This window comes from Crocosphaera sp. UHCC 0190 (genome assembly GCF_034932065.1).
Lineage (GTDB): Bacteria > Cyanobacteriota > Cyanobacteriia > Cyanobacteriales > Microcystaceae > UHCC-0190.
On sequence record NZ_JAYGHP010000004.1, the window covers coordinates 173,015 to 230,685 of the forward strand.

The following is a 57,671-nucleotide window of genomic DNA, read 5'->3' on the forward strand; positions in this document are numbered from 1 at the left end:
TAAACAATTTAATGACTTACTACAAACAAGATTAGAAGAATCAGGTATTTCTGAAAATAAAGCTAAAATTATTGTTGAAAGGATTTCTCGAAAAACCCATCGTTACCTTAAACCAAACTTTGCTAAGATCAAAGATAAAATACACAAATTATCTCCTATTTATGGCAAAAATTGGCAACAAGAACTAACTTTTAATTATGGCATAGAAAAATATCTTAAAGAGAAAATTGACCAAGAGCCTTTAGGGACAATTTTTGCTGAATCCTTTAGTTTTCATGATCTTTATGTAACCTTAAAAGTTCAAGGTGTAACTAAGGGAATCATTGATGACAATGCCCCCTATGAAAATATCGAAACTTGGGCAATTAATCATTTATTGAATCCTCATCAAGTGGGCAAAGTTTTGTTTATTCAGGGGCAGTCAGGAGGAGGAAAGAGCGTCTTTTGTCGAATATTTGCGGGAAGAATCAGACAATATTTACATCCCATTTATACCCCGATTTTAATTCGATTACGAGATATTAAAACTATTGAGAATAACTTTGAAAAAACCTTGGCATCTGCTATTGGTTGGGAATTTGCTACAGGTGATCACAATTGGTTAACTGATAAAAATACTCGCTTTCTTTTTATTTTAGATGGTCTTGACGAACTAATTTTAGAATCAGGTAAAAAAGATAGTTTACAAGTTTTTTTAGATCAGGTTGCCCATTTCCAACAACAATGTCAAGAAAATCCCGAACAAGGTCATCGTATTATTATAACAGGAAGACCTTTATCCCTTTACGGAATTGACGGGTTAATGCCCAATAATTTAGAATGGGTTAATTTAGCATTAATGGATGATGAAACCCAAAGCAAATGGTTAGAAAAATGGGAGCAAATAGTTGGTCTAGAAGAAGCACAAGAATTTCGTCAATTTTTATTTAATCAGCGTTGTCCTCAAACTATTAAAAAATTATCAAGAGAACCCTTGTTGTTGTATTTATTAGGAGCAATGCACCGAGATAAACAGGTGAATTTAGACAATTTTATTAGAGGAGAAGAAGAACAAGTCAAGGTCAATATTTATCAAAAAGCCATTGCTTGGATATTAACAAAACAACGGAACAAAAATCTTAACGAACAACTTTCTTCCTTAGAAATTGAAGATTTACATAGTGTTTTAGCGGAAGCAGGATTTTGTGTTTTACAATCAGGAAAAGAAAATGCTTTAATCCGAACAATTGAAGATCGCTTATTAGAAAAAGGTGATGAAAGTGCCAAAGAATTAATTGAAAAAGCGAGACAAAGTAAAGAAAAAAATTCCCTTAAAAATGCTTTAGCTGTTTTTCATTTTAAAAAATCAACCGATGTTAATAATCCTATAGAATTCTTTCATAAGAGTTTTGGAGAATTTTTGGCATCAGAATGTTTAGTAGAAAGTATGGAAGAATGGACACAAAAAGGAGGTAGTAGTAAAAAGACTTATTTTGTTAAAGATAGAGAATTTAGATGGCAAGTTTATGACTTATTTGGAGGAGGATATTTAAACCCTGAAGTGATGAGTTATTTGATGCCATTATTAAGACAAAGAAACATCAATTGGGTGACATTGTATGAAAGATTATATGAGTTTTATTTAAGTTGGAGTGACGGAGAATTTATCGAAGCACTGGATAGTTCGGATGATATGTTACCCTTGAAAAAAGCCAGGCAATTACAGAAATATGATTTAAAAAGAGGCCAGAGACAGGTGGATATTTGTACGGGATTAAATGTTTTAATTTTACTCTTAGAAATTAATCGCTATGCACAAAGTAATGAAATATTAAAAGATAAGATTAGTTTTTATCCCTGGGGAAATCCAGATATTAAAACGGAATTTGATGGTGATCGCTTACCAAGAATTATGGGTTATAGTGAGTGTTTAGGTAAGGATAAATTTAGGATTATTCTGGGCAAGTTTTTAGAAAATGTAAACTTCCAAGAGATTAATATAATGAATTAGAAAAGGATTAATTCTCAGAATAATTAATCTAAAATCAGTGAAAGATTAAGGGTAAGATAAGACCTATAATAATAATGATTGAACCCGTCACTAAAGAACCAAATCGAGGATAGCTGTTGACAGTTTTTTTGCCAGTTGATAACTCAATTAAATCTAGCCAAGGAGAAACACCCCTGCGAAACCATCCCACCGAACCGACAGAATTATCAATTAAATTTTTAACTTGAGTTGTACCAAACAAGAAATTACCAATGGCACCAAAACGAGAAGCATAACGGATAAAAATCATTCCCGTTCTATCTTGTAATTTCAAGTCAGAACCAAAGGCATAACCTGCATCACCGCGACCAATTAATTTACCTTTGAGTCGGACAGGTTTACCCCTGACAGGACTACTGTAGGGATCACACATTAAAGTAAACATATCTGAGTCAGGAGACTTTTGAAAATCAGGATAGATAAAGATAGTTTTTAGGATTAATCCTGAGCCAAAACCAAAGGTCAGAAAACTGAATAAAAGGACTGTGTTTTTGGTATTATTTATCATAATCATGCCAATAATAAATCCTAATAATCCCCCAATAATATGACTATTTCCTATAATTAATTCCAAGAAAAAAGTCTTTAAAAGTTTATTTTTATTGAGTTTATTTCCTTCTTTAATAATGCTGGCTATATTAAACTGAGAATCAATGCCCATTTGCTCAGCATAAGTACATAATGCTTGAATTCTTTTTCCCGTTAAGGGGTGAGTAGAATTTAACTCAGTTAATTTAGCCCAAGGATTAAATAAATCCCAAATAAATACTTTTCCTAACCGTTGAGAATCCGAAGTAATTCGATAAACTGTTCCCGCAGATGCTGCTGCTTTTGCATCACAAATTCCTAAAGCGCGGGTTCCTTGCATTAATTGACTGGGTTCTGGATTTTTGCTGTATTCTTCTGTAATACCATAAGCAATTTTAATCAATGCCCGTGACAGTCCATTAGGGTTTCCAGTCATTTCTGCGGCAAAATGATCTGCATAATATTCCCTGGTTCTCGACAAATAAAGCATTAAATAAGTGCCAATCACATAGAAAATATAAGCAGCAACTGAGGCTAATTTAACAGCATACTCTAACTTATTATCACCATCTCCTCCATTCCCTAATTTCCTAGCAAATAAATAAATTAAATAAGTAATTTGTACTAAGGTAGCACCCAAGGTCATAATAGCAAAATCCCAATGAACAATATGCCCTAATTCATGAGCATAAACTGCGGCAATTTCATCATCATCGAGATAAGTAAATAATCCTTGACTCACAACTACACGGGCATTACTAGGAAAGGAACCATAGGTGAATGCAGTGGGGTTTTGATCGTCAATAATTCCTAAACGGGGATGAGATAATTGTCTCTCTCGACAGATACGCAAAATCACTTCTGCTGCTTCGGGACTTTGACGTTTAATTTCTGCTAAATTGACCCAACGGGTTTTGTAAAGCCATTGTTGGGTAAAATCCATGATCAAGGGAGAAAGGAAAAATGTGACCCCATTAAACACTAAAGTAACAGCAATCGAGATTATTAATCCCAGACCAGGGTTTTTGTTATCGACAATAAAAAATAGACCAAGACACAATGATAAAACCATCCCCAACAGTAGAATAATGGTAAAACCAGAGGCGAATTTCAGACTATCAGCGATTTTAGGCATCATTAACCTAATTCCTGTCTGATTACCTCTTCCTGCTATCTGATAAAATTGGGGAGAATTGTCCTCTTGACGATTAGTAATAGTATCCTTACTAACCATACACAGAAAACTTTGGGCCCAATCTCGAATTTCTGTATTAGAATGTTTAACCAAAGTTTGGGTTAAGGCGATCGCTTTCTCTTGTTGACCATTTCCTCGATAGGCCCTGGCTAAAGCGATTAACCCTTGGATATAAAAGGGTGATTGCCGATCTTCATAATTCTGGCAAAAATTAGCGAGTAGGGCAACTGCTTCGGAATATTGTTGTTTTTGCAGGGCCTGCTGTCCGTCATTCAGTAAATTTAGTGACATAGGTTGTCTCTGGGATTGAAAAGAGAGGCATCTATCCTTAGAAGTACCCAATGTTTCCAGAAAAATTAACACCCTTAACAAAACAACAAGAAATCAATGCTGACATCTTATTGAAGTAGAGCAATTTTTATCCATTTGAGTTCTTTTTCACCTAAAGGCAATTTTAAGCAGAGGCTTGATATAATTGTCTTTTGTAAATAGACCATCAAAATTGATAAACTAGCAACTACCCAGAATTCGGGTATAACTTGAGGATTAATGGCAAATATTCTTACCAGAGGCTTCCAATAATATAAAAAGAAAATATGCCAGAGATAAATCCATAAAGATGAACTACCTAGATAAATAAACCATTGTTCTAGATGGGTTGTTTTGAGAAATTTAGAATGATTTTTACTGACATAAGTGGCCATTACATAAAAAATAATTGTCATCAAAATACTGTAAGAAATATAATAAAGTGTCGGGGGATATTTGTATTTTTGAGTTAAGACAAAAGAGCCAGTATCTTGACTATAATTTATCGCTAGAGTCACAAAGATTACAGCAAATCCTAACGCTATTGTTAAGAGTTTCTTCTGAGTAATTTGAGTGATGACAATTCCTAAAGCGAATAAAAGACTATAGGGAATAAGTAACATAATTATTTGAGACATCAACAAACTTACAAAAATTCTTTGATACAAAAAATCGCTAAAACTTGATATTTGAGTGAAAGACAAACTATTAAACCAATAGACGAAGTCATCCAGAATAAAGCACCAGAAACTATCACCATTAAAGGAACATCAAAGTTTCTCAGTTGATAAATAAAAACCTCAGTTTTTGGCAAAGTATGAGCGAGTATAATACAAAATATGCCAAGGGTTTTTAGAATATCGAACTCTAAGGAACGAGTCCGAATAACCCTTGGGTTCAACTCATTAAAATGAGCATTAGAATTAGGTAAGGTCATATTTTTGTAAAGTTTATGGAAACAGGTATTATCAACCTTATCAGAAAATCGTATAATAGGAACAATACCGTCAAGATTTTAATCTATGACCGAAACCCTAGCGATTACTACATCTAACCTCACCAAGCAATTTGACCGTCAAGTTGCCATTAATAAGGTAGAATTACAAGTCGAAAGCGGCGAAGTTTATGGGTTAATTGGTCCCAATGGTGCGGGTAAAACGACCTTAATCCGAATGTTAGCCGCAGCAGAAGAACCCACCACAGGAGAAATTTATATCTATGGCGATCGCTTATTACGAGATAATAGTCATCCCCGTCTCAAACAAAAATTAGGCTATCTTCCTGATGATTTTCCCTTATATGAGGATCTCAATGTTTGGGACTATTTAGATTATTTTGCTCGACTATATCATCTCAAATCCTTGAATCGTCGTCGTCGGGTTCAAGAAGTCTTAGAATTAGTCCAATTAACGAGTAAACGAGACAGTCGCATTAATACCTTATCACGGGGAATGAAACAGAGGTTAAGTTTAGCTCGTACTATTTTACATGATCCGCTTTTGTTATTATTAGATGAACCTGTTTCTGGTTTAGATCCCATTGCGAGAATGCAGTTTAGAGAGATTATTCGGGTACTGCAAACCATTGGTATGACAATTTTAATTTCGTCCCATGTCCTCAGTGATTTAGCTGAATTATGTACATCAGTTGGTATCATGGAACTAGGCTTTTTAGTAGAAAGTACCTCTCTTAAAGAACTGTATCAACGGTTATCCCATCAACAAATTATTATTAAAACTTTAGGAGATTTAGAGGCATTAAAACGAGAAATAAAGCCATTTGCTCAAGTAGAAGAATGGGAAATCATGCCCCATCAAAATAGTTTACGGGTGAATTTTTCGGGAGGTGATGAAGACAGTGCAGAATTATTGCGATCGCTGATTAATGCGGGAATTCCTATCTGTGAATTTCATTGTACTCAAGAAGATTTAGAGTCTATTTTCTTGAAATTAGGACATAAACAGGTTTCTTAAATAATAAGCAATACTCACACAACATTCTAAGAGGAATTATCAATGTTTATCAGTTATTTAGATCGATTAGGAGATTGGAACCCTCAATTATTTCGGGAAGTCAAAGGCAGGTTAAACTTCCGAAATTTAGGGATTGCAGGAGCAATTGCTATACTCGGTCAAATCCTACTTTTATTAACCTTTAGTGGACAACTTCCCACAGATCTTGATGCTTTGAATGATCCTCCATTTCAATATAGTCGTTATTGTACAGCAACCGCACCACCAGGGTCTTATGCACCTTATAAACAATTATATTGTATTCAGGATTTATTTGGTAATTGGGTGATTAATTGGCAACTTTGGTGGTTAGATATTTTTAACACCTTAAGCGTAGTTGGTTTAGTTATCCTGTTGACTACTGGTATATTTTTACTGATTGCAGATTTATCACGAGAAGAAAATCGAGGGACTTTTAATTTTATTCGTTTAAGTCCCCGTTCTGCTAATAATATTTTGTTAGGTAAAATTTTAGGGGTTCCCTGTGTTATTTATTTTCTCTGTTTACTCTTATTTCCCTTGCATTTAATTGCCGGATTTCAAGCTCATATTTCTCCTAGCTTGCTATTAGCTTATTATGGAGTAATTATCGCTAGTTGTGGCTTCTTTTATAGTCTAGCTTTACTATTTGGATCAGTCAGTTCAGGGTTAGGAGGATTTCAGTCTTTTCTGGGTAGTGGGGTGATTTTATTCTTCCTATTTATAATGACAAGTATCACCTTTTCTTCTAGTGAATTAGTTTCTCATACTCCCTTAGATTGGATAATCTTGTTTTATCCAGGCAATCTATTATCCTACTTAGTTGAGTCTACCTATCTTCCTCCTGATACAGCAAATTTGCAATACGAAAGTTTTTATAATCTAGCTTGGTATGGACAACAATTGTGGGAAAATCCTATCCTGGGAATTGGCTTCATTTTGGGCAATTATAGTTTATGGACTTATTGGATCAATCAATCCTTAGATCGACGTTTTCGTAATCCTAATGCCACTTGGTTTAGTAAATTAAATAGTTACTATTTGTCAGCAAGTTTCATCATTATTGTGACAGGTTTTGTATTTCAATCGGGACGTAATGGCAATTTTGAACGTCATATTTTTGAGAACTTTGCTGTCTTACAAATATTCATTGTTTTCTTTGCTTGTTTCTTAATGGTTGCCCTAAGTCCGAACCGTCAAACTTTGCATGATTGGGCCAGATATCGCCATCAAAATCAACCTAACCGCCGTTCTCTTTTACAAGAGTTAATCTTAGGAGAAAAAAGCCCCTCAACCCTTGCGATCGCCTTTAATCTAGGGATTATGTTTCTCTATTTAATTCCTGGAATTATTATGGCTCCGATCAACAATTCTTTGGGGGTTTTCGTCGGTTTATTCTTGAGCATGAATGTGATCTTAATTTACGCGGTAATTGGTCAAAGAATTCTGTTACTGAAAATCCCTAAACAAACTTTAGTCGCTGGTGCAGTGGTAGGAATTTTAATGTTTTTCCCGCCCATTTGTTTTAGCATATTAGGGGGACTACCGCATCAATCTTTTACCCCTTGGTTATTTACTTTTTTTAGCATAGCGTTTCTCAATAATCACCTAAAATCTTTACAAATTATGTCAGTTTTGTTCTCCTTATTAAGTCAATGGGGAATCATCGCTTTAGCAGGATTTGAGATGAGTAAACGATTTAAAAAAGTAGGGGAATCTGAAACAAAAGCATTACTGAAATGATGTAAAGTTGTACGGTGGTAAGCTAAAACGCATTTAAAATGCGTTTTAGCAAGGAAAAATGCGAGAGAAATGAAAATTAAAGTTGAAAGAAAAGCAAAAGCTGAAGTTTATGACAAATCAATTATAAAGGTAGATATTGAACTCTGTTAGCTAAATCTTCTGCTTCACTAGCTTTAGCAATAATTTCTAAGTCGCGGATACAATCACCAATAGAAACCCGTGTTTGACGGGCATATATAACTCCTGTAAAATTTCTACCTTCAGTTTGACAAAGATTTGCCTCCACTAAAAAATCTTGATCCTGTGAAAAGATAACACGCTTAATTTCTATGGCACGGTTAAGCACTTCTACATCAGAAATCCCCTTACGATTATCTTCTTGAACTGTTAAGACATCTACACCCCGCCGACGTAACTCTTCTGTAATAGGTTTAGGGATATGCTCATCCATATATAAAGCTATTGTCACTTAAATTAATCCTTGGGCGCGAAGTTTTTTAGACAAAGGAGATTCACCTGCTTCATTTTGTAAGCGTTCCGAATATTGTTCTCGTCGTTCCATATCGGCATCAATTTCTTCTTGATGATCCCAATAATAAGCTAACGCAGAATGAATTTGACTCAAGCTGAGATGAGGATAATTTTCGTGTAATTCTTGAGGAGTCCAATGATAAGCTTTAACTGAGGTAATCAGTTCAACGACTTTCATGGTGGTTCGGGCAATGATGGGAACGTTGCGCTCATCAAGTTGGATATGTTTGTATTCTGTAGTTGTAAGATTCATAGTTTTATCTGATTATTTATTGTTTAAATTAACTTGATTTTAAACCAATTTTTGTCTATTTTTCAAGATTGTTCTTGACTCACTCATTATCTTCTCCAATCTAACATAATCGGGATTATGTCATGATAAATCATGCCACGCTTGATAAAATTCAGGATAGGTTAATGTTTGGGCGCATTTCCAGATAATTTTATAGCAATACTTGAATCTATCTAATTCATTATTAGCCGCAAAATTATGAGGTATAATATTTGAAGGAACATTAGCATTTACGCTAAAAAATTCATCTAGTCTAGACGATATTAGGTTCTTAAGTTCACTGTTTATGAAAGTTATCATTTCTTCATGTGATAGTCCCTTTGATTCGGTTTTCACTCTTGTATCTCCATTATCATTACCATCATTATTTTTATCATCCACTAATAGACATTCTTCAATAAAAGGTAGAATATTCTTGTACAGTTGCTCATCTCTATTTTCAAGTTGACAAATACTAATGTGATCTTTGTCCAAAGACACAATATTAACCCTTGATAACTTTGGATCTGCGCTGTTACAATCAACAACAACTTCGCTAATACGCTTTCCTAACCAATTTGTTTTATTAAGGGGTGTTGCTTGCTGTTCACAAAAAGCTTGTACTTGAATATTTAGGTCATCAAAATTGTTGCGAAACCAGGTATTCAAAGTAAGTAAATTAGGTTGATCTTTTTTCAGAGTCTTGACAAGCTCTGTTGTCTGTAAAATAGAATAGTCTACCAAATTGTAGACCAAAATTTTCTCTTAAGCAATACTTCCCCGTTTCCTTGCTTCCTTATAAGAAGTTCCCACATTTTGTAAACCAACCCGAATCATTTGTTGTTCTAATAATGCAAAAAACCGCACTCTATCTCCACCTCTTATAACTGCTTGGTTATGAGACTCGGCCAAAGCAACAGGATAACCATAACCTTTACTAACTTGAGCTAACATAATTCCTAATGCTTGATTCAATAATGCCTCATCTTCTACTACCCATGCAGGAAATTCCACTCGTGCAATTTCTGTCCCTACATTTACATAACAAAAATAGATACGTTGTGGTTCAGAATACAAGTCTAAAATACGGGCCGAACTTTGCCATAATGGCCCCCTTTCTCCAGGTTCAAGATTTTGTCCCCAAAGGTTAGTATCTCGCAAGGGTTCAATAATTTGACAAGGGGCCTTTTTTTCTCCCAAGTTCATACAGTTAACTACACAATTTGGGGTGTCAAAAGTACAACTATGTAAGCGTAAAAAGTTAACCCCTTCCACACTACGAGACGCGCTGAGATAACCCATCAAAGGAATACGAGCAGCCCGTAATTGTTCCCAAGCTTCTTGAATAGGAGGTAAAATAAGATCACGGGCATCATGGGCTAACCCGTCCAAAAACCAGTACACTAAAGAACCATCTACCATCGCTAAATTGGGTTGATAATGGGCCCCTGGAGGCTTTACCCAACCGCAGGCCATTTCTGATAATAATTGCGCTTCTAACACTGTACGACGATAGCCTAACCATTCTTCTGTACGAATACCCCATTGTTTGGAAACATAAAGATCTTCGGGACGATAATAAACTTCTGGCAAACTATCAAGAAGTGGGTGTAAATTTTGTCCATAATGGAGCATAACGCGCCCCACATTAATTAAATAACAATAGGCGATTTCATGGTGAGACGGGGCAATTTGTGAGCCATCTGTTGCAAAGACACTATGACTATTGGGAGGCGCAGGAATGCTTAAACGAGTGTCTAAAGGTTCGATGGGAATGGCAGCAGAAAAAATCAGGCGATCGCGCCAAGTTTTGTATTGTTCAATTAATTCTTCTTGTCTTTTTTGAGTTTCTTGTAAAATGATTTGGGCCTGTTCTAACCGTTGATAACTGGCGGTCATTTCTTGTTTAAAATGTTGACTAATTCCTGGGATTTTTCCGGCAAGTTTAGCAATATCAAGCATGATTTTTTACTACCTATTTATTCTCTAAATTATTAACCAATCAAAAATATTTTTAACTGTTAATTGCCAATTATCTAAAATATTTAAAACAGGTAAAATCTCTAATTCCGAAAATATTTCTGGTAATTGATTCGGTTTTAAAATCATTACTGATTCGTCCTCTGGATCGATTAACCAGCCTAATTCTGTCCCTTGTTTTAAACAAAATAAAATCTTTTTAATTACCTTATTAGGTGATTGTTCAGGTGATAATATCTCAATAATCCAATCAGGATAAATTTCAAACTTATTAGCAATTTTACCTTGAGGAGTTTTCGGGATTCTTTGCCAACTAAAAACCGCTACATCTGGAACAAAAGAACGTCCCCCAAAAGTACAGCGCAACTCAGGAAAAGCATAGGCTAATTTTTGAGATTTTCCCAGTTTATTAATAGCAGAAACTAATTCCCCTTGTAAGGTACTATATTCTCCTTGTGGCATTGGTTTTTGATAGATTACTCCATTAATATATTCCCTGGCCGGTTTAGTTTCTGGAATTTCTAGAAATTCCTCAAGGGTTAAAGATTGTTTGATATTTTTAGCAATAACCATTGATTTTACTCCTTGATTTGTTTTCTAAAGTTTGGTGTAGGGGTAATTCATGAATTACCCCTACGGTATCAATTATTAAATAACAAATAAATACAATAATACCAGATAATAAAACAAAATCCCCCGTCTTGTCAGCGAGGGATAATTATTCAGTCAGGATTTTGAGTTATTTTTAATTTTCAGGTTTAACTTGATTGGAAGTACCAGAAAGTTGTTCTTCTAGTCGTTGCCGTTGTATTTCTTTAAAAGATTTAGCGGCTTCATTGAGTCCATTTATGGTATCTTCAGCAAATTCGCCCCCACCACGACTCCTTTCTAAATTAGCACGGTGCATTAATCCCAAAGGATTCATAAAATTGCCCATTTCCCCATTAGGTTTAGCTTCATTGCTTTGATAGGGATCTTGATTTGTATTACCGAAATTCACAGATTGCGCTACCATCATGGGTGCGAGTCCTGTGAGACTACCAACTAGGGTAAAAACGAAAGCGAGTTTTTGAGTAGATTTATTCAGCATGATGGAAGTTCACTCCTATACACAACCAAAAAGCGTTACCTTAAGCAAAACGGCGACGGAGTAACGGTTGAATTACTAACAATATTAACGCATCAAAGCCCAGTAATAACAAGAGAACTCCGGCGAAATTAACCTCTGTCCAAGGGGTCTGCAATACCACACTATTGAAAGCCCATTCCCCATTAAGATAAATATAACGGATGGGTTCAATGGCATAGGTTAAGGGGTTTAAACTAGCCACCACCTGTAACCATTGGGCCATGAAGGATAAGGGGGCCAAGGCGGTACTGGCAAAAAGTAGGGGTAAATTGGTGACAAAAATTACGGCAATTAATTCAATATGGCCCGGTAAAGCAAAAGCTAAACCTAAACTTAATCCTGTGACTCCAAAGACGATGAGAAAAACAATTAACGCGATCGCTCCTAATCCGGCTAAATTGGGTAAACCCGCCCCTAATATGGCACTGGCCCCGACAATAACCGCCGTTTGAATGAAGCTGAGAACCATAATATAGAGGGTAGAAGCAGCCACAATGGAGTAACGGGAGGCTAAAGGAGCGACTAATAAGCGGTTGAGAAAGCCAAATTCTCGATCAAACATGACGGGAAGTCCCGCATTTAAGGCCCCAGAAAAGGCGGTAAAAACGATAATGCCAGGGGAGAGAAATTTAGCATAGTTGAGATCTTGCCCAAATAATCCTTGAGGGGCATTATAAAACAAGGCCCCAAATAGAATTAACCACATAAACGGTTGGATAATTCCTGCGATTAAGGTTGAGGGACGACGCTGTAATTGAATAAAGAGACGTTTAGTCATGGCCAAGGTTTCTTGGACAAAATCTGCCAAAAAGTTTTCCCGCTCATCCACAGAGGGGACAATATTGGGGGATAAACTGGCTGGAAATTTGGAAGGGGTAATGGTTTGACTCATAAGTCTTATTTCAGTAAAGTTACTTCATCTGTTGTTTTTTCTCAGCTTTGAGATCTCGACTTCCTGCGGCAGCTAATTCAGCGTCCATCAGGGTTTGTCCTGTGGCGGCCAGGTAAACATCATCCAGACTAGGCCGAGATTGGGCTAAGCTGAAAATGGGTAAGTTAACGGTTTCTAAGGTTTGTTCAATTTTGCTTAAGGGGTTACTCCCTGGGGTTACTATCAAGTTTAAAGAATTTCCTTGGGCCGTATTGATGATAATTTCTTCGACAAAGGGGAGTCCTTGCAGCATCGTTTGGGCCTGTTGTGCTTCTGGAAAGGGCGAAAATTCCCGAATGCGGAGGGTGACGCGATCGCCTCCTAAGCGGTTTTTTAACTCTGTGGAGGTTCCTTCGGCGATCACTTTTCCTTGATCAATAATCACTAAGCGATCGGCTAATGCGTCAATTTCTTCGAGATAATGACTGGTGATCAAAACCGTTGTCCCTGCGGCTTTTAGTTGTCTGAGGAAGTCCCAAACAATAACACGGCTTTCGATATCTAAGCCTACGGTGGGTTCATCTAAGACTAACACAGTGGGCTGATGAAGTAATCCTGCCGCTAAGTCAAGACGTTTACGAATACCCCCTGAATAGGTTCCGGTTTTGCGATCGCTATATTCCTGGAGATCTAATAAGGTCAATAATTGCTCAATGCGTTCTTTCCCTTGAGGTTTGGGGAGATGATACAGGGCTGCTTGTAATTCTAACAATTCTCGCCCCGTTAGCATCTTATCTAAGGCGACTTCTTGAGCGACATAACCCAAACGACGACGGGCAGCTTTGGGCGCGTCTAAGACGGAAATTCCCCCAACTTCTAGGCGGCCACTGTCAGGTTTGGCTAAGGTACATAAACAGCGAATGGTGGTGGTTTTTCCGGCCCCGTTGGGCCCCAGTAAGCCAAAAATCTCCCCTGGTTGAACGGTAAAGGAGATGTCTTTGACAGCTTCTACTGCACCATAACTTTTTTTTAGGGACTCGATTACAATCGCAGGAGTCATAATGGGTCTATCTTGGCCAATCAGGATACAAATCTTAAAGCAATTTTCTCTGTCTCTATTGTAAACAATTGACTTCTATCTTATGGTCTGACAGAGTTAAAAGATGGTAAGGTGCTAATTAATTTGGTTTTTTTTAAGAAATTGTCATAAAATTTTGCCTAGAATTCTTAAAATTGTCTAAAACTAATCTTCGTTTCCCGAAAACGGATGTTACTATCAGATGCAATAATTTAGGGAAAATTGATAATAAACTTTATGAAAAATATAGCATCTCAGGAATACCAAAAAGAGTCAACTCTTTTGATTGAGTACCAAAGACAACTGACTCTATCGTTATCAGAGATTAAGACAGTTATTAACCTTTTAGATCAACCCATAGCTACCCCTAATGAGGAGCAGAAATTATGGGAAAAAGTTGCCTTAGCTAACCGTTTAGTTACTCAGGTCACACAAAGACTGGAATATCTTGAACAACAACGCCAATTATTGCAAGATGAACCCCGTTTTGCTGAGATCGAAAATCACGAAGCAATTCGGGATTTAATGGCTCATAAGTTAGAAGAGATTAGACAAAAAACTGAACAGTGGAAATATATTGCCTAAGAAAATTAAGCATCGGGGACTGACCTGATGCTTAATTTTTATGACTGTGTTAGAATCGACTAAGAAAACTGAAAACTGTTGTTGTTCCCTATTCCTTATTTCATCCTTAACTTGTTAGAGCTTGTACATTATTATTTTTCGTTTTAAAAAGTATAAAATTGGAAGGAATTTAGGAGGTAAAGATTTTTCAATCCTCCTAAATACCAACAAACCTAAACCTTTCTAACTCTTTCTCCCTTACTCGCTAAACAAGCTAACCCGATACAAAGTAAGGCATTTACCCCTAAGAATGCCCTCGAAATATCCACAGAAGGCATTCCCCAAACCCCAGGGGCGATCGCAGCATGAACCGTTAAACAGGAAGCAACCCCCAAAGCAGTCCCCACCGCAAACCATTTCCAGCTACGATGGCCGAGTAGAATGGCAATTAAGCCAAAAGGTAGTAAAACACTCCCTAAGAAGGGGTTAAGTAAGGCAGTCCCTTGGATAGAATTAGCTAATTCGGGTAAAGAACTCCCCATGACACGAAACGGCCATTGAGGTAAGTCAAAGATATAAATTCCTTGTAGGAAGAATAAACCAGAACTTCCTAACACTAAACCCCAGTTAAACGGGGTTCCCCAAGCAAAAGGAAAATAATTGCGTAACAAGAAAGCCAAAAGATAGGAACCCAAAACCATCAACAGTTTAGGTAACAGGGCCACAACCCCACCATCTATCCAAAAACGGGGGTTTAAATAACCACTATCCCGTAACCACCGGAAGAAGTCACGGAAGGTAATTTTGCCTTTGATGGCTAATTTAACTGCTTCTCCGGCATCTAATTGACCTGCGCCATAATGGTTAAAGGGGTCTTCTTGAACTTTGCGAGAAGACTGGGTAAGAACTGCTAAAATTTCCTCTGGTTGCTTAATACCAGCAGCTTTAACTAAAGCAGCAACACCGGCCACATGAGGGGCCGCCATACTGGTTCCCTGGAAACCGGAAAATACGGCTTCTCCGGTATTGGGGTCAATGGTTTCTTGGACAATCTTACCGCTATCACTGCCACCAGGAGCAGAAATATCAACCCCTGCGCCATAATTAGAATAGGGGGCTTTCTTGCCAGCAGCATCTAAAGCAGAAACACTGATCACTTTAGGATAGCGGGCCGGATAAGAGGCAGCATTTTGATTAGAATTACCCGCCGCCGCAATAATAACCACCCCTTTTGAGTAAGCATAGTCGATCGCATCTTTCATGACCTGACTTTCGCCACCGCCCCCAAGACTCATATTAATGATATCAGCCCCATTATCTGCTGCAAAACGGATAGCGTCGGCAATATCTGAGACGGTTCCCCCTCCTTGGGCCGCAAGGACTTTTAAGGGCATAATTTTAGCTTGATAAGCAATACCAGCTACGCCATAATTGTTATTGGTAGATTGGGCGATAGTTCCCGCTACATGGGTTCCGTGACCATTATCATCAGAAGCATCATTGCGATCGTTCACAAAGTCGTATCCTGAGACAAATTCGGTTTGTCTTAAGTCGGGAACTCGACTAACTCCAGTGTCAATGACAGCAACAGTTATGCCTTCCCCTTTGGTTTCTTCCCAGGCCCGTTCAACATTAATATTATGCAGGTTCCATTGTTTGCTATATTCTGGATCATTGGGGGTTTCTAAGGCTTGATAAATATAGTTAGGTTCAATATATTCAACATATTTTTTCAGGGGCGATTTTTTGAGTTGGTTGAGAGTTTTTTCATCTCCTGAGAGAGTATAAATATGTTGGTCAATGGCATAAATACTATTGAGACTGGCTGTGGTTTTGTAGTTGGTGGCGATCGCATTTATTTCTTCGCTTAAAACTGCTGTGGGCAAATTTTCACGGAAATTAACAATCACAGAATCGTATTTTCCTTGGGTGGCCAACCCTTTAAAATTGGTTAGGGCAACCCAGAGGCCCACGATAAATAGGATGAGGAATAAAAGTTTTTTCATGGCTGATGACCCTCCGTAATGTGGTCTTGTGTCTTTTAGGATAGCGCAAAATGAGAAGTTAAAAGTTAAATTACTACATCTTAAGATAAAGTACAATCAAAATGATTGGCTAACAGATAGTTAGTAATAATCAGATTCAATAATTAAGAAGGCATAGTAAAATGGTCAAAAAAATTGCTCTATTTAATCATAAAGGTGGTGTGAGCAAAACAACCACAACGTTTAATTTAGGTTGGATGCTTGCTTCTAAAGGATATAAAGTCATTTTAGTAGATACTGATCCTCAATGTAATTTAACAGGAATGGCTTTAGGAGAAGCAACTGAGGAAGATGAAGATAGAATTGAAGAAATTTATCATACAAGATCAAATATTAAGACAGGTTTAGCACCTGCTTTTGAGTCTCAACCAAGAGCAATTGAAGCAGTAGATTGTATTACCATAGGGGATAAAGAAGGATTATTTTTATTACCTGGTCATGTGGGATTTGCTGAATATGAAGTAACATTAGGTATTGCTCAAGAGTTAACGGGTTCTATTCAAGCTCTTAAAAATTTACCAGGTGCTATTACTGATTTATTAAATAAAACAGCTACTAAATTTAAGGCTGACTATATGTTAATTGATATGAGTCCCAGTCTAGGAGCGATTAATCAAAATTTATTAATGACCAGTGATTTTTTTATTGTTCCTACTACTGCTGACTTCTTTTCTTTAATGGCAATTGATTCTTTGTCTAAGGTTCTACCAAAATGGTATAACTGGGCTAAGATGGCAAGTTCATTACCAATATTAAAAGAAGCAAATTATCCATTTCCTGATGTAAGGTTAAAGTTTCTAGGTATTATTGTTCAAAATTTTCGCATTATTCGTGGTAAAGAAACAGCCGCTTTTGAAAAGTGGATAAACAAAATTCAAGAGGATGTTTCTACTAAATTAGTTCCTGTTTTGCAGCATCACAATATGATGTTTCCTTATGTAGTTTATAAAGAGCAAGGAATAAATGACAGTTATTGTCTAACAAAAATCGCAAATTTCAATAGTTTAATTGCTTTATCTCAAGAGCATCGAACTCCAATTTATGATTTAACTTCTGAACAGTTAGGACAAACGGGAGTAGTTTTGCAAAAAAGTCAAGAAAAGCAAAAAGAATTTAGACAAACTTTTTCAGATTTAGCAGATAGAATAATTAAATTAACTTCAGCTTATGCAGTCAGCAATTGATCAATTTAGAGTTAGTATAGAACGAGTTAGAGATCTCATTGCTTTGCATAATTCTGTTAAAGCTCAATCTACTGCTGCGCTGGATTTATCAGATATATTAAGAGCAGCTTTAGTGTTATCTGTTAGTGCCTTAGATTATTATATTCATGAAGTAGTAACATTAGGAATGTTAGAAATTTATCGAGGACAACGTTCTGAACCTAACCCGTCTCGTAATTCATCTAAATCAGCCTTTTCTCGGTTTAACATTTCATTAGGAGGAGCGCGTCAAGAGAGACAAATAGCCTCAGATATTTCTTCTTGGTTAGAAAATGAAATTCAAGAAAAAGAAGGATATCAATTTTTAGAGAAATCTTATTTAGTTTCTGATTTACTTCCTATTATATCTAACAGTATTTTGAACAGACTCAATAATACTGCTTGGTTAGAAGATGAAATTCGAGAAAATCTCGGATATAAAAGCTTTCAGCAACCTGATAAAATTGCTGAGGCCATTAAATTAATTTCGGATAAGAAATTATGGGAGGAAGTTGCTACTAGCATGAACAAAGATGCACAATATATTAAACAACAGCTAACTTTCATAGTTGATCGTAGGAATAAAATTGCTCATGAAGCTGATATTGATCCTACTTATAACTTAGGCAACCGTTGGCCGATTAATGAATTCTTAGTCAATGATGCTGTTAACTTTATTGAACAAATTGTTGAAAGAATTCATCAAGTTTTATAAAATTATTGAACTAGAGACGTTTAATGAAACGCCTCTACATATTAATCAAACTGCATCTTTTAATTCATCAATGCGGGCTAAAACTTCAGCACTATGAATAGCTGGCCTTACCCCTAAAAATCGTTCCCTTAAGATACCATTGGGATCAATTAAATAGGTATGACGTAAAGACATTCCAGTCAAAAAAGAGCCATAAAGTTTACTAACTTTTCCCGTTGTATCTGCTAACAAAGGAAACTTTAAACCCTCCGCATCACAAAACTCTCGATGAGAGTCAACATCATCGACACTAACCCCTAAAATTTGGGTATTTTGTGCTTGATATTTCGGTAAATCTTGTTGAAAACGACGCGCTTCTAAGGTACAACCAGGGGTAAAATCTTGGGGATAAAAATACAATACCACCCATTGACCTCGATAATCTGATAAGGAAATCTCCCCATCTCCTGTATTTGTTGGTAAGGTAAAATCAGGGACAGGTTCATTAATCGGAAGTTGTGGCCCTCCTAACGCTAAAACAGGCGAATGAACCCCAAAAATTGTCAATGCGATCGCTAAAATGACACTCAAAACAGTACGACGAGACATAATGACTAATGATGATTGAAGATCTACTTAATATAAGTTTACAGTTATTTCTCCAACCTAAACTTTCCGGGTTTTTTCCCACAGTCAGCATTAAAGAAGTCAGAAGGCAGCTTTGAGATAACTAATAGCAATAGGACTCCTTCGCAGATCTGACTCCCTAACTGGGTTCTTGTACTAAGATTTTTGATCTGACTTTGATAAATTATCGCCATTGAACTGATTAACAACAATTATCGCTTTTGGGAAAAAGTTTTCGATAATGGTCTGATAGGTTTTAGACAAATTCATTCTAATTTCTTCTATTTGTTCTAAAATATCATTTCCCCAAGCATTAAAGATTTTTTCTAGAATTTTTTTTCTTGTTTCTTGGCTTACTCCTACTAATTTGCCTGTATCTAAATCAATAAAAACAGTTTTAAATATTTCCTGCCCTTTAATTATATTAATTTCATCAATTTCTAATCTTTTCAAATTTTTTATATCAAGAAAAAATGTTTCATTAGTAATCTGAGTAACCATTGATTTTACATCATATTGAGTTAAATTGTTTCTTTTTGCCACATTTCCCAGATCATTATTAAAAAGCTGTTCTGCAATAAATCGGGCATATCTGTGAGTATATTTTTTCTTCTTTCCGACAAAGTCTAATTCTTCACTAAAGGGTTTTGCACAACAATTACACTTAAATTGTCGGCGATTAACCCGCAGTATAATTTCCTTTTCTCCCCAATTAATATCTCTCACTAAATACCAATGATTTTGATGCAGTCGATCACTAAGTTGATTACAGGTCGGACAGATAACGGTTTGACATTCTACTTCGACATCCAAAATAAAGGTGTTGTCAATGGTTTCTTTCGCCGTAACAATTACCCCTGGAAATCCCAGGATTTTAGTAAGTTCACGTTTCATTTTTCTGGATTTTTGGGGACAGTTACTAATAGTTTAGCATAAGAGTTTTAAAATGATATTTGAGGGGAGTTTTCTTTGTGTAAATTTTACGAATTTACTGCCAGTATTGAAGATTAAACACTAAAGAATAATGGGATTTGAATGAATAATTTATTTATATTAAGGGTATTTAAAAAAATAGCTTGATATATGTAAAAATATTTAGTTAGATAAAAAAGGTAACTTCAACAACTCTTTAGTTGTCTTTATCTGATCGCTTTCCAGCATAAAGAAAAAAAGTAAAAAAGTAGTTAATATTCCAAGGGTGATTACTCAAAACTTAACTCTATAAAGCTTGTGGAGAAGGTCTAGCGGGGCTTGAACCCCTGATTTTTCGGTCAATAATTCCATAACACCCTAAACTTAAGGCAACCAAGGATATTGACGAAAATTAGGGGGACGTTTCTCTAAAAACGCCTGTTTTCCCTCTGCTCCTTCTTCCGTCATATAATAAAGTAAGGTTGCATTGCCAGCTAATTCCTGTAACCCGGCCTGTCCGTCACAGTCAGCATTAAAGGCAGCTTTGAGACAACGAATCGCAATAGGACTCTTTTCTAAAATTTCACTGGCCCATTGAACCCCTTCTGCTTCCAACTGTTCAACAGGAACCACACAATTAACTAACCCCATATCTAAAGCTTGTTGCGCGTCATACTGACGACAGAGGAACCAAATTTCTCTCGCTTTTTTCTGCCCCACAATACGGGCCAAATAACTTGCCCCAAACCCCCCATCAAAACTGCCCACTTTCGGCCCTGTTTGCCCAAAAATAGCGTTATCCGCAGCGATGGTCAGATCACAGATCAAATGTAGTACATGACCTCCACCAATAGCATAACCTGCAACTAAAGCAATCACCACTTTAGGCATTGAACGAATGAGACGTTGTAAGTCAAGGACATTTAAACGGGGAACCCCTGCATCATCAATATAACCTGCCTGTCCCCTCACACTTTGATCGCCCCCGGAACAAAAGGCATATTTTCCATCGGTATGCGGGCCGGCCCCCGTTAATAAAACTACCCCAATTCTACTATCTTCACGGGCATCACAAAATGCGTCATAAAGTTCAAAGACGGTTTTGGGGCGAAAAGCATTGCGTTTGTGGGGACGGTTAATCGTGATTTTAGCTATGCCACCTAATTTATGATATAGGATATCTTCGTAGGTTTTGGCATTTTGCCAGGCAATTTCCATCAGTTAGGGCGAAATAATGTCAACTTTCTATCTTACCCTGACAGGTCGTCAGGCAAAATAAATTTTCCTTAACCCCTAAGCCCTAAACCGATAGCAGTACGCCAAGAGTTATGGTAGGGGTCAACGGCCGTTGACCCCTACATCAGAAGGTTTCAGCTTTGATGAATGTCCTAACCTTAATCCGTAGAGCTATAGTTTCGATAAGTTATCCCCTGTAACCCGACAGATTCGCCAGTCAGGTAAGACATCTGCTCCAAGGCTTTGATAAAATCGGATAGCGGGATCATTCCAATCCAAAACACTCCATTCTAGTCGCCCGGCATCTCGTTCTACTGCTAATTGTGCCACATAAGTTAAAAGGGCTTTCCCAATACCGCGACGACGATAAGGCGGTAAAACAAAAATATCTTCCAAATATAAACCAGGTTTGGTCAGAAAAGTTGAATAATTGCTGAAAAATAGGGCAAACCCCACGGTATTTCCTTCCCATTGAGCGATGATCGCCTCTGCATAAGGTTTTTCACCAAAAAGATGCTTTTCTAAGGCTTCAGGGGTTCCTGTTACCTGATGGGAGAGTTTTTCATAGTCAGCTAACGCTTGAATTAGGCTGAAAATATCGGAAACATCAGCAGGGTTTGCAGGACGAATGATGAGATTTTCCACAGTGAACAAAGATAGGATTGAGCCAAAAGACAGAAATCAAAATTGTAAACTTCTGACTTCTGACTTTCGACTTCTGACTTCAATTAAGCCATCCTTTCAGACGACGAGCAACTTGGGGACGACGTAACTTCCGCATGGCCTTACTTTGAATTTGACGAACCCGTTCCCGTGAGAGGTTGAACATTCCGCCAACTTCTTCTAAGGTGTGGGGTTGAGAGGTACATAACCCATAACGCAAAGAAATCACATCTTTTTCCCGTTCTGTGAGAACATCACTCAAGACGGCGGAAATTTCATTGCGTAACATTCCCTCATTCATGCGTTCTTCGGGGAGTTGTAACTCTTGATCTTCGAGTAAATCAACTAATTCGGTGTCCTCTCCTTTACCAACGCGATGATTTAAGGATAAAGACTGTCGCCGCAGTTGCAATAATTGACGCAGTTGGGGTGGAGTCACTTCTAATTCGTCGGCCAGTTCCTTTTCACTGGGGTTACGCTGTAATTGTTGCTTTAAAACTCGTTGCGCTTTTTTCAGTTTGTTGAGTTTTTCTACAATGTGAATGGGCAGACGAATGGTTCGCGCATCATTGGCAATGGTACGGGTGATCGCCTGACGAATCCACCAATAAGCGTAAGTGGAGAATTTATAACCTTTGTTGGGATCGAATTTTTCAGCAGCGCGGTTGAGGCCAATTGCTCCTTCTTGAATTAAATCTAAGAAAGGCACACCACGATTAAGATAACGTTTGGCAATGGAAACGACTAGGCGCAAATTCGAGCGAATCATCTTCCGTTTAGCGGTACGTCCTCGATACAGTCGATTTTCAAATTGCCGTTGGTTCTCAAAATCCATGGCCTTGGCCCATTCTGCTTTGCTGGGGGGGCGTTGTAATTCTTCCTGGAGATTTTGGCGTTTTCCCTCAGCTTCAGCTAAAAATTGGACACTATAAGCTAATTCGATCTCTTCTTCTCCGCTTAAGAGGGGATAACGAGCCATTTCTTTGAAAAACGCCCCAACGGTGTCATCAGAGACGGTTTTGCGATATCCCGCCGGATATTGATTCCCTAATTCATCCGATAAACTAGAAAATTCGACTGCTACGGCCTGAAGATCTTTTTCCGTTTGTTCGAGTTCTGCCGCTTCGATTTCCGTTGGGTTAAATTGGTCAGTTAAGGAGTCCGTTGATGTCATCTGTGTCCTGTTCATAAGCTGATAATTTTGAGGAGTAAAACGGGGCAAATTTAATTTGGGGAACAATAAGCGGGGAGACGAAGTCCAATATGTTGTGAAGTCGTTGCTTGTTTGGGTGTAAAGTTAGCTAAGATTTTAAGATTGCCTTAATAATTTGTTTAGCTTTTTTTGATGACCCATAAGCTGAAAAAGAACCAAAAGGGAGATTCAGCAAAGAACCAAACTTATTTGGGTGATCGAGTTTTGAGACTATCGCCTCCAGCCTTAACCAATCGCTAATTTAGAAGACTGATTGCTTATCAGGCTACCAGAACTATTTTGAGTTTTTGTCTATCTAATTACAAAAAGACAAATTGATAAAGAAATACGGGAATATATTGCAGCAAACTATAGAAATTCTTTAACATTTCGTTGTCTCCTCCACACTGCGGTTTGTTTCTCTTGTCTTAAATAACTTATCTGATTTGGGGGGAATTTTTCATCCTGATCGGGATAAAGTTTTATTACAAAATAATCTCAGACAAGTTAAGGGAAAATCGAAAATAAAAATAATTTTCGTATACGCTTATACTTTAACTGATTTCCTTCGGATTTGTGTAGGGAGGGGTCATAGTTCTTAACAGTTTTTTAACAGTAGTGGGGTTGTGGCAGGAAAAGTTTTGCAGAAATTGTGAGGAGTCTTCTAGGGACAGGTTTTTGACACAACTTCATGATCCCAACCCATATGTTGAATAAATTCACCCAGATCAGGAAGTAATTATAAATCACCAAAACGCGCTTGATATTCTTTTAATTTAGCTTCTAGAACCTCTGCGCGTTGGCGTTCTTGTTCTGCCCGTTCATCACCAATTAATAATAAGTTGCCTTGGTTATCCCACCAACGTAACCATAATTGATTTTGATAATTTCCTTGCCATAAGCCTAATTCTATACCTAAAATTGATAGGGAAAAATGACCTCTTTCATTGGGTTTTATGGGGTGATAAGAAAAATCTTGGAGGTGATAAACTTCTAGTTTATGAGTTTTAATTTCATAAATTCCGTAGTAAGGAATACGAATGATTCTTTCATAAACCCAAAATTTACCAGGTTTGGTAATTTCTCCGCTATTAGAGATAGATAAAGGGGTTTGATCTCGTTCTTCTTTTCCATCACCACTGGCAAATTCTAAGGCAATTAATGGGGCCATAAATTCTCGCCACAACACATAAGAACGACGAATTTGACCGTCTAAAAGTGACGGAACGTTCGGTACATAAAACCAATCTGGGGTGATCGCACCTTGTTCGGGAGGTTCTGTTTCTCGCCAATAAATCCCGCAGTCTTGTCCTATCGTATAATTACCATCAGGATGAAGTTGTTGAAGGAGGGAACCCAAAGAGTCAGTTAATAAGATGCTTTGAGGATGTTCTTGAAAGTTTTTCACAAAAGTACCATCGGACTCTGGTAATTGAGTATGATCAGGAAAGGCCGGGGGAATGTCTAAAGAAATAGGAGTTTGAGTCATGATGCAGTCAGAAATTATCGCACACTAACTATTTTATATTCTACTATTTCATTTATTGTATTTTTATAAATGACCGTGAATTTTTAACAATGATCTATTAAGATAACTAATAAGTGATTGATTGTCCTAAAAGTCGGAAAAAATATGTCTGTTACACCTAAAAGCTTCGTTGTGGCTGAACCAAGATCTTTCTATCAACTCAACACACTATCCCCCCAATGGATTGAGGTTTTAGTCGATTGTCCGGGGGTACAAGGATTATATACTTATAAAATACCCCTGAATCTTACGGTACAACCAGGAGATATTGTTAGTGTTCCTTTTGGGACACAAATTATTGGGGGTATTGCTATTAGAAAGGTTGATTTTTTACCTGATGATCTTGATTCTGGCCAAATTAAAGAAGTTGATGATGTGATTACATCAGGGTTTTTTCCTCGCACTTATTGGCAATTATTAAATCAAGTTTCTCAATATTATTGTACTGAATTAATCACGGTAATTAAAGGGGCATTACCCCCAGGATTATTAGGTAAATCTCAGCGTCGGATTAGACTAAAAATAGACAGTATTCCTCCTGGGGCTGAAAATTTTTGTAGTCCCGTTGCTGGGAGAATTTTGAGTTTATTACAGTCCCAAAAAGAGGGAGACTATAGTGTTAAATATTTACAGCGTCAAATTAGAGGTGCGAGTCGAGGAATTCGAGAACTCAGTAAGCGCGGATGGATTGAAAGTTATCTAGAAACTCCCAAAACCACTAAAATCAAACAACAAAAAGCGGTGACTTTATTGGTTGATAATTTTCCGATAGATTTAACGCCTAGACAGTTAGAAGTATTACAGGTATTGCGTCATGAAGGGGGAGAATTATGGTTAAATGATTTATTAAAATTATCTCATTCTAGTTCTTCTGTTGTGCAAGCATTGGCCGACAAAGAATATGTAATTATCGAATATAGAGAACGCTTAAGATTATTACAGCATCCTGATGAAAAACGGGATCAAGCTAAAGGTTTAACAACGGCTCAAACTCAAGCATTAAATATTATTAATACTTTAAATAATTACGCTAAAATTCTCTTACATGGGGTCACAGGTTCAGGAAAAACAGAAGTTTATTTACAAGTGATCGCTCCTTTATTAGAACAGGGAAAATCCGCTTTAGTCTTAGTTCCTGAAATTGGCTTAACTCCTCAATTAACAGATCGTTTTCGGGCAAGATTTGGGAATAAAGTTTGTGTCTATCATAGTGCTTTATCGGATGGAGAAAGATACGATACTTGGCGACAAATGTTAACAGGAGAACCTCAAGTTATTATTGGTACGAGATCAGCCGTTTTTGCCCCCTTACCCAAGTTAGGATTAATTATCTTAGATGAGGAACATGATTCTAGTTTTAAACAAACCCAAATTTCCCCGACTTATCATGCAAGAAATGTCGCTCAATGGCGCGGAGAATTAGAGAATTGTCCCGTAATTTTAGGCTCAGCAACGCCATCATTAGAAACTTGGATTTCTATTAAAAATCCTCAACCATCTTCTAAGCATAACTATCATTATTTATCCTTACCTGAAAGAATTCAATCCCGTCCTTTACCCCCTGTAGAAATTGTCGATATGAGGCAGGAATTAAAACAGGGAAACCGTTCTATTTTTAGTCGTTCTTTACAAGAAGCACTCAGCAATTTAAAACAACGAAAACAACAAGGAATCTTATTTATTAATCGTCGGGGACACAGCACTTTTGTCTCTTGTCGTAGCTGTGGTTATGTGATGGAATGTCCCCATTGTGATGTCTCTTTATCCTATCATTATACCCATGAAGGTGCGACCGAATTATTACGCTGTCATTATTGTAATCATACTCAACTTCAACCCCCAAAATGTCCTGAATGTAGTTCTCCTTATCTGAAATTTTTTGGCAGTGGAACTCAAAAAGTTACCCAAGAATTAATGAGAGAATTTCCCGATTTACGCCCCTTAAGATTTGATAGTGATACCACTAGCACTAAAGGTTCCCATCGTCGCTTATTGACCCAATTTTCGCGGGGTGAAGCGGATATTTTGATAGGGACACAAATGCTGACCAAAGGGTTAGATTTAGAACAAGTTACCTTAGTCGGAGTAGTCTCTGCTGATGGGTTATTACACTTATCTGATTATCGGGCCGCTGAGCGAGCTTTTCAAACCTTAACACAGGTTGCAGGAAGAGCGGGAAGAGGTAATGAACCAGGACAAGTTATTATTCAAACCTATACCCCCGAAAATTCAGTTATTCAAGCAGTAAAAAACCATGATTATCAACGGTTTATTGAGGAAGAATTACCAAGACGGGAGGAGTTGAATTTTCCCCCTTATGGAAGGTTGATTTTAATTAAATTAAGTGGTTTGGATAGCATAGAAGTGCAGCAAACAGCAGAAGTTTTAGGAGAGTTTTTTGTAGAAAATATTAGTCCTGGTTGTGAGATTTTGGGGCCTGCTCCTGCTACTATAATGAGAGTGGCAAGACGTTATCGGTGGCATATTTTATTAAAGTTTGAATCTGATAGTGAGGTAATTATTCCTAATATGAAACAGCTACATCAATTATGTCCCCAGTCCGTTAGTTTAAGTTTAGATATTGACCCGTTACGCATTGATTAAAGTAATACTAAATCCGGTTATCAAAATAGATCAACGTAGAGACGTTGCCTGCAACGTCTCTACTAGGTTTTGTTGGTTTTAATAACTCTACTTTTTAAAGCGGATTTGGTATAAGACGTAAACAATAATACTACAGTAACACAGTCTTCTAAACTGTTACAAGCAAGACTTGTACTGAGCTTGTAACAGTATGCTTGTGTTACATTTAAACCATCTCTCTTATTCTATCGGAAAACTTGGAATTATTGTATCGATTTCTTCCATTAATTCGATGGTATCTTTTAAAGCAACCACAATTTTTTGATAGTGAATAATTTCATCTTGGGAGAGTTTACGGTTATCTTTTTTACGGTCTTTTAACCACTTATCTAAGACTTGATATCCTCCTATTTTAAATTGCCAAACGGGCTCTTCTAGACTAGCCATGATAATTTAATAATAAAAAAGGTCATTGATAAAAGAAACATTAAAACTTAAATTGTCTCATAGTCTTTACCTAATCTTGACTAATGGGTGTTTTTTATGGTATTAAATAACTTAATTTCAATCTACAAAAATTAATTTTTAATAAAATGCCATCTAATCCTGCACTTTATTTTATCACGACCATCATTAATTTTGAAGGTTTTAAAGCAACTAACTATCATTTTATCACCGAAAATGAATTAGTCATTGAATTAGAAAATAAACAAACTTTAGCAACTTGCCCACATTGTCAAAAAACCACAAATAAAGTTCATCAATCTCATCGATATAGAGTGAGAGATATTCCTTGTAGTAGTTATGATGTTTTTCTCTTAGTTAATCGTCGTCAGTTTAGATGTAAAAGTTGTCGAAAAGTTTTTTCAGAAGAATTAAGTTTTGTTAAAAAAAGAAGAACTTATACCAAGAGATTAGCTAAAAAAGTAGTGCAGGAAGTCTTAGATACAGATGTTTTAAATACCGCAAAAAGAAATAGAATGACAGCCACAGAAATAGACACAATACTCAAAGAATTAGAGGAAGATTTATTGAAAGAAAAACCGACCGATTTTAAAAAGCTAGGAATTGATGAGATAACCCATTTAAAAGGAGGAAAAAATTATGCAGCAGTCTTGGTCGATTTAGAAAAGAGAAAACCCATCGCATTATTAGAGAAAAGAAATAAAGAAGTTATCGAAGAATACTTACTAAGTCTCGGTTCGGATATATTAAATCAAATAGAAGAAGTTAGCATAGACTTGTGGAAACCCTATAAAAGTGTGGTAGAAGAACTCATTCCAAATGCACAAGTAGTTGCCGATAGATTTCATGTAATGAAACAAATTAATGAAGAGTTAGATAGCCGAAGAAAAAAAGAGAAAAGACAAATAGAAAAAATAAAAAATCGCCAGGAAAGACAGGAGAAATTGCAGGGAATAACTCATAGTAAATACCCGTTATTAAAGAAAAAAAAAAGCTGAGTGAAGCAGAAAAAGACAAGTTAGAAGAATTGAGAAAACACACCCCAGAACTTATGAAGATGTATGCGGAAAAGGAAAAACTAAGAGATATATTTGAAAGTCAAATAACTAGGGATGAAGCTTTTGATAAAATGGTAGAATGGACAGAATCATCTTATAAGTATTTTCCGAAAAGTTGTCAAACGATCAAAAGATGGATCTCGGAAATTTTGTCTTATTTTGATCATCGAACAACTCAGGGCGTAGTAGAAGGTATCAACCAAAAAATTAAGTTAATTAAAAGGAGAGCTTATGGACTAACTAACTTTGACAACTTTAGAAGAAGAGTCTTATTAAATTGGGCTTTTGTTAGTAATTTATCATACTCAGTCTAGAAGAGCCTAAATTATTCTAGAATAGAAGATAATTACTTTTAACTTAATCACCTTACCCCTAAAAACTTGTGCATTTGTAAACTCATTCGCCAGTCAGGATGATGTAAGATATAATCAAAAATCAAAGGCTGACTTTGAGGACTATTCCACTCCGGTTGTAAATATTTAATCGCTTCAGGATGAACCTTTTTTGCCTGTTCTTCAGCCCAGTTTAAATCCTCTGGATTAGCAATAACAACCTTTAATTCATTGACATGAGAATAAACACTTTCGCAGGGAACTTTAAACGGTTTCGGTGAAAAAGTTACCCAGTCAAACTGTCCACTAAAATCATGGGCCCCAGAAGTTTCTAAATGTACCCTTAAACCCAAACTGCGTAACTTTTGAGTTAAGGGCAATAAATCGTGCATTAAGGGTTCTCCCCCTGTAATAACAACAATAGTTGGGTTGGCCCGTTTTGCCGCTTCTCCTAACACCTTAACAGACTGCTGAGGAGAAAATTTACTCGTCCATGACTCCTTTTGATCACACCAGGGACAATAAACATCACATCCGGCCAAACGAATAAAAAAGGCACTTACACCCATCCAAGTACCTTCGCCTTGAATCGAGTGAAAAGTTTCTACAATGGGGTAAGTAAGAGTGGTCGATGCGATCGCTTTCATCCCAACTAAAGGTAAACTATCCATAACCTATTATTAACGCTTATCAAAAATTTAGCTATTTGGCGGTTCTAATGCACCCATGAAATACAGTTTTTCTCAGTTTTTTCTGATCTTTCCCCTGGTAATGATTAGCTTGATCGGATGTCAACCCATTGAACCCATTCCCCTTGAGCCGATTCCCAGATCACAAACACCCCAATCTCTCCCACAATCTAGTTTAACCGATCCTAGTTTTCTAGAGGGAATGGAAGAAATTGCCTATCGAGAAATTAATCAATATCGTCTCTCGAAAGATTTACCCCCATTAAAGTTTAACCCTCAAATTGCCCAACAAGCTAGAATTCATAGTGAAAGAATGGCCGCTGGCCTAATTCCTGTCGGCCATGAGCGACTAGAAGAGAGACTAAAAATCATTAGTTTTAGTACCCCCCATCAAAAAGGTGTTGAAAATTTAGCCATTCATCAAGATAATTCTAATCCAGTGCAAGCAACGATTAAACAATGGTTAAGTAATCCTGAAAGTCGTCAAAATATTCTAGGAAAATATGATCAAACCGGGATTGGAGTCGCCCAAAATGCAGCAGGAAAATATTATTTTACTCAAATTTTTATTCAAGAAAATCCCTCCTCTATAGCAGATTCCGTCCCCTTTACTGATCCCTTAGAACCCTGGAAAAATCGAGATCTCGTCTTAGAAAAGTCCAGTCAAGATAGTCAATTTTTAATTGCTTTAGAAACAGAAATTAACCGTCGAGTCAATCAATATCGCTTGTCTAAGAATTTACCCCCCTTACAAATGAATGCAGAAATTAGTTATGTGGCCAGACAACATAGTCAAAATATGGCCAATAAAACAGCAACCTTTAGTCATGACGGATTTGATGGACGGGCAAAAACTGTGGGGAAAACCATTCCTTATCAAACCTTTGCTGAGAATTTAGCTTATATTAAAGGATATCCTGATTTAGCATCCGTCGCCGTTAAAGGTTGGATTGATAGTCCTGGCCATCGTAAAAATATGGAAGGAAACTTTAATTTAACCGGAGTTGGTATTGCTAAAAATGCCGATGGGGAATATTATTTCACCCAGTTATTTTTATTACAACGATAAACTAATGACAGAATCTAACAATTTTCAAGTCTGTAATGACGATCTTTCTGCTGAAACCTTAGCCCGTTATCTAGAAGCTGATGCCATTGCCGTTGATACAGAAACCATGGGATTAGTTCCCCAAAGAGATCGCCTCTGTTTAGTGCAGTTATGTGACCCCAATGGGTTTGTTACCGCCATTCGTATTGCACGAGGACAAACAGAAGCCCCTAACTTAAAGCAATTAATGGAAGCCAAAAATATTGTAAAGATTTTTCATTATGCCCGCTTCGATGTCGCTCAATTCAAGTATAATTTAAACATAGAAACTCAGCCAATATTTTGTACTAAGATTGCCAGTAAAATAGCGAGAACCTATACAGGATCTCATGGCTTAAAATCCTTAGTTCAGGAATTACAAGGGGTTGAATTAGACAAAAGCTCTCAAAGTTCTGATTGGGGGAATGCCAATAATTTATCCGATGCTCAATTAAGTTATGCTGCCAATGATGTGCGGTATTTAATCCAACTGCGAGAGCAATTAATTACCATGTTACAAAGAGAAGAAAGATGGGAATTAACCCAACAATGTTTTGCTTGTATTCCGGTATTTGTCGCCTTAGATTTAATGTATTATAAAGATATTTTCGAGCATTGATTCTGTGTCAGTTAATCATCAAAGGTTTGCCAGTGATAGCCATTGATGATTCCCTATCAATAATTCTGATTAGATACCATTGATTTATGATTAAAGACTAAGGGTCAGACTTCACAATCATTACACTTACAAATTGTAAACTTCAGGTTAGGATAAACATAGAGTAACTTGCATCCCTGAGCAGCAGAGGTAAATTATGACAGAAGCAATGACCTTAACTCCAGACAACGTTGAACAAGTATTAGACGAAATGCGTCCTTACTTGATGGCAGACGGTGGCAATGTCGAACTCGTCGAAATTGATGGCCCCATCGTCAAACTACGGCTTCAGGGAGCTTGTGGAACTTGTCCAAGCTCCACCATGACCCTAAAAATGGGCATTGAACGGCGTTTAAGAGAAATGATCCCTGAAATTTCAGAAGTCGAACAAGCTTTCTAAGATAGAGCAAACCCCCTCGTTGTTTCAACGGGGGATTTTCTTAAGAATTATCTTAAAAAAGAAAAGACTTTGCGATGCGGCCATTGCCCATTAAGATAGAACTCATCCCCTGATATATCAATCGTCCCTGAGTGCCAACGTGAAGCTCTTTGTCTACCATACTCCTGAACTAACGCCCCCTGATAGTTTACCTGATTGCGCTGTTGTGATTGATGTCTTGCGGGCAACAACTACCATTGCCACTGTTTTAGATGCGGGTGCTGAAGCTGTGCAAACCTTCAGTGATATCGACCAATTAATGCAGGTTAGCGAACAGTGGCTACCGCACAAACGCCTCAGAGCCGGAGAAAGAGGCGGCGCGAAGGTAGAAGGCTTTGAATTAGGGAATTCTCCCCTAGACTGTACCCCCGAACGGGTTACGGATAAGCGTCTCTTTCTGACCACTACCAACGGCACTCGCGCCCTACAACGGGTAGAACAAGCCCCAACGGTGATCACCGCAGCTATGATCAACCGACAAGCGGCGGTTCAGTATTTGCTGAAAACTCAACCCGAAACCGTCTGGTTAGTGGGATCTGGATGGGAAGGAGGCTATTCCTTAGAAGATACCGTCTGCGCGGGGGCGATCGCCTATGGATTAATTAACAATGATGCTGAAGCCATTAGCGTTGGCAATGATGAAGTGATCGCTGCCATTGCCCTTTATAGTCAATGGCATGATAATCTACTAGAGATGTTTCATCGCTGTAGTCATGGTCAGCGGTTATTACGCTTAAACTGTAACGAGGATTTAAAATACTGCGCTCAAAGGGATATTTTAACGGTATTACCTATCCAAAAATCCCCAGGGGTTCTCGTTAAACTCTCTGAATCATCCTAAAAGCTATTCACTGAGGACAGGGAAGTTATGAAAATTTTGGTATTGACTTGGGAATTTCCGCCGCGAATTGTAGGGGGAATTGCCCGTCATGTTGGCGAATTATACCCAGAATTAGTTAACTTAGGCCATGAAATTCATTTAATCACCGTTGAGTTTGGCCAAGCCCCCGCTTATGAAGTGGTGGATGGTGTTCATGTTTATCGGGTTCCCGTGGCGGGAGGAGATAATTTCTTCGCCTGGGTAGCTAATATGAACAATAGCATGGGCTATCATGGCGGTCAGTTAATCGAAGAACAAAAGAACTTTGATCTGATTCATGGCCATGACTGGTTAGTGGGAGATGCGGCGATCGCTCTCAAACATCTCTTTAAAATTCCCCTCGTTTCGACTATCCACGCCACAGAATATGGTCGTTATAATGGCATTCATACCGATACTCAACGCTACATTGCCAGCCAAGAAGGAACCTTAATTTATAATTCCTGGCGGGTCATTGTTTGTAGTGATTATATGCGTCATGAACTGCAACGGGCCTTTCATACCCCTTGGGATAAAATGGACGTGGTTTATAATGGCATCCGTCCCGAAAAAAAAGGGCATGATCCTGAGTTTGATTATCAAACCTTTCGCCGTCGTTTTGCCCACGATCATGAAAAAATTATCTATTATGTTGGTCGTATGACCCGCGAAAAAGGGGTATCTATCCTCCTGCAAGCTGGGGCCAAAGTGCTTTGGGAAATGCAGGGTAATGCTAAATTAGTGATTATTGGCGGGGGTAATACCCATCATTTACAGGTTGAAGCCTGGCATTTGGGTATCTCAAACCGCTGTTGTTTTACGGGGTTTATGTCGGACGAAGATTTAGATAAGTTTCAAACTATCGCCGATTGTGCCGTTTTTCCCAGTTTATACGAACCTTTTGGTATTGTGGCCTTAGAAAGTTTTGCCGCGCGAGTGCCTGTGGTTGTATCTAATACAGGAGGACTACCAGAAGTGGTTCATCATGGAACGACAGGTATTGTCACCTATGTTAATAACCCTGACTCTTTAGCTTGGGGAATTTTAGAGATTTTGAGAAATCCAGGTTATGGTCAATGGTTGGTAGAGAATGCCTATGAAGATTTAGGCCATCGCTTTAATTGGTTAAAACTGGCCCAACAGACGGAAATGGTTTATAAAGTTGTTGGTCAGCAGCGATCGCAAACAGTATGGCAGTAGTTTTTGATACCTTTTTCGGTAATTGTTTAAGTTTCGTATCAAAGTTTGCGAGATTTAGTTAAGGGAAATCTGAGAATTGCGTGAGGAAAAAACAAGTTTTCTATAGTTATAATAAATTTCCTGCCAAGGGGATGTCAAATCACTCTTAAATTGCTTAGTATTTTCTAGGAAAGTCTGATCAGAGATTCGTTCAGTCTCTGGAATCAACGAGAGATATTTGATGTGAGGACAACAGACGTGAATGCTGCAATAATCCGACAACTTTGGTCTATTGTCGAAGAAAGCTCCGATAAAACTGTCATGAGTTTAAATGACTCCGACTTAGTTAATCAATTACTCCATAAGCTTCAGGCGCGGCAATACCTCTCTGCTGAAGATTGGTATGTTATGAGTGCTTATCTCAGTTCTAGAACCCTTCTAATTCGGGAAATCGCCCAATCTCAATAAGGTATCGAGAATTTACTGACGGCAGAAGATTGCACCCACAAGATCGAGAAAATGTTACACAATGTAGAGAGTTGAACCCAGTTAACGAAGTCCTATGGTGCAATTTTCTTCAATCAATTCCCTGTCCCTGACGGATGAAAAAACCTGGATGTGGCGAGGGTTTCCCATTGCCTATCAAAGCTACGGCGAAACGGGGCCGGCCGTTGTTCTCGTACATGGATTTGGGGCTTCTTGGCGACATTGGCGGAAAAATATCCCCTTTTTGGGACAAAATTGCCGTTGTTATGCCCTTGATTTAATTGGGTTTGGGGGTTCAGCTAAACCCTCTCCCAAACAAGACATTGACTATACCTTTGAAACCTGGGGACAACAGGTGGCTGATTTTTGTCAAGAAGTGGCTGGAAGTCCTGCTTTTTTGGTGGGTAACTCTATCGGTGGTGTGGTGGTGATGCAAGCTGCTGTGAGTTATCCTCAATGGGTGTTAGGGGTTGCCGTACTTAATTGCTCCTTAAGATTACTCCATGAACGCAAACAGGCGACTTTATCCTGGTATCGTCGAGTAGGAGCGGCTTTTGCTCAAAGAATTTTAGCCAACCAGGGGATTGGTTCGCTCTTTTTTCAACAAATTGCCAAACCCCGAACCGTTCGCAGGATTCTCTTACAAGCTTATCATCGCTCAGAAGCTGTCACGGATGAGTTGATTGATATTTTACTCAAACCAGCCCAAGATGAGGGGGCCGTGGCGGTGTTTTTAGCCTTTATAGCCTATTCTCAAGGGCCACTACCAGAGGATTTATTACCGATTTTGCCCTGTCCTACCATTTTCTTATGGGGAACGGAAGATCCTTGGGAAAACATTGAATTAGCAAGAGAATGGGCCAATTATCCAAATGTTGAACAATTTATTCCTTTAGAGGGAGTGGGCCATTGTCCGCAAGATGAAGCCCCAGAATTAGTTAATCCGATTTTACAAGAATGGATTTTACGACATGGTTCATAATATTTATTTCGTCTTAACGTAAAGCTTTTGGCTATTTTGGTCTGGTTGGGGTACTTCACGCAGAAAGAGACTTGTGGATGGTTTCTTCATTGAGGAGATTAACCCCCTGACGAACCAGATCACAAAAATGAGCAATGGGAGGAATGGTTAAGCGATCGCTGGTGGTAACTAAGACCACTTGACGGGTTAAATTGACTGTAGGTTTTTCAGTTGAAATATCAAGAATAGGACTTAAAGAACGGACAGCCAAACTGTTATCTTGACGAGTTTCTATTAAGGCAGTTTCTGGCAATAACGCAATAATTTCCCCTTGTCTTACCACCCCACGAAAAGCATCTAAGGTATTTAATTCCATCACCGCATTAATGGTTAAATTTTGATGAGCAAACCATTCTTGTAAGAGTCTTTGCATTCCATAGCCATCTTTAAACATCACTTGAGGATATTTACTTAATTCTATGTGAGGGATAGTTTTATAGGCAGTTAAGGGATGATTTGCTGCCATTAAAACTTCGATATTTTCCTCATATAATAAACTGACGCTCATTTCGGGGCTAGTCGTCAAAAAACGATTATTCATGACAATAGCAATATCCACCAACCCATCCCGTAAAACCTTTAAAGCGCGATCGCTTCCCAAGGCAGTCACCCGCAACTGTACGTTAGGATAATTTTGGCAAAATTGTTGTAAAATTGGCGGTAAAAAGTGAGAACAGACAGAATGAATGGCAGCAACACATAAATCTGGTTGTCTTCCGGCCTGTAAATCAATAATTTCTTGCGTAACAGTAGCCCATTCTTGGCAAATCTTGCGGGCCCGTGGCAGCAATTTGTCCCCTGCGACCGTTAGTTTAGCTTGAGTTGAGCGATGAAACAATAATGTCCCTAAAGCAGCTTCTAGGGCTTGAATTTGTCGGCTGATGGTAGATTGGGTAATCCCACACTGATTCGCTGCCTGTCCAAAATTTCCCGTTTCTGCGATCGCTAAAAATGCCTGTAACTGCTCAATTCGCATTGATGGGGCTGTTTAAATCCTATATCTTCAACCATAACGGATTTGGTTGCCAACTTTGGTAGAAATTGATACAGCAAAAGAAAACCCCAACTTCTGTCTAATAAGTTGGGGTAGTTTCTCACCTAATCACGACCATTAATCGCAATCAGTAATCTTAAAATAAAGATAAATAAATTGATGTAAGTCAGATACATCGACAAAGCAGCAGAAAGATACTGATCATTACGGTAAGTACGGGGAAGAATGTAAAAATCTACCACCGCTGCGCCCGCAAACAGAAAGACACCTAACCCAGAAATGGCAATTTCTAACCAAGTGGGGGTAAAAACACCAAACATCGCCAAAATAAACTGGCCGAATACCACCACACACAGGGCAATAATACCTAATCCAATAGTTTTGGTTAGGGCCATACCATCTTCTTCAGACAAATTCGATCCCACACTGCGGGCCACAATAAAAGTGATACCACAACCCAAAGCAGCGATCGCAATCCCTTGAATACCCACATTTTGAGTACCGAGGGCTACATAAACAAGACCCGTGAGGGTATATCCCGTTAGTAGACTATAGAGCGTGAGTAGGGGTAATGCGGTGCTATTATTACCGTTTCTCGCAACATTTTGGGCTACAAAGAAGAGAACTAACTGTAAAACAATAGCTACGAAGAAACTGGGGAAAAACAAACCCGGATTGGATTGGATAATTCCTAATCCCCCATAGGTTCCTACAGCAGTTAAAACTAATCCACCCCCAACGAAGGGTAAAGCATTGGCGATGACGTTTGGGCCAACCAACTGTTGACCTTGGACTTCACGCATCGCTTGACGAAAGTTGCTGGTATTGCTCATAACCTTAATCTCTACTGATTCGATAAATCACGTGAAGGATTACTTAAGTTTTATAGCTGAAATTGAGAGCAAATAGCTAGTCAAGAATACCGAATAAGTCGGGGATAGGGAAGATAGGGGTTAAGTTTTAGGGATTAGACATGAATGCCACCCATCAACCCATAAGTTTTTTGGTTCATTTCAGATTAACCCTTGGTAAAGTACCCTTGGCCAATTTGCGTATTTACTCGGAGTTAGAAAATAGAGGTCTGAGAGATTTCCGTATAATGCCGATAGTAGGGAATTTCTCTGAGAAGGACAATAAGGAGATGTAGAGAACATTCCTTAGTGACTTGGCGATTTAATAAAACCTTATTATGGATGTAAGATCATGACGACTCAGTATAGTAAATCTTCTCAGAAAAATAACTTACATAATCTAGAGCTTCTCAGTGCTTATGCGCGTAATCCTTCTCTAGAACTGCGTAATCGTTTAGTCGAGCATAATTTAGGTTTAGTACGTCAAGTGGCCCACCGCATCAGTCGGCAGTGTTCTGAACCCTACGAAGATTTAGAGCAGATTGGCTATTTGGGACTAATTCGCGCCATTGAAAGGTTTAATCCCCAACAAGGATGTGCCTTTAGCTCCTTTGCCATTCCTTACATTCGCGGTGAAATGCTTCACTATCTGCGGGATAAAGGAAGTGTCATGAGAATTCCCAGACGTTGGCAAGAACTTTACAATCGCGCCAAGAAACTACGGAAACAATTAACCGCCAGTTTAGGTAGACCCCCGATAGATCTCGAATTAGCTGAGGCCTTAGGTGTACCCTTAGCAGAATGGAACGAATGCCAACTGGCCCTACAAAACCGTCTTTTAGTGAGTTTAGATGCTACGGTTAGCCAAAATGTGGATTGTTCCATCAGCTTTGGGGAAACCTTACCTGATCACGAATATCAAGCCAAACAAAAACTGGAAGAAGATCGCTTACAATTACAACGAGCTATGAGCCAGTTGGAAGAAAAAACCAAAGCGGCGATTGAATGTGTGTTTTTACGGGAGTTACCCCGCAAAGAAGCGGCCAAACAAATTGGGATGAGTCCCATGACAGTTACCCGTCATTTACAAAAGGGCATTCAACAGTTAAGTGCCTTATTAGAACCCCAAGTAGCTTAAGCTATCAATAAGGCAATTTTTCCGGTTGTTGAGCCTGTTTCTAAAGCTTTATGGGCATTAGTCGCTTCTTCTAAGGGAAAGGTTTGACTGAGATGAATGTTTAATTTACCCTCATCAATTAATGTGGCACATTGTTCTAGAATCCCAGTTTGATGTCTTTGGGCCTGCTCTAATCCCATCAAAGCGGGCGTTAACATCAATTCTAAGCTCAGCCGTAAATTCCGATTGCGGGCAACTTTTAAATCACCGATCGCCTGATCGGGTTGTAAAATTGTCACCAGATCACCGTAGACTTTAACGGCCCCACAAGTATCAAAAAAGGTTTGGCCGCCAATCGTGTCAAAGGCGAGATCAACCCCTTCTCCCTGAGTCCAAGTTAAAACAGCTTGTACAAAGTCGGTTTGTTTATACAAAATTGGCTCATCGGCCCCCAATTGACGCACTAATCTGGCTTTATCGGTGGTTCCGACGGTAGTAGAGACTTGGGCCCCTTTAAGCTTGGCTAATTGAATGGCTACATGACCGACACCTCCGGCCCCACCATGAATCAGAACGGTTTGCCCCTTTTCTAATCTACCGCGATCAAACAAGGCTTCCCAAACGGTAATTAAAACCAAGGGGGCCGCCGCCGCTTCCGCAAAGGAAAGGGTTGTTGGTTTTAAGGCCACTAATTTTTCTTCAACAACGGCATATTCGCCATAGTTTCCGGTTCCTGCTTTTCCCAGTCCTCCGGCACAAAAATAGACCTCATCCCCTGGTTTAAATCCCTTGACCTCTGCTCCAACCTTTTCGACAATTCCTGCCCCATCACAGCCCAAAATAGCGGGCATAGCATCAGGGTAAAATGTCCCTCGTTGTCGCAACTTGGTGTCAATGGGGTTAATTCCTGCTGCTTTGAGTTTAACGAGAATTTCGGTGGTGGTAGTGATCTGAGGGATCGGGATCTCTGTAAGGGTTAGGACATCAGGGTTTCCTGGTGTCGTCATGATTACTGCTTTCATAATTTTGTTCGATTATTTAGCAGCAACAGCAGCAGGTTGCAGTAAACTTAACAAATGTCCATCAGGAGTCCGTACCGCCGCAACTTTGCCAAAGGAGGGTTCCCTCACTCTTCCTTCTAGTTTTGCGCCCATTTCTTCTAATTTTGACAGCAGACTCATCACATCATCTACATGAAAACTGAGAATGGGTGAATATCCGGCTTCGGGATTTTCTGAGGCGGCGTGTAGGGCAATGGTTGTCCCATTGGCATCTAATTCTGCCCAACCTGGACTGGACATCTTGACTTTGAGTCCTAAGCCTTCACTATAAAATTTTACGGTGGCCGGAATGTCTTTGACCATCAACATGACGTGTCTAAATTCTGCGGACATCATTGTTTCTCCTTCGCTTGAGTCTTTACTTATCTTTACATTTTCTGATGATTTTTTTCAATAAACCCTAAAAGATATTCTATAAATGGTTTCGTTGCTCGCAGATAACAAGCGTGTCCGGCATTATTTAAAATTACTTTTTGAGCCTTGGGCATAGCCTTAACTAATTCTTCTGCTAAACTAACAGGAACGGTGCGATCATTACTGCCCCAAATGGCTAAAGTAGGTATTTCAATACCCGTTAATTTCGCTTTAAATCTCGTGATTCCAACGGGAGCAACTGCGACAAAACCTCCTAATTTTTCGGGATATTTAGTCACTAAAGGAAGGCTATAACGTCCACTCATAGAAGGAGAAACAACAATGGGATCTTTAAGGTTTAAACTATCAATTAAGCTCAAGAGAAAACTATTTTCAAAACCCGACAGACTTTGAGATTTACCATGACTCGGTAAATCAACAGCGATCGCATAATATCCCGCTTTATCTAAGGCTTCTAAGACTCCAATTTCTTGCCATGTTTCTGCCTGAAAACTCGCACCATGAAGTAATAATATCGGAAAATTCTGAGACTTTCCAACTTCTAAATAATGGATTTTGGCACCGTGAATCATAACTGTCTTGGAGAGCATAAGTCTTTTTTCCGGTGTTTTTCAGGGTCATTGTAGAGAAAATTAACTCAAAATTTACTAATATTCTCTACAATTTAATTTTAAACTTCTGCCAAATCAACCCAAATACTGCCTTCTTCTGCTTTAATTGGAAACACAGGTAAGGCTTTTTCTTGGGATATCATTCCTAGGGCTTTTCCCACTAATGGAGGCCAAGGTGTCCACTCTTTCACTGCCCCGGTTTTGAGGTCAAATGAACTACGGTGCATCGGGCAAACAATGGCACCATCATCAGTAATTTTTCCTTTTTTCATCGAAATTTTCATGTGAGGACAAGTATTACTCACTGCATATAATTGTCCTTGATGATTGAGTAATAATAAATTATAGTTGCCAACTTTTACGACTTGACGAGAATCAGTCGGAAGGGTATCAGCCGCGATTACTTTTGTCCAACTCATTGTTAATAATTTCCCATTGATAATGTAAGTTACTCTAACATTTTTTGCTCAACCTTTTAGCATTCTGTGATAAATTCCAAACAGCCCTGATCCCCATCTAATTGTACCTCAATCCCCACAGGCAAACAGGCATTAACCCCATCATGACCAAAGGGTAACTCAGACACCACCGGAATGCCCAGATCTCCCAGGCGATCGCGCAAGACATCTTCCACTGTCCAACGGGAACTTTCTGAGGGGCGATCGCAACGACTAAACCGCCCTAAAGCAATACCTTTCACCCCCCGAAATGCACCCATTAACCGCCACTGAGTTAATTGACGATCAATGCGATAGGGGACTTCTCCTACATCTTCTAGGGCTAATATGACCCCCTCTAATGAGGGTTGTAGGGGGGTTCCCAAGAGGTGTGTCCCTACGGTTAAATTAGCAGGAAGTAACCGTCCCTTGACTTGACCGCCTCCCCACCCTTGACCTTGCAAGGAGTCCAACGGATACCCTTGGAGATAATTAAATAATCTTTGCAGTGACCAGTCAGGTTCTTGAGCTAAAGTCGTTAAGACGGGGCCATGAAGGCTAGAAATCCCTACTTTGGCTAAATTCCAGAGTAATCCCGTAATATCAGAAAAGCCAACGAGCCACTTCGGAAATTCCGCAAAAATTGCCTCCCAATCTCCATTTTCCAATAACCTTGCACTACCATAACCCCCTCTGGTACAAATAATGGCCTTCACTTCAGGGTTTTTCCAGGCTTGTAGTAAAGCGTCTCGACGTTGTTGATCCGTTCCCCCTAAGTAACCATAATGGGCGTTCCATTGGTTGCCTAATTCTACCTGATAACCTTGCGATCGCCAAATTTCTAAGCCTTTTTCCAAGGCAGTAAATTCTTTGAGTGCGCCACTAGGTGCGATGACTTGTATTGTATCTCCAGGTTGAAGAAAAGGGGGTTTTTTCCAGGGGTTAATCAATCGTTTTCTCTAAAAATTATGATATTTTTCTGTTTATTAAACCACAAAATAACAATTAACTTTCAAGCTGTTTACTAGAACTTACCCAACCATAGTCTAACCAATCAAAAATGCGTTCTAATTGAGATAAAGTAATCAAGCCATAACGCCACAGCAGCATGGGAAAGGAACTGTAGGGAAGTTCAGGATGACGCTGTACTAAGGCAATTGATTCCGCAGGAATATCTAGTTCTTGCCTTAGGAAGTGGAGAAATCGTTGATGTTTATCGAAGCTGTTCATAGGACTATCCTCCTCTACCTCGAAGCTCTACTAGCCCGTTCGATTTAGACACCAGTGTAAGGTAGTCTGGATCAATCAACCTCCCCATAAAGGTTCACCCATTTGGGTGAAATTTCACGAAGACAGATCTCATTTTTTGAAAAACCCAGTTAAATCACAAAGAAAGAATAAAAAACGGCAACCAACCGGATTCTAGATTACCTTTGGAGAAAGTCAGCTATTTTTAAGGAAATTTTTAGAGCAATGAAATTAAACAAGAAATTGTATATTCAAAAAAAACTCAGAAGAGGCGATTGCAACCGGCCCCTTCTGAGTTGCTAAAATGCAGTTAAAATGGGTGTAAACTACCCAACTTCTAGACGATGGGGAGCTTGAACCGATGCTTCGTAAATAATCGTCTCATGATCATCTTCCAGCTTGATTTCAGGGTCTTGTCCTGGTGTGGTAATTAAACGTGCGCCCTTGCTTTCTGTGAAGTAACTCCAAGCCCACTGAATCATCACAATTAGCTTGTTGTCGAATTCCAGTAAGTAGAAGACATGGATAAATAACCAGACAAACCAAGCAAGGAAACCTGATAATTTGAGCCAACCCATATCAACAACGGCTTGGTGTTTCCCAATAACTGCCAAGTTACCCCAGTCTAAATACTTAAACGGGGCTAAAGGACGGTTTTGCAATCCATTACGAATAAAACGGGCCACATATTCCCCTTCTTGCATCGCTACAGGAGCAATACCAGGTAACAGGTTGCCTTCGCTATCAGCATAATGGGCTAAATCTCCAATCACAAAAATATTTTTGTACTTGGCTAGATTAAAATCAGGCTCCACCATAACTCGTCCCGCTTTATCGAGTTGAGCATCGGCACATTCCGCTAAAACATTAGCCATAGCAGAGGCTTTCATTCCTGCTGTCCAGAGAATGGTGCGGGCGCGAATTTGCTCTACCGTTTCACCCTGACGGTAACTAACCAATTGACCCTTAATATCGGTTACTCTGACCCCTGTTTTGACAGTTACGCCTAATTTTTCTAAGGATGCTTGGGCTTTGGCGGAGAGATGGGGCGGATAAGCGGGTAAAATACAGTTAGGACTTTGTAAGAGGATGATTTCTGCTTGGGAGGTATCAATATTGCGGAAATCTTCTTTTAAGGTGCCATGGGCTAATTCAGCTAAGGCTCCTGCTAATTCTACTCCAGCCGGGCCCCCACCGACTAACACAAAGGTTAACCAGTCTTTTCTTCTTTCGGGGTTGGGTTCTTTTTCTGCTGCTTCAAAAGCAATAAATATCCGCCGACGAATTTCTTGGGCGTTTTCAATGGTTTTCAAGCCAGGGGCCTTATCTTCCCAGTCATTGCCAAAGTATTGATGGGTGACACCTGTGGCTAAAATGAGGGAGTCATATTCAAGTTCTCGGTAACGCATTGTAACGGTTTGCCGTTCGGGATCAATACTGGTAACTTCTCCCATTAACACTTCAGTGTTTTTATTTTTACTTAAAAGAGAGCGTAATGGGGAAGAAATATCCGCAGGGGATAAACCTCCCGTTGCCACTTGATAAAGTAAAGGTTGGAAAACATGAAAGTTACGTTTATCAATTAAGGTGACTTTGACGGGGGCTTTAGCTAGTTTTTGGGCGGCATAAAGTCCTCCAAAACCACCACCGACAATGACGACATGATGAAGTTCAGTGTTATTATTCTGACTAACCATAAGTGTTTTCTCTTCCTTGGTTTGGCTTGGGGAAATTAAGGACAACTAATACTCAAACAAAATCAATACATCTTCTTTGTTATTCAGAAAAAGACGCACTAAGGATCGTGAATTTGCTTGAGGGAATTTTTGGGGATTTTAAGGGCTAGAATTCTACTTATTTAACAGCTTAATTTATCTGGAAAGATTTTAAAGTATAGATTAATACTGTTTAATTTGCAAAAATCTGATAAAAAAATAAGACCTACACTAAGGTCTTGCAGAGAATTAAGCTATTATTTAAGTTTGTTGATGTCGCAAACTGGGAGCAACAGCAGTAACCATTTTGCTTTCATCTAATTGATTATTGAGAATTTTATTCGGTTGTGCGGCAATAGTTTGAGGAGAAGCGATCGCCTCTTGATAATTAATGGGTAATACTTCAATTCTATGGAAGATACCTCTAGGGACAATTCATCAATTGTCCCTACAAAGAACTTGAATAAATAAACATTATTCAAATATTAAATTAATGATTTAATCTTAAATAATTATTAAAAAGCTATTAAATATACAGTTCTTGAAAACTTATTAAAAAGTCATAAAATATACAAAGGTTTTTTGAGAAATAACATATATTTGTAACCAAAGAGTTGAGAAATGTATTGACAGGTGAAGATCTGCCCAAAAGAATATTATGTTTAATTATCTTCCACCTTTGAACGACCACAATTTACCTTATCCCGACACCCTTCATCCGATTGTTGTACATTTCGTAATTGCAATGGTTTTGTTTGCATTTTTATGCGATGTTATTGGTTATTTTACTCAAAATCCCCGTTTATATGAAGTAAGTTGGTGGAATATGTTAATTGCCACTGCTTCTATCTTTGTTGCCATTATTTTTGGTCAATATGAAGCAGGGTTAGCCCAACCTTACGAAGTCGTACAACCCGTGTTAAATCTTCATACCCTGATTGGTTGGTCATTATCAGGACTTATTGCGAGTATTACCGGGTGGCGTTATGTCATTCGCTCAAGAAACCCTGAAAATCTGCCCATTCCTTATCTGGGACTGGGACTAATTTTAGTGGCCATTGTTGGGGTTCAAGTGTATCTCGGAGACGAGTTGGTATGGGTTTATGGACTGCATACCGTCCCTGTTGTTGAAGCAATTAAGGAGGGGATTTTACAATAATGAATCCTGAAGCGATTAACTTATTACAAGCCGAGCTTGGTGCCAATGGACTCCCCTATACTATCCCCATTCATCCTAACCTAGTTCATTTAACCTTGGGATTATTTATTATTGCCATTGTTTTTGATACTTTGGGAGCAATGTTTGGGTTCCAAAAACCCCTGTTCAAAATCTTTGCTATTCCAGCTATTCGGTCAAATTTCTTTGATGTGGGTTGGTATAACCTCCTTGCTGCCTCAATTATTACCGTGTTTACCGTCGCTGCTGGGTTTTATGAGATGATGCTGGCTAACCCCATCACTGATATTAAAAGTGCTTGGGGACTTGATGCCATGACTACCATGTTATGGCATGGAGTGGGGGGAGTCTTTCTCTTTGCTTTTATGGTTGGCATGACTATTTGGCGTGGGTTTCAACGATATATCTGGCGCAAAGAAAGAACCATCCAAGTGCAGTGGAGTTATTTAGGGGTGGGAATCTTTATGTTATTTCTCTTGTTCCTTCATGGCACTTTAGGGGCGCAAATTGCGGCTGAATTCGGAGTCCATAATACAGCAGATCAACTGTTAAAAATAGGACAAGAAGCCCAGTTGTTGCCACCTTCACAATCCTAACCTGGTATTAATGATGAAACCTCGCAATATTCTATTTTTGATTGCTTATGCGATCGCCTTAACAGGGATAAGTCTTTGGATAGGACAAGTATCCTATTCTTGGTTTCCCCCCCAAGCTTCGGCAGAGTCTGTCCTAATTGACAAATTATTTGCCTTCCTGGTGACCATAGGAGCCTTTATCTTTTTAGGGATCACAGGGGTGATGATTTATTCAGTCGTCTTTCAGAGGGCGGCCAAATATGATTTTAGTGATGGCCCCCATATTGAAGGCAATGTCACCCTAGAAATCGTCTGGACAGCCATTCCTATCCTGTTGGTGTTTTGGTTAGCTGGCTATAGTTACCAAATTTATCAACAAATGGCCATTCGTGGCCCCATGGAAGTAATGCACTTAGGGATGGGTCACGGAGACACCCCGACTGTCGTTGAAGAACAATCTATTGAAGAAATTGAGGTGATCTCCAAACAGTGGGCCTGGGTGTTTCGTTATCCTGGTAGCAACGTTACCAGTACAGAATTGCATCTTCCGGCTAACCGAAGAATTCGTCTAGCCCTACAATCAGAAGATGTGCTACACGGCTTTTATATTCCCGCCTTTCGCCTCAAACAAGACATTGTTCCCAACAAAACCACCGACTTTGAATTTACCCCGATTCGGGAAGGGACCTATCGTTTAAGAGACTCTCAATTTAGTGGGACTTATTTTGCAACGATGCAAGCCAACGTAGTAGTGGAGTCCCCTGAAGCTTATGAAAACTGGTTATCTGAGGCCAAAAAACGGCAACCTTTACCGGCCTATAACCAGGCAGCGTCTGAATATACCCAACAAACTAGCAAAACTGGCTGGCCTACCGTTGTTCCGGCGGCCCCTCCCGTAGTGAATTACCCAACGTAAGGCAAAAACCCATGACAGACAGTCAAGTAAAAAATACCAACATTATTACAGAAAGCTATCAAGATCTATCGGCCAGAGATTGGAGACGGTATTTTAGCTTTAGTACCGATCATAAAGTCATTGGCATTCAATACCTTGTCACTGCCTTTATCTTCTTTCTCGTCGGTGGCATCTTTGCGATGGTCATTCGGGGAGAATTAATCACTCCAGAAGCAGATTTAATCGATCGCACCTTCTATAACGGAATGTTCACCATGCACGGCACAATTATGCTGTTTTTGTGGACATTTCCTTCGTTAGTAGGATTAAGCAATTATTTAGTTCCCATTATGATCGGGGCCAAAGATATGGCCTTTCCTCGCCTCAATGCGGCCGCCTTTTGGATGGTTCCCGTAGTGGGAGTATTGATGATAGCGAGTTTCTTTGTCCCCAGTGGTTCGGCCCAAGCGGGTTGGTGGTCTTATCCTCCTGTTAGTTTACAAAATCCCACGGGACAGTTAATTACTGGGCAATTTCTCTGGATTTTAGCCGTTGCGATTTCTGGGGTATCCTCAATCATGGGGGCGGTGAATTTTGTCACCACTATTGTCAAAATGCGGGCCCCTGGGATGACCTTTTTTCGGATGCCGGCCTTTGTTTGGACGGTTTTAAGCGCGCAAATTATTCAATTATTTGGTCTTCCTGCCCTCACCGCCGGGGCAGTGATGTTACTGTTTGATTTAACCGTCGGAACCAGCTTTTTTGACCCGTCTAAGGGTGGAAATCCCATTCTCTTTCAACATCTATTCTGGTTTTATTCTCACCCGGCAGTTTATGTGATTATTCTGCCCATCTTTGGCATTTTCTCAGAAATCTTCCCCGTCTATTCCCGTAAACCCCTCTTTGGTTACAAAGTGGTAGCTATTTCCTCTTTAATCATTGCGGGAGTGAGTGGGTTAGTTTGGGTGCATCATATGTATGCCAGTGGGACTCCTGGTTGGATGAGAATGATATTTATGTTATCCACCATGTGTGTCTCTGTTCCCACGGGCATTAAAGTATTTGCTTGGGTGGCAACAATATGGGGCGGTAAATTACGACTCAATACCCCCATGTTATTCGCCTTGGGTGCGTTGATCATGTTTATTTTCGCAGGTGTCACCGGAATTATGTTATCGGCGGTTCCTGTGGATATTCATGTCAATAACACCTATTTTGTCGTGGGGCATTTCCATTATGTTTTGTATGGAACCGTGACAATGGGAATGTATGCTGCCATTTATCATTGGTTCCCCAAGATGACAGGGCGTATGTATTACGAAAGTTGGGGTCAAGTTCATTTTTGGTTAGCCTTTATTGGCACTAATTTGAACTTTTTACCCATGCACCCTTTAGGGTTACAAGGAATGTTACGTCGGGTAGCTTCTTATGACCCTGAATACACCTTTTGGAACGTAGTGGCGAGTTTAGGGGCATTTTTGTTAGGAATGTCTACATTGCCCTTTATTGTTAATATGGTGAGTTCTTGGATACAGGGACCGATCGCACCCAGTAACCCTTGGCGAGCCATTGGGTTAGAGTGGTTAGTGTCATCTCCTCCCCCCATTGAGAATTTTGAAGATCTTCCTGTGGTTATTTCTGAACCCTATGGCTATGGTAAGTCAGACCCTTTGGTAAGTAACCTCGAAGGAATTATCGGCCATAGTGAGTAAGGATGTAGAGACGTTTCCTGAAACGTCTCTACTCCTAAAAAAAATCCAAGTAATTTAATCATTAATAGTTCGGAGAAGATAGCAATGGATAGTTCAATTTCGTCAGAACAGCTACAGGAAGGGATCGGAGAACATGGACATGGCCACGAACATGATGCAGAAGGGAATAGTTTATTTGCCTTTATTGTTTTTCTCCTTTCAGAAAGTATCATTTTCCTGAGTTTTTTCACAGGATATATTGTTTATAAAACCACAACTATTGATTGGCTACCTGCTGGAGTAACGGGACTCGAAATTAAAGAACCTGCTATTAATACGGTGGTTTTAGTTTCTAGTAGTTTTGTGATTTATATTGCAGAACAGTTCCTTGAACGTCGTCAACTCTGGGGTTTTCGTATATTCCTCTTAGCGACGATTGCCATGGGAAGTTATTTTTTGGTGGGACAAGCCATAGAATGGCATGGCCTTGAATTTGGCTTTACTTCAGGTGTATTCGGTGGAATGTTTTACCTCTTAACAGGGTTTCATGGGTTACACGTTTTCACAGGTATTCTCTTACAAACTATTATGTTAGGTCGTTCTTTCTATCCAGGAAATTATGATAATGGTCATTTTGGGATAATGGCAACCTCTCTTTTTTGGCATTTTGTTGATGTCATTTGGATTATTTTATTTGTCCTTCTTTATCTTTGGCAGTAAACGGTTTGTAGTGAGGGCTTTAGCCCTCTAAGCTGTCATGCATTTAATTGACCTGTTGTGACTGCATGGGAGCAGGGAGCAGGGAGCAGGGAGAGGGGGTTTTAACATCTGTACCAAATCTCAAAATAAGAGGTTTAAATGCACAACAGCTTATAAAAAACAGCCCTAAAGGGCTTACTACAAACCAACACATTGAACATAAATCAACTAAAAAAAAGTAGAGACAATTATGATTATTGATGATCAACATTATGACGTAATTATTGTTGGTACAGGAGCCGGAGGTGGCACTTTAGCCAATAAATTGGCCCCCACAGGTAAAAAAATTCTCATCCTAGAAAGAGGGGATTTTATGCCATTAGAGGAGCAAAATAGAGCGAACGTTGATGTCTTTAAAAAAGAACGTTATCGCGCTTCTGAACGCTGGTATGATAAGGATGGTGAAACCTTTTCTCCTCAGACGAATTATGCCGTAGGAGGTAATACCAAAATCTACGGCGCAGCTTTGGTGAGAATGCGAGAAAAAGATTTTGATGCAGTAGAACATCAAGAGGGTATTTCCCCCGCTTGGGGTCTAAAATACAAGGACTTTGAACCCTATTATACTGAAGCAGAAAGCTTATATATGGTTCATGGTCAAACAGGAGATGATCCCACTGAACCCCCTCGTAGTGCTGATTATCCCTTACCTGCCATCGAAAATGAACCCCACATCCAAAAAATTGTTGAGGCAATCACGAAACAAGGGTTACATCCCACCACTCTACCTCTCAGTTTAACCCGTTCTGAAGATGACCCCACGGGAGACTCGGAAGTATTCGGCATTGTCCCCGCTTTAAAACACCCTAATGTTACTCTAAAAACTTTAGCAAAAGCGGTCTGTTTATTGACTAATTCCTCTGGAAAAGCAGTAAGAGCAGTAGAAGTAGAAATAAATGGTCAATCTTATCTCTTTTTCGGGGATATTATCGTTTTAGCCTGTGGTGCCATTAATTCAGCGGCCTTATTATTAAAATCAGCTAATCATAAACATCCCAAGGGGTTGGCTAATAGCTCCGATCAGGTGGGACGTAATTTCATGAAACACCATCAAACGGCCATGGTGGAACTCAGTGTTACCCCTAACTCTGGTCAGTTTTTGCGTAGTGTTAGCGTCAATGACTTTTATTGGGGTGACGAAAATTTCCCTTATCCGATGGGTCATATTGAGAATACGGGAGGACTACTGCAAGACATTATTTTTGCCGAGTCTCCCCCCATTTTATCGGTATTAGCGAAAGGAATGCCTGGGTTTGGCCTCCAACAGTTAGCTCAACGTTCTATTGGTTGGTGGATGTATACAGAAACTTTACCTGATCCTAATAATCGGGTTAGAGTTCAAGGGGATAAACTCTATCTTGACTATACACCCAATAATATTGAGGCCCACGATCGCCTGATTTATCGTTGGATAGATGTCCTCAAAGCGGGGGAAAAAAAGCTAGGAAGTTCTGTTTTTGAGAAACTAGCGATTTATCCCCGTGGTGAAGTTCCCCTACAAACTGTTGCTAACCAATGCGGAACTTGTCGCTTTGGGGAAGATCCTAATACTTCTGTTCTTGATCTTAACTGTCGCACCCATGATCTCGAAAACCTCTATGTAGTGGATAGTAGTTTCTTCCCCTCAAGTGCAGGGGTTCCCCCCGCTTTAACTGTTATTGCTAATGCCTTGCGAGTTGGGGATCATCTCAAATAGGGTTTAATGGTATTAAACCCCTACCAATGGTATCCCTGCTTATTCTGACTTCTGTCGGGGCGAACCGTTCGCCCCGACTTAGGGCTTGCTGAATAAGGACAAAAACTTTATGGTACACTAAGCATATTCTGTTATTGTCTGCATTTTTAAAGGGTTTGATAATGGAAGTGGTAGCTTTTATTAATGATTCCTTCTTCAACTTTTTATTACTGGGATTAATATTTTTTGGGATTTGTTGGACATTTGCTGTTGCCAAAAGTCACCCCTCTTCTACTCCAGTTTTGAACGGTCAACATAAACCTTTTGCCTGTTTATTGGAAGATATCCCAAAACATTACTTAAAAGGACAATTTTATCCTTTAGCAACTCCTTTACTTACCCCTTTAACCTGTTTATTAGAAGATGCCCCCTCCACTGCTTTAAAAGGACAATTTTATCCTTTAGCAACCCCCTTAATGACTCCTTTAACTTGTTTATTAGAAGATGTCCCCTCCACTGCTTTAAAAGGGCAATTTTACCCCTTCGCAACCCCTTTAGCTTGTGTATGGGAATTAGGATGGTTCTCATTTTATCGTCAACAAATGGGAAAACCTGGGATTAATTATTGGCAGTGGCAAAATGACCCTTTAATTCATCAATTTTCCCCTGAATTATCCGATTTATTAAGTTTAAAAGAGCCTCATTCTTTAGTGAAAGGAGTTTTAGAATCTTTAGGGGAAGAATATCATTCATTTTGGACTTGGGATAATCTTTGTGCCTTTAAACAATGGCATCAAGAAACGAGCAAAAGTTTAGGGTTAACTCGTTTACAAGCTATTTATTCTTTCTGTTATAAAATGTCTTGGAATACTTTAGAATTCTTACTTGTAGATAATAAAATAACCCTTGATCCTATCTTACTAGATGAAGCATCTCCTTGGTGGAAAGTTTTAGGAATTACTACATTTTCTCCCCCAACAAAAGCAGAAAAAGCCTATAAAAATTTACTGCGTTTATGGCATCCTGACCGCACTTTACACCCCCTTGCTCATCAAATTACAGCGCGGATTAATACCGCTTATGAAGAATATCAATTACGACAGGAAAAGAAAGCACAACGGATGAATTCACTTCAAAATTTTTTCAAAAAATAAAGTTAATAATTAATCATTGATAATTGATAGTTAATAATTGAGAAGACCCTTAACGTAACATTAACCTATTACCAAGAAAATTCAATGATACAATTCACAACAAACAAACAAGGTAAAAACTGTGATTAAAGCCTATGCAGTCCATGAAGCTCGTGGACAATTAAAATCTTTTGAGTATGATCCTGGCCTCTTAGGAGAAGAAGAAATCGAAATTAATGTCGAATACTGTGGGATTTGTCATAGTGACCTCAGTATGCTCAATAATGAATGGGGAATGAGCCAATATCCCCTAGTTCCTGGTCATGAAGTTGTCGGAACCATTGGGGCAGTTGGCAATAGAGTCAAAACCGTTTCTGTTGGTCAAAAAGTAGGGTTAGGCTGGTTTTCCCGTTCCTGTCTTACTTGTGAATGGTGTGTCGGGGGGGATCAAAACCTTTGCCAAACCGCCGAAAGTACGATTGTTGGTCGTCATGGCGGGTTTGCTGACAAAGTACGGGCCCATTACAGTTGGGTGTTTCCCTTACCACCAGAAATCAATCTAGAAACCGCAGGGCCTTTATTTTGTGGCGGAATTACGGTTTTTAATCCGATTATGGAATGTGGCATTAAATCAACTGATCGCGTGGGAGTGATTGGTATTGGGGGGTTAGGTCACATGGCCCTTCAATTTCTCCATGCTTGGGGTTGTGATGTAACCGCTTTTTCCAGTAGTGCAGACAAAGAAGCAGAAGCCAAACAATTAGGGGCCAATCATTTTGTCAATTCCCGTAACGACAACGCCTTAAAAGAGGTGGAAAATTCCTTTGATTTCATTCTTTCAACCGTAAACGCCGATCTCGACTGGAATGGCTATATTAACGCCCTACGGCCGAAAGGAAGACTGCATTTTGTGGGTGTTACTCCCAACCCCTTATCTGTGCAAATTTTCCCCTTAATTTTAGGACAAAAAACCGTCTCAGCTAGTCCTTTAGGCAGTCCCACCACCATTGCCCAAATGTTAGACTTTGCCACACGCCATAAAATTGAACCCCTGATCGAAGTCTTCCCCTTAGACCAAGTAAATGAGGCGATCGCTAAATTAGAAAATGGTCAACCTCGATATCGGTTAGTGCTGAAAGTCTAGAGAACTCAAATTAATCCCCAAAACACAACCATGTGAACGGAAAACCCTACCATGTATGACTGTATTGTTATCGGAGCCGGATTATCAGGACTTATCGCCGCCCGCAACCTATACCGAGCAGGTCACACCGTTCTTGTGATTGAAGCACAAGAGCGTTTAGGTGGTCGGATGTATGGCCAATATTTACCATCAGGCCAATGGATTGATAAAGGGGGTCAATGGGTCGGGCCGACTCAAGATCGTTTCCTCGCTCTCCTTGATGAATATGGCGTTCGTCGCTTCTCTTCTCCGGGTGATGGACAAAAAGTGCTGATCTTTGAGGGAAAGCGTTATGAGTTTGATGGTTTCTTCCAAGGCTTTCCTGAAGGTGAAACCCCAGGGGTCAGGGAGGAAGAATGGGCCGACGCGATGCAAGCTTGGGCACGTTTCGAGGCCCTGACCAAAGTATTTCCTCCAGGACATCCCACCCTAAATGATCACAATCGAAAACTAGATAGTCAAACCTTTACTCAGTGGATTGAAGAAAATACTCATACACCTTTTGGAAACTGGTATTTTTCCTATATGGCCCGTGCTGTGGGCTATCTTGGCCCCTCAGAACCAAACCAAGTATCCCTGTTGCACGTTCTATGGGGACAGCATTGCGCCCCACAGTCAGAACATCCAGAAGCAGAACTCCTGCATGGTGGCGCGGGACAAATTCCTGAAAAAATTGCGGCCGAATTGGGTGAAGGAATTCGTCTCGGTGAACCCGTTGTAGGCATTGCTCAAAGTCCAACAGGGATTACAGTACAAACCACAAAAGGACAATTCTCAGGGCAATTTGCAATTGTTGCCATGCCACCCCATCTGGCCGGTCGGATTATCTATGACCCTCCCATGCCATCTCTGCGGGAACAACTTACCCAAAGGGTTCCGATGGGTTGCTGTGCCAAACTTCTCATCTCTTATGACCGTCCATTTTGGAGAGAGAAGGGGCTTGCAGGTATTGGTTTAGGAAATTGTCAGTGGATTGAACTGTGCGCGGATAGTTCTGATCCAGAAACAGGGGTAGGGGTACTGGCCACTTTTGTGGTGGGCGATCGCTATAAAGATTGGCACGTCATGAGTGAAGAGAATCGTCGATCTGCCGTTCTTTCAGACCTAGCCATGTATTTTGGGAATGAAGCCTTATCCCCTGCTACCTACGACGAAGTTGACTGGCCGGGGGAACCTTGGGTTGGCGGTGGTTATGCTGCCTTTATGCCCCCAGGAGTATGGACAAGCTATGGGGAAGCCCTCACTGCTCCGGTTGGTCGTATTTACTGGGCAGGGACAGAAATTGCCGATCGCTGGCCTGGTTTTTTTGATGGTGCAGTACGCACTGGGGAATCAGCAGCAGAGGCAATCATTAATTGTTTTTAATTGTCAACCAAAAACGCCCCATCCTCAAAGGACAGGGCGTGTTACTCAGTTTAGGTTAACCGAGAATTAATAGTCAAAGTCTCCACCGCCACCTGCGGGGGCTTTGTCTTTCTCCGGTTTATCAACCACAATACATTCAGTGGTTAAAATCATGCCAGCAATAGAAGCGGCATTCTGTAACCCAGAACGGGTTACTTTAGCGGGGTCAACGATACCAGCCGCCAACATATCAGCAAATTCGCCCGTCGCCGCATCATAACCGACGTTGAATTCTTTTTCTTTCACCCGTTCAGCAATAACTGCACCGTTTTGACCGGCATTTTCAGCAATACGCTTTAAGGGGGCAGTTAAAGCACGGGAAACAATTAACGCACCGGTTAACTCTTCATTGGCCAGGTTGCCCTTAGCCCACTCTTCTAGAACAGGAGTGAGGTGAGCGAGGGTTGTACCACCACCAGGGACGATCCCTTCTTCAACCGCCGCTTTTGTGGCGTTGATGGCATCTTCTAAACGAAGTTTGCGATCCTTCATTTCGGTTTCAGTGGCAGCACCAACTTTGATCACTGCAACCCCACCGGATAACTTAGCTAAACGCTCTTGTAGCTTCTCTTTATCATAAGAAGACTCTGTATCTTCCATTTGACGACGGATCAACTCACAACGGGATTTAACTCCCGCTTCGTTACCTTCGGCGACAATAGTGGTATTGTCTTTGGTCAGAATAATCCGACGGGCAGACCCTAACATCTCAAGTTTGGTATTTTCTAACTTGAGGCCCGCATCTTCGCTGATGACGGTACCACCGGTCAAAACAGCAATATCTTCGAGCATTTGCTTACGGCGATCGCCAAATCCAGGGGCTTTTACCGCCGCGACGTTTAAGACACCCCGTAAACGGTTAACAACTAAGGTGGCTAAAGCTTCTTTTTCAATATCTTCAGCAATAATGACTAAAGATTTGCCTTGACGAGCAACCTGTTCTAATACAGGCACTAAGTCTTGAACCAGGTTGATTTTTTTGTCGGTGAGCAAAATGCAAGGATCTTCAAACACTGCTTCCATGCGTTCAGGATCAGTGACAAAGTAGGGGGAAATATAGCCTTTATCAAAGCGCATTCCTTCGGTGATTTCCAGTTCGGTAAACATGGACTTACCTTCTTCGAGGGAGATGACTCCTTCTTTGCCCACTTTATCCATGGCATCAGCGATCATTTTGCCCACTTCTTCGTCATTTCCCGCAGAGATCGAACCCACTTGGGCGATCGCTTTGGAATCTTCAACGGGTTTGGCGTGTTCAGCTATTTTTTCCACCAAAAATTCCGTGGCTTTATCAATACCTCGTTTGAGGGTAATGGGGTTAGCACCTGCTGCGACGTTGCGTAACCCTTCTTTAACGATCGCGTGAGCTAAGACGGTAGCTGTGGTGGTTCCATCTCCGGCCACATCGTTGGTTTTAGAAGCGGCTTGACGGATTAAGGAAACTCCGGTATTTTCGATATGGTCTTCTAATTCAATTTCTTTGGCAATGGTGATCCCGTCATTAATGATTTGGGGCGCACCAAATTTCTTTTCTAGAACAACGTTACGACCTTTGGGTCCGAGGGTAACGGCCACTGCTTCTGCGAGGATGTCCATTCCTCTTTCTAATGCACGACGTGCATCTTCGTTGTAGACAATCAATTTAGCCATAGTTTATGCCTCTTGTAAGTAGATCCTGAAAAATGAGTTGTTAGGAATCAATAAATGAAGTGAGTTGCCTTCATTTGCCTAGGCAACGGCTGCTAAAATATCTTTTTCTGACAGTAATACATAGTCTTCTCCCGATAATTTGACATCGGTGCCAGCATATTTGGAGTAAAGCACTTTATCCCCGATTTTGACATCTAAAGCAGATCTGGTTCCGTCATCGTTGCGTTTACCAGGGCCGACGGCGACAACTTCGCCAATTTGGGGCTTTTCTTGAGCGTTATCGGGTAGTAAGATACCGCCTGCTGTTTTTTCTTCGGCGGGGCTTACTTTTACAAAAATGCGATCGCCAAGGGGTTTAACTGTAGATACATTAATGCTGATTGCTGCCATGAACGAATCCTCCTAAGATTTGGTGATGAAGTTGAGGGCTGTCTCAAAAAAATTAGCACTCTCACCTTCCGAGTGCTAATTTAACGAAATAAGGCCTCCCCTGGCAACTGGTATAAGGGTACGGGTTCCCGAACTTAGGGCAGATTTTTCTATTAAAGTCAGCTTAAATCAAGGTTTTCCCTAAATGGTGGTCAATTCTAACTGTTCTATATTTGTTGCCCAAAGTTGCCAAAATTCCGCTAACCAACGGGTATTTGCAATCATTGGGAAGCCATCACTAAATTTCTTGTTGTTAAAGAAAGAATCAAGAGTTAAGTAATAAGCAATTAATTTTTAACTTTTAACTTTTAACTTCTTACTTACATCGTGCCTCCTAAAAACTCCTCAATTTCCTTATCTTTCAAATAACAGATTTGACTAGCATTATAGGCATTCTCTAAAGCTGACTGAGAACCTCTACTGGCTACTAATTCTCGTTCTTTTAATCTATCTTCTTGTAGTTGTTGAACTTGTTGTTCTAATGCGTCAATTCTATCTAATAGTAACCGAATAACTTTCCCTTCTGAGTCAGGCAGATTACCATGTTCTAGGGGGTTAACTCGGACTCCAGACTGATAAACAATGCGGCCAGGAATTCCTACCACAGTACAATCCGAAGGAACATCCCGCAGCACGACAGAACCCGCCCCAATCCTAACATTATTACCAATATTAAGATTACCAAGAACTTTAGCTCCGGCTCCCACAACAACATTTGTGCCAACCGTTGGATGACGTTTTCCGCTTTCTTTTCCGGTTCCCCCTAGGGTAACACCTTGATAAATCAAGCTATAGTCTCCCACTTCTGCGGTTTCACCGATCACCACCCCCATACCATGATCGATAAAAACACCTTTCCCGATTTTAGCCCCTGGATGAATTTCGATCCCCGTCAGAAACCGTGCGATATGAGAAACTAATCGGGGAAAAAAGGGAACACCAAAATTATAGAGCCGATGGGCGAACCGATGGAGTACGATCGCTTGTAGTCCAGGATAGCAAAAAAGAACCTCCAGCCAGTTACGGGCGGCGGGATCTCGTTCAAAAATGATGCGAAAATCGGCGATGATGGATGATAACACCAAACTGAATTCCCTGTTCAAAAAGTGCGTCTTATCCTCATTTTATCACTGGGGGAGGGCGACGGTTCACCCAAATGGTTGATTATTGTGGGGCTATAAAAAAGGTATTTTGTCAAGCGATCGCTTCAGGGCAATTTCTAGAAAGTTTTTCCCTTACCAACCTAAATCTGTATAAAGATTAATAGTGATAGATTTACTTCCTGCTGGAATGGCACTAATACAAGCACAAATAGGGGTTCCATCTTCTAATTCTACTTCACAAGCATGGCAAGACCCCATTAAACAACCTGTCGGAATGAGAATTCCAGCCCGTTTTGCTACTTCTAACATCGGTTCCCCTGCTTCAGCTTCAATGGTAATATCGTCCGGTAAGAATCGCACTTGAACCGTCATAAAATCATCCTCAATCTATCAACTATTTAACAATGGTGTTAA

The 57,671-nt window shown here is 39.6% G+C and carries 58 protein-coding genes and 1 pseudogene (2 of these 59 running past the window's edge); 25 read left to right on the forward strand and 34 right to left on the reverse strand.

The window, feature by feature from the left end; translation table 11 throughout:
* On the forward strand, window positions 1-1,990 hold the 3' portion of the coding sequence (locus VB715_RS08350; protein ID WP_323300738.1) for an NACHT domain-containing protein. Its footprint begins 461 nt before the window's first position; only the last 1,990 of its 2,451 coding nucleotides appear in the window; its start codon lies beyond the left edge, outside the window; its stop codon occupies window positions 1,988-1,990.
* Between the two features lie 34 nt (window positions 1,991-2,024).
* Here the strand turns inward: VB715_RS08350 and VB715_RS08355 are convergent, their stop codons facing one another.
* The 3 genes from VB715_RS08355 to VB715_RS08365 all read right to left on the reverse strand — a co-directional run bounded on the left by VB715_RS08355 (window position 2,025) and on the right by VB715_RS08365 (window position 4,998).
* On the reverse strand, window positions 2,025-4,043 hold the full coding sequence (locus VB715_RS08355) for a zinc metalloprotease HtpX (RefSeq protein ID WP_323300739.1): 2,019 nt from the start codon (window positions 4,041-4,043) through the stop codon (window positions 2,025-2,027).
* Window positions 4,044-4,150: 107 nt separating this feature from the next.
* Window positions 4,151-4,699 carry an acyltransferase family protein gene (locus tag VB715_RS08360; protein ID WP_323300740.1) on the reverse strand — a complete coding sequence of 183 codons (549 nt, stop codon included), beginning with the start codon at window positions 4,697-4,699 and terminating at the stop codon, window positions 4,151-4,153.
* An 8-nt stretch (window positions 4,700-4,707) separates the two neighbouring features.
* The gene (locus tag VB715_RS08365) at window positions 4,708-4,998 is read right to left on the reverse strand and encodes a hypothetical protein (protein ID WP_323300741.1); all 291 of its coding nucleotides are present in this window, start codon (window positions 4,996-4,998) and stop codon (window positions 4,708-4,710) included.
* Between the two features lie 85 nt (window positions 4,999-5,083).
* Between VB715_RS08365 and VB715_RS08370 the strand changes: the two genes are divergently transcribed.
* Window positions 5,084-6,034: an ABC transporter ATP-binding protein gene (locus VB715_RS08370; protein ID WP_323300742.1), complete on the forward strand. Its 951-nt coding sequence runs from the start codon at window positions 5,084-5,086 to the stop codon at window positions 6,032-6,034.
* 42 nt (window positions 6,035-6,076) lie between these two features.
* Entirely contained in the window at window positions 6,077-7,795 is a 1,719-nt protein-coding gene (locus VB715_RS08375; RefSeq protein WP_323300743.1) for a hypothetical protein, read from the forward strand.
* 121 nt (window positions 7,796-7,916) lie between these two features.
* Here VB715_RS08375 and VB715_RS08380 read toward each other — a convergent pair whose 3' ends face one another.
* The 8 genes from VB715_RS08380 to VB715_RS08415 all read right to left on the reverse strand — a co-directional run bounded on the left by VB715_RS08380 (window position 7,917) and on the right by VB715_RS08415 (window position 13,637).
* On the reverse strand, window positions 7,917-8,264 hold the full coding sequence (locus VB715_RS08380; RefSeq protein WP_323300744.1) for a DUF5615 family PIN-like protein: 348 nt from the start codon (window positions 8,262-8,264) through the stop codon (window positions 7,917-7,919).
* Window positions 8,265-8,579 carry a DUF433 domain-containing protein gene (locus VB715_RS08385; RefSeq protein ID WP_323300745.1) on the reverse strand — a complete coding sequence of 105 codons (315 nt, stop codon included), beginning with the start codon at window positions 8,577-8,579 and terminating at the stop codon, window positions 8,265-8,267.
* Window positions 8,580-8,699: 120 nt separating this feature from the next.
* Complete coding sequence (locus VB715_RS08390) at window positions 8,700-9,341, reverse strand: hypothetical protein (RefSeq protein ID WP_323300746.1); 642 nt, start codon at window positions 9,339-9,341, stop codon at window positions 8,700-8,702.
* 21 nt (window positions 9,342-9,362) lie between these two features.
* Window positions 9,363-10,559: a DNA double-strand break repair nuclease NurA gene (locus VB715_RS08395; RefSeq protein WP_323300747.1), complete on the reverse strand. Its 1,197-nt coding sequence runs from the start codon at window positions 10,557-10,559 to the stop codon at window positions 9,363-9,365.
* Between the two features lie 24 nt (window positions 10,560-10,583).
* The gene (locus VB715_RS08400; protein ID WP_323300748.1) at window positions 10,584-11,150 is read right to left on the reverse strand and encodes a Uma2 family endonuclease; all 567 of its coding nucleotides are present in this window, start codon (window positions 11,148-11,150) and stop codon (window positions 10,584-10,586) included.
* A gap of 172 nt (window positions 11,151-11,322) precedes the next feature.
* Entirely contained in the window at window positions 11,323-11,667 is a 345-nt protein-coding gene (locus tag VB715_RS08405) for a hypothetical protein (protein ID WP_323300749.1), read from the reverse strand.
* A 40-nt stretch (window positions 11,668-11,707) separates the two neighbouring features.
* Window positions 11,708-12,598, reverse strand: coding sequence for an ABC transporter permease (locus VB715_RS08410; RefSeq protein ID WP_323300750.1), 891 nt, complete (start codon window positions 12,596-12,598; stop codon window positions 11,708-11,710).
* A 19-nt stretch (window positions 12,599-12,617) separates the two neighbouring features.
* Complete coding sequence (locus VB715_RS08415) at window positions 12,618-13,637, reverse strand: ABC transporter ATP-binding protein (RefSeq protein WP_323300751.1); 1,020 nt, start codon at window positions 13,635-13,637, stop codon at window positions 12,618-12,620.
* A gap of 255 nt (window positions 13,638-13,892) precedes the next feature.
* On the opposite strand from VB715_RS08415, the gene VB715_RS08420 reads away from it, so the two are divergent.
* On the forward strand, window positions 13,893-14,240 hold the full coding sequence (locus VB715_RS08420; protein ID WP_323300752.1) for a hypothetical protein: 348 nt from the start codon (window positions 13,893-13,895) through the stop codon (window positions 14,238-14,240).
* 212 nt (window positions 14,241-14,452) lie between these two features.
* Here the strand turns inward: VB715_RS08420 and VB715_RS08425 are convergent, their stop codons facing one another.
* Window positions 14,453-16,225, reverse strand: coding sequence for a S8 family peptidase (locus VB715_RS08425; protein ID WP_323300753.1), 1,773 nt, complete (start codon window positions 16,223-16,225; stop codon window positions 14,453-14,455).
* 161 nt (window positions 16,226-16,386) lie between these two features.
* Here VB715_RS08425 and VB715_RS08430 point away from each other — a divergent pair, with 161 nt between their 5' ends.
* Window positions 16,387-17,448, forward strand: coding sequence for a ParA family protein (locus tag VB715_RS08430; protein WP_323300754.1), 1,062 nt, complete (start codon window positions 16,387-16,389; stop codon window positions 17,446-17,448).
* Window positions 17,432-18,181, forward strand: coding sequence for a HEPN domain-containing protein (locus VB715_RS08435; RefSeq protein ID WP_323300755.1), 750 nt, complete (start codon window positions 17,432-17,434; stop codon window positions 18,179-18,181). Before VB715_RS08430 ends, VB715_RS08435 begins: the two co-directional genes overlap by 17 nt.
* A gap of 45 nt (window positions 18,182-18,226) precedes the next feature.
* Here VB715_RS08435 and VB715_RS08440 read toward each other — a convergent pair whose 3' ends face one another.
* From VB715_RS08440 to VB715_RS08465, 6 genes are all read right to left on the reverse strand, one after another.
* Complete coding sequence (locus tag VB715_RS08440) at window positions 18,227-18,769, reverse strand: peroxiredoxin (RefSeq protein ID WP_323300756.1); 543 nt, start codon at window positions 18,767-18,769, stop codon at window positions 18,227-18,229.
* Between the two features lie 174 nt (window positions 18,770-18,943).
* Window positions 18,944-19,681 carry a transposase family protein gene (locus tag VB715_RS08445; protein WP_323300757.1) on the reverse strand — a complete coding sequence of 246 codons (738 nt, stop codon included), beginning with the start codon at window positions 19,679-19,681 and terminating at the stop codon, window positions 18,944-18,946.
* Between the two features lie 402 nt (window positions 19,682-20,083).
* Window positions 20,084-20,917, reverse strand: coding sequence for a 1,4-dihydroxy-2-naphthoyl-CoA synthase (menB, locus tag VB715_RS08450; RefSeq protein WP_323300758.1), 834 nt, complete (start codon window positions 20,915-20,917; stop codon window positions 20,084-20,086).
* Between the two features lie 189 nt (window positions 20,918-21,106).
* The gene (locus VB715_RS08455) at window positions 21,107-21,580 is read right to left on the reverse strand and encodes a GNAT family N-acetyltransferase (RefSeq protein ID WP_323300759.1); all 474 of its coding nucleotides are present in this window, start codon (window positions 21,578-21,580) and stop codon (window positions 21,107-21,109) included.
* A gap of 79 nt (window positions 21,581-21,659) precedes the next feature.
* Window positions 21,660-22,787: an RNA polymerase sigma factor, RpoD/SigA family gene (locus tag VB715_RS08460; RefSeq protein ID WP_323300760.1), complete on the reverse strand. Its 1,128-nt coding sequence runs from the start codon at window positions 22,785-22,787 to the stop codon at window positions 21,660-21,662.
* A 742-nt stretch (window positions 22,788-23,529) separates the two neighbouring features.
* Window positions 23,530-24,279, reverse strand: a complete 750-nt coding sequence (locus VB715_RS08465; protein ID WP_323300761.1) for a Uma2 family endonuclease — start codon at window positions 24,277-24,279, stop codon at window positions 23,530-23,532.
* Between the two features lie 144 nt (window positions 24,280-24,423).
* Between VB715_RS08465 and priA the strand changes: the two genes are divergently transcribed.
* Window positions 24,424-26,922 carry a primosomal protein N' gene (gene priA, locus VB715_RS08470; protein WP_323300762.1) on the forward strand — a complete coding sequence of 833 codons (2,499 nt, stop codon included), beginning with the start codon at window positions 24,424-24,426 and terminating at the stop codon, window positions 26,920-26,922.
* Between the two features lie 219 nt (window positions 26,923-27,141).
* On the opposite strand, the gene VB715_RS08475 is transcribed toward priA, so the two are convergent.
* Window positions 27,142-27,348 carry a type ISP restriction/modification enzyme gene (locus VB715_RS08475; protein ID WP_323300763.1) on the reverse strand — a complete coding sequence of 69 codons (207 nt, stop codon included), beginning with the start codon at window positions 27,346-27,348 and terminating at the stop codon, window positions 27,142-27,144.
* A 146-nt stretch (window positions 27,349-27,494) separates the two neighbouring features.
* Between VB715_RS08475 and VB715_RS08480 the strand changes: the two are divergent.
* Window positions 27,495-28,738: pseudogene (locus VB715_RS08480) on the forward strand (ISL3 family transposase).
* 47 nt (window positions 28,739-28,785) lie between these two features.
* Here VB715_RS08480 and VB715_RS08485 read toward each other — a convergent pair.
* Window positions 28,786-29,403, reverse strand: a complete 618-nt coding sequence (locus tag VB715_RS08485) for a 7-carboxy-7-deazaguanine synthase QueE (RefSeq protein ID WP_323300901.1) — start codon at window positions 29,401-29,403, stop codon at window positions 28,786-28,788.
* Between the two features lie 79 nt (window positions 29,404-29,482).
* Between VB715_RS08485 and VB715_RS08490 the strand changes: the two genes are divergently transcribed.
* From VB715_RS08490 to VB715_RS08520, 7 genes are all read left to right on the forward strand, one after another.
* Window positions 29,483-30,514 carry a CAP domain-containing protein gene (locus tag VB715_RS08490; RefSeq protein ID WP_323300764.1) on the forward strand — a complete coding sequence of 344 codons (1,032 nt, stop codon included), beginning with the start codon at window positions 29,483-29,485 and terminating at the stop codon, window positions 30,512-30,514.
* 4 nt (window positions 30,515-30,518) lie between these two features.
* Window positions 30,519-31,151, forward strand: a complete 633-nt coding sequence (locus VB715_RS08495; protein ID WP_323300765.1) for a ribonuclease D — start codon at window positions 30,519-30,521, stop codon at window positions 31,149-31,151.
* A 196-nt stretch (window positions 31,152-31,347) separates the two neighbouring features.
* A complete protein-coding gene (locus VB715_RS08500; RefSeq protein ID WP_323300766.1) occupies window positions 31,348-31,590 on the forward strand; it encodes a NifU family protein in 243 nt (80 codons plus the stop codon).
* A gap of 139 nt (window positions 31,591-31,729) precedes the next feature.
* Window positions 31,730-32,470, forward strand: a complete 741-nt coding sequence (locus VB715_RS08505; protein ID WP_323300767.1) for a 2-phosphosulfolactate phosphatase family protein — start codon at window positions 31,730-31,732, stop codon at window positions 32,468-32,470.
* Between the two features lie 27 nt (window positions 32,471-32,497).
* Complete coding sequence (locus tag VB715_RS08510) at window positions 32,498-33,688, forward strand: glycosyltransferase family 4 protein (RefSeq protein WP_323300768.1); 1,191 nt, start codon at window positions 32,498-32,500, stop codon at window positions 33,686-33,688.
* A gap of 237 nt (window positions 33,689-33,925) precedes the next feature.
* A complete protein-coding gene (locus VB715_RS08515) occupies window positions 33,926-34,135 on the forward strand; it encodes a hypothetical protein (protein ID WP_323300769.1) in 210 nt (69 codons plus the stop codon).
* Between the two features lie 94 nt (window positions 34,136-34,229).
* A complete protein-coding gene (locus VB715_RS08520) occupies window positions 34,230-35,135 on the forward strand; it encodes an alpha/beta fold hydrolase (protein ID WP_323300770.1) in 906 nt (301 codons plus the stop codon).
* Between the two features lie 55 nt (window positions 35,136-35,190).
* On the opposite strand, the gene VB715_RS08525 is transcribed toward VB715_RS08520, so the two are convergent.
* Both VB715_RS08525 and VB715_RS08530 read right to left on the reverse strand, forming a co-directional pair.
* Window positions 35,191-36,150 carry a LysR family transcriptional regulator gene (locus VB715_RS08525; protein ID WP_323300771.1) on the reverse strand — a complete coding sequence of 320 codons (960 nt, stop codon included), beginning with the start codon at window positions 36,148-36,150 and terminating at the stop codon, window positions 35,191-35,193.
* A gap of 122 nt (window positions 36,151-36,272) precedes the next feature.
* Window positions 36,273-37,001 carry a Bax inhibitor-1 family protein gene (locus VB715_RS08530; RefSeq protein WP_323300772.1) on the reverse strand — a complete coding sequence of 243 codons (729 nt, stop codon included), beginning with the start codon at window positions 36,999-37,001 and terminating at the stop codon, window positions 36,273-36,275.
* A gap of 370 nt (window positions 37,002-37,371) precedes the next feature.
* On the opposite strand from VB715_RS08530, the gene VB715_RS08535 reads away from it, so the two are divergent.
* Window positions 37,372-38,157 carry an RNA polymerase sigma factor SigF gene (locus VB715_RS08535; RefSeq protein WP_323300773.1) on the forward strand — a complete coding sequence of 262 codons (786 nt, stop codon included), beginning with the start codon at window positions 37,372-37,374 and terminating at the stop codon, window positions 38,155-38,157.
* Here the strand turns inward: VB715_RS08535 and VB715_RS08540 are convergent.
* From VB715_RS08540 to VB715_RS08570, 7 genes are all read right to left on the reverse strand, one after another.
* Window positions 38,154-39,158, reverse strand: a complete 1,005-nt coding sequence (locus tag VB715_RS08540) for a zinc-dependent alcohol dehydrogenase family protein (RefSeq protein ID WP_323300774.1) — start codon at window positions 39,156-39,158, stop codon at window positions 38,154-38,156. The two genes, VB715_RS08535 and VB715_RS08540, sit on opposite strands and share 4 nt — an antisense overlap.
* A gap of 12 nt (window positions 39,159-39,170) precedes the next feature.
* On the reverse strand, window positions 39,171-39,533 hold the full coding sequence (locus VB715_RS08545) for a VOC family protein (RefSeq protein WP_323300775.1): 363 nt from the start codon (window positions 39,531-39,533) through the stop codon (window positions 39,171-39,173).
* A 32-nt stretch (window positions 39,534-39,565) separates the two neighbouring features.
* On the reverse strand, window positions 39,566-40,162 hold the full coding sequence (locus VB715_RS08550) for an alpha/beta hydrolase (protein WP_323300776.1): 597 nt from the start codon (window positions 40,160-40,162) through the stop codon (window positions 39,566-39,568).
* A gap of 80 nt (window positions 40,163-40,242) precedes the next feature.
* Window positions 40,243-40,602, reverse strand: a complete 360-nt coding sequence (locus tag VB715_RS08555; protein WP_323300777.1) for a Rieske (2Fe-2S) protein — start codon at window positions 40,600-40,602, stop codon at window positions 40,243-40,245.
* A 56-nt stretch (window positions 40,603-40,658) separates the two neighbouring features.
* Window positions 40,659-41,567, reverse strand: a complete 909-nt coding sequence (locus tag VB715_RS08560; protein WP_323300902.1) for an LD-carboxypeptidase — start codon at window positions 41,565-41,567, stop codon at window positions 40,659-40,661.
* Window positions 41,568-41,625: 58 nt separating this feature from the next.
* The gene (locus VB715_RS08565; RefSeq protein ID WP_323300778.1) at window positions 41,626-41,850 is read right to left on the reverse strand and encodes a DUF2949 domain-containing protein; all 225 of its coding nucleotides are present in this window, start codon (window positions 41,848-41,850) and stop codon (window positions 41,626-41,628) included.
* Between the two features lie 344 nt (window positions 41,851-42,194).
* The gene (locus VB715_RS08570; RefSeq protein ID WP_323300779.1) at window positions 42,195-43,565 is read right to left on the reverse strand and encodes an NAD(P)/FAD-dependent oxidoreductase; all 1,371 of its coding nucleotides are present in this window, start codon (window positions 43,563-43,565) and stop codon (window positions 42,195-42,197) included.
* A gap of 676 nt (window positions 43,566-44,241) precedes the next feature.
* Between VB715_RS08570 and VB715_RS08575 the strand changes: the two genes are divergently transcribed.
* The 9 genes from VB715_RS08575 to VB715_RS08615 all read left to right on the forward strand — a co-directional run bounded on the left by VB715_RS08575 (window position 44,242) and on the right by VB715_RS08615 (window position 54,036).
* Complete coding sequence (locus VB715_RS08575) at window positions 44,242-44,742, forward strand: DUF2231 domain-containing protein (RefSeq protein ID WP_323300780.1); 501 nt, start codon at window positions 44,242-44,244, stop codon at window positions 44,740-44,742.
* The gene (locus VB715_RS08580; protein ID WP_323300781.1) at window positions 44,742-45,356 is read left to right on the forward strand and encodes a DUF2231 domain-containing protein; all 615 of its coding nucleotides are present in this window, start codon (window positions 44,742-44,744) and stop codon (window positions 45,354-45,356) included. Before VB715_RS08575 ends, VB715_RS08580 begins: the two co-directional genes overlap by 1 nt.
* Window positions 45,357-45,369: 13 nt before the next feature.
* Complete coding sequence (locus VB715_RS08585; RefSeq protein ID WP_323300903.1) at window positions 45,370-46,251, forward strand: cytochrome c oxidase subunit II; 882 nt, start codon at window positions 45,370-45,372, stop codon at window positions 46,249-46,251.
* Between the two features lie 11 nt (window positions 46,252-46,262).
* Window positions 46,263-47,942 (forward strand): cytochrome c oxidase subunit I, encoded by a 1,680-nt coding sequence (gene ctaD, locus VB715_RS08590; protein ID WP_323300782.1) that lies wholly within the window; start codon window positions 46,263-46,265, stop codon window positions 47,940-47,942.
* An 84-nt stretch (window positions 47,943-48,026) separates the two neighbouring features.
* Window positions 48,027-48,641: a heme-copper oxidase subunit III gene (locus tag VB715_RS08595; RefSeq protein ID WP_323300783.1), complete on the forward strand. Its 615-nt coding sequence runs from the start codon at window positions 48,027-48,029 to the stop codon at window positions 48,639-48,641.
* Window positions 48,642-48,870: 229 nt separating this feature from the next.
* The gene (locus VB715_RS08600; protein WP_323300784.1) at window positions 48,871-50,376 is read left to right on the forward strand and encodes a GMC family oxidoreductase; all 1,506 of its coding nucleotides are present in this window, start codon (window positions 48,871-48,873) and stop codon (window positions 50,374-50,376) included.
* 161 nt (window positions 50,377-50,537) lie between these two features.
* A complete protein-coding gene (locus VB715_RS08605) occupies window positions 50,538-51,509 on the forward strand; it encodes a J domain-containing protein (RefSeq protein WP_323300785.1) in 972 nt (323 codons plus the stop codon).
* A gap of 121 nt (window positions 51,510-51,630) precedes the next feature.
* Window positions 51,631-52,632 carry an NADPH-dependent aldehyde reductase Ahr gene (gene ahr, locus VB715_RS08610; RefSeq protein ID WP_323300786.1) on the forward strand — a complete coding sequence of 334 codons (1,002 nt, stop codon included), beginning with the start codon at window positions 51,631-51,633 and terminating at the stop codon, window positions 52,630-52,632.
* Window positions 52,633-52,683: 51 nt separating this feature from the next.
* Window positions 52,684-54,036: a flavin monoamine oxidase family protein gene (locus tag VB715_RS08615; protein WP_323300787.1), complete on the forward strand. Its 1,353-nt coding sequence runs from the start codon at window positions 52,684-52,686 to the stop codon at window positions 54,034-54,036.
* 66 nt (window positions 54,037-54,102) lie between these two features.
* On the opposite strand, the gene groL is transcribed toward VB715_RS08615, so the two are convergent.
* The 5 genes from groL to cobQ form a co-directional block, all read right to left on the reverse strand.
* Entirely contained in the window at window positions 54,103-55,725 is a 1,623-nt protein-coding gene (gene groL, locus VB715_RS08620) for a chaperonin GroEL (protein ID WP_323300788.1), read from the reverse strand.
* A 78-nt stretch (window positions 55,726-55,803) separates the two neighbouring features.
* Window positions 55,804-56,115 (reverse strand): co-chaperone GroES, encoded by a 312-nt coding sequence (gene groES, locus VB715_RS08625; RefSeq protein WP_323292691.1) that lies wholly within the window; start codon window positions 56,113-56,115, stop codon window positions 55,804-55,806.
* Between the two features lie 359 nt (window positions 56,116-56,474).
* Window positions 56,475-57,236, reverse strand: a complete 762-nt coding sequence (cysE, locus tag VB715_RS08630) for a serine O-acetyltransferase (RefSeq protein ID WP_323300789.1) — start codon at window positions 57,234-57,236, stop codon at window positions 56,475-56,477.
* Window positions 57,237-57,389: 153 nt separating this feature from the next.
* Window positions 57,390-57,629 (reverse strand): 2Fe-2S iron-sulfur cluster-binding protein, encoded by a 240-nt coding sequence (locus VB715_RS08635; RefSeq protein ID WP_323300790.1) that lies wholly within the window; start codon window positions 57,627-57,629, stop codon window positions 57,390-57,392.
* A gap of 18 nt (window positions 57,630-57,647) precedes the next feature.
* Window positions 57,648-57,671: the end of a cobyric acid synthase CobQ gene (gene cobQ / locus VB715_RS08640; protein WP_323300791.1), read on the reverse strand. The gene runs 1,464 nt beyond the window's last position; the window shows 24 of its 1,488 coding nt (coding positions 1,465-1,488); its start codon lies beyond the right edge, outside the window; its stop codon occupies window positions 57,648-57,650.

What these genes read in the sequence shown, in the direction of transcription:
- VB715_RS08355 (WP_323300739.1), bottom strand. Translation starts at nt 4,043, where the DNA reads ATGTCACTAAATTTACTGAATGACGGACAGCAGGCCCTGCAAAAACAA.
- VB715_RS08360 (WP_323300740.1), bottom strand. Translation starts at nt 4,699, where the DNA reads ATGTCTCAAATAATTATGTTACTTATTCCCTATAGTCTTTTATTCGCT.
- VB715_RS08365 (WP_323300741.1), bottom strand. Translation starts at nt 4,998, where the DNA reads ATGACCTTACCTAATTCTAATGCTCATTTTAATGAGTTGAACCCAAGG.
- VB715_RS08370 (WP_323300742.1), top strand. Translation starts at nt 5,084, where the DNA reads ATGACCGAAACCCTAGCGATTACTACATCTAACCTCACCAAGCAATTT.
- VB715_RS08375 (WP_323300743.1), top strand. Translation starts at nt 6,077, where the DNA reads ATGTTTATCAGTTATTTAGATCGATTAGGAGATTGGAACCCTCAATTA.
- VB715_RS08385 (WP_323300745.1), bottom strand. Translation starts at nt 8,579, where the DNA reads ATGAATCTTACAACTACAGAATACAAACATATCCAACTTGATGAGCGC.
- VB715_RS08395 (WP_323300747.1), bottom strand. Translation starts at nt 10,559, where the DNA reads ATGCTTGATATTGCTAAACTTGCCGGAAAAATCCCAGGAATTAGTCAA.
- VB715_RS08400 (WP_323300748.1), bottom strand. Translation starts at nt 11,150, where the DNA reads ATGGTTATTGCTAAAAATATCAAACAATCTTTAACCCTTGAGGAATTT.
- VB715_RS08405 (WP_323300749.1), bottom strand. Translation starts at nt 11,667, where the DNA reads ATGCTGAATAAATCTACTCAAAAACTCGCTTTCGTTTTTACCCTAGTT.
- VB715_RS08410 (WP_323300750.1), bottom strand. Translation starts at nt 12,598, where the DNA reads ATGAGTCAAACCATTACCCCTTCCAAATTTCCAGCCAGTTTATCCCCC.
- VB715_RS08415 (WP_323300751.1), bottom strand. Translation starts at nt 13,637, where the DNA reads ATGACTCCTGCGATTGTAATCGAGTCCCTAAAAAAAAGTTATGGTGCA.
- VB715_RS08420 (WP_323300752.1), top strand. Translation starts at nt 13,893, where the DNA reads ATGAAAAATATAGCATCTCAGGAATACCAAAAAGAGTCAACTCTTTTG.
- VB715_RS08425 (WP_323300753.1), bottom strand. Translation starts at nt 16,225, where the DNA reads ATGAAAAAACTTTTATTCCTCATCCTATTTATCGTGGGCCTCTGGGTT.
- VB715_RS08430 (WP_323300754.1), top strand. Translation starts at nt 16,387, where the DNA reads ATGGTCAAAAAAATTGCTCTATTTAATCATAAAGGTGGTGTGAGCAAA.
- VB715_RS08435 (WP_323300755.1), top strand. Translation starts at nt 17,432, where the DNA reads ATGCAGTCAGCAATTGATCAATTTAGAGTTAGTATAGAACGAGTTAGA.
- VB715_RS08440 (WP_323300756.1), bottom strand. Translation starts at nt 18,769, where the DNA reads ATGTCTCGTCGTACTGTTTTGAGTGTCATTTTAGCGATCGCATTGACA.
- VB715_RS08445 (WP_323300757.1), bottom strand. Translation starts at nt 19,681, where the DNA reads ATGAAACGTGAACTTACTAAAATCCTGGGATTTCCAGGGGTAATTGTT.
- menB (WP_323300758.1), bottom strand. Translation starts at nt 20,917, where the DNA reads ATGGAAATTGCCTGGCAAAATGCCAAAACCTACGAAGATATCCTATAT.
- VB715_RS08460 (WP_323300760.1), bottom strand. Translation starts at nt 22,787, where the DNA reads ATGAACAGGACACAGATGACATCAACGGACTCCTTAACTGACCAATTT.
- VB715_RS08465 (WP_323300761.1), bottom strand. Translation starts at nt 24,279, where the DNA reads ATGACTCAAACTCCTATTTCTTTAGACATTCCCCCGGCCTTTCCTGAT.
- priA (WP_323300762.1), top strand. Translation starts at nt 24,424, where the DNA reads ATGTCTGTTACACCTAAAAGCTTCGTTGTGGCTGAACCAAGATCTTTC.
- VB715_RS08475 (WP_323300763.1), bottom strand. Translation starts at nt 27,348, where the DNA reads ATGGCTAGTCTAGAAGAGCCCGTTTGGCAATTTAAAATAGGAGGATAT.
- VB715_RS08485 (WP_323300901.1), bottom strand. Translation starts at nt 29,403, where the DNA reads ATGAAAGCGATCGCATCGACCACTCTTACTTACCCCATTGTAGAAACT.
- VB715_RS08490 (WP_323300764.1), top strand. Translation starts at nt 29,483, where the DNA reads ATGAAATACAGTTTTTCTCAGTTTTTTCTGATCTTTCCCCTGGTAATG.
- VB715_RS08495 (WP_323300765.1), top strand. Translation starts at nt 30,519, where the DNA reads ATGACAGAATCTAACAATTTTCAAGTCTGTAATGACGATCTTTCTGCT.
- VB715_RS08500 (WP_323300766.1), top strand. Translation starts at nt 31,348, where the DNA reads ATGACAGAAGCAATGACCTTAACTCCAGACAACGTTGAACAAGTATTA.
- VB715_RS08510 (WP_323300768.1), top strand. Translation starts at nt 32,498, where the DNA reads ATGAAAATTTTGGTATTGACTTGGGAATTTCCGCCGCGAATTGTAGGG.
- VB715_RS08520 (WP_323300770.1), top strand. Translation starts at nt 34,230, where the DNA reads ATGGTGCAATTTTCTTCAATCAATTCCCTGTCCCTGACGGATGAAAAA.
- VB715_RS08525 (WP_323300771.1), bottom strand. Translation starts at nt 36,150, where the DNA reads ATGCGAATTGAGCAGTTACAGGCATTTTTAGCGATCGCAGAAACGGGA.
- VB715_RS08530 (WP_323300772.1), bottom strand. Translation starts at nt 37,001, where the DNA reads ATGAGCAATACCAGCAACTTTCGTCAAGCGATGCGTGAAGTCCAAGGT.
- VB715_RS08535 (WP_323300773.1), top strand. Translation starts at nt 37,372, where the DNA reads ATGACGACTCAGTATAGTAAATCTTCTCAGAAAAATAACTTACATAAT.
- VB715_RS08540 (WP_323300774.1), bottom strand. Translation starts at nt 39,158, where the DNA reads ATGAAAGCAGTAATCATGACGACACCAGGAAACCCTGATGTCCTAACC.
- VB715_RS08545 (WP_323300775.1), bottom strand. Translation starts at nt 39,533, where the DNA reads ATGATGTCCGCAGAATTTAGACACGTCATGTTGATGGTCAAAGACATT.
- VB715_RS08550 (WP_323300776.1), bottom strand. Translation starts at nt 40,162, where the DNA reads ATGCTCTCCAAGACAGTTATGATTCACGGTGCCAAAATCCATTATTTA.
- VB715_RS08555 (WP_323300777.1), bottom strand. Translation starts at nt 40,602, where the DNA reads ATGAGTTGGACAAAAGTAATCGCGGCTGATACCCTTCCGACTGATTCT.
- VB715_RS08565 (WP_323300778.1), bottom strand. Translation starts at nt 41,850, where the DNA reads ATGAACAGCTTCGATAAACATCAACGATTTCTCCACTTCCTAAGGCAA.
- VB715_RS08570 (WP_323300779.1), bottom strand. Translation starts at nt 43,565, where the DNA reads ATGGTTAGTCAGAATAATAACACTGAACTTCATCATGTCGTCATTGTC.
- VB715_RS08575 (WP_323300780.1), top strand. Translation starts at nt 44,242, where the DNA reads ATGTTTAATTATCTTCCACCTTTGAACGACCACAATTTACCTTATCCC.
- VB715_RS08580 (WP_323300781.1), top strand. Translation starts at nt 44,742, where the DNA reads ATGAATCCTGAAGCGATTAACTTATTACAAGCCGAGCTTGGTGCCAAT.
- VB715_RS08585 (WP_323300903.1), top strand. Translation starts at nt 45,370, where the DNA reads ATGAAACCTCGCAATATTCTATTTTTGATTGCTTATGCGATCGCCTTA.
- ctaD (WP_323300782.1), top strand. Translation starts at nt 46,263, where the DNA reads ATGACAGACAGTCAAGTAAAAAATACCAACATTATTACAGAAAGCTAT.
- VB715_RS08595 (WP_323300783.1), top strand. Translation starts at nt 48,027, where the DNA reads ATGGATAGTTCAATTTCGTCAGAACAGCTACAGGAAGGGATCGGAGAA.
- VB715_RS08600 (WP_323300784.1), top strand. Translation starts at nt 48,871, where the DNA reads ATGATTATTGATGATCAACATTATGACGTAATTATTGTTGGTACAGGA.
- VB715_RS08605 (WP_323300785.1), top strand. Translation starts at nt 50,538, where the DNA reads ATGGAAGTGGTAGCTTTTATTAATGATTCCTTCTTCAACTTTTTATTA.
- VB715_RS08615 (WP_323300787.1), top strand. Translation starts at nt 52,684, where the DNA reads ATGTATGACTGTATTGTTATCGGAGCCGGATTATCAGGACTTATCGCC.
- groL (WP_323300788.1), bottom strand. Translation starts at nt 55,725, where the DNA reads ATGGCTAAATTGATTGTCTACAACGAAGATGCACGTCGTGCATTAGAA.
- groES (WP_323292691.1), bottom strand. Translation starts at nt 56,115, where the DNA reads ATGGCAGCAATCAGCATTAATGTATCTACAGTTAAACCCCTTGGCGAT.
- VB715_RS08635 (WP_323300790.1), bottom strand. Translation starts at nt 57,629, where the DNA reads ATGACGGTTCAAGTGCGATTCTTACCGGACGATATTACCATTGAAGCT.